At 73.5% G+C, this 55,246-nt stretch carries 69 protein-coding genes (2 of these 69 cut by a window edge); 57 read left to right on the top strand and 12 right to left on the bottom strand.

The genetic code is table 11. The features are described 5' to 3' along the window. A protein-coding gene (rpoB, locus tag BLQ97_RS02775; protein ID WP_091362973.1) for a DNA-directed RNA polymerase subunit beta crosses the window boundary here: on the top strand, positions 1-2,351 show its 3' portion. Its footprint begins 1,159 nt before the window's first position; the window shows 2,351 of its 3,510 coding nt (coding positions 1,160-3,510); its start codon lies off the left edge, out of view; its stop codon occupies positions 2,349-2,351. Positions 2,352-2,467: 116 nt separating this feature from the next. Further along, positions 2,468-6,373, top strand: coding sequence for a DNA-directed RNA polymerase subunit beta' (locus tag BLQ97_RS02770; RefSeq protein WP_091362971.1), 3,906 nt, complete (start codon positions 2,468-2,470; stop codon positions 6,371-6,373). Positions 6,374-6,634: 261 nt separating this feature from the next. Here BLQ97_RS02770 and BLQ97_RS02765 read toward each other — a convergent pair whose 3' ends face one another. The 3 genes from BLQ97_RS02765 to BLQ97_RS02755 form a co-directional block, all read right to left on the bottom strand. Further along, positions 6,635-7,678 carry an LLM class F420-dependent oxidoreductase gene (locus tag BLQ97_RS02765; RefSeq protein WP_091362969.1) on the bottom strand — a complete coding sequence of 348 codons (1,044 nt, stop codon included), beginning with the start codon at positions 7,676-7,678 and terminating at the stop codon, positions 6,635-6,637. 91 nt (positions 7,679-7,769) lie between these two features. Next, complete coding sequence (locus tag BLQ97_RS02760; protein ID WP_091362967.1) at positions 7,770-8,000, bottom strand: hypothetical protein; 231 nt, start codon at positions 7,998-8,000, stop codon at positions 7,770-7,772. A 135-nt stretch (positions 8,001-8,135) separates the two neighbouring features. Next, positions 8,136-9,098 carry a chymotrypsin family serine protease gene (locus BLQ97_RS02755; protein ID WP_091362966.1) on the bottom strand — a complete coding sequence of 321 codons (963 nt, stop codon included), beginning with the start codon at positions 9,096-9,098 and terminating at the stop codon, positions 8,136-8,138. A 625-nt stretch (positions 9,099-9,723) separates the two neighbouring features. On the opposite strand from BLQ97_RS02755, the gene rpsL reads away from it, so the two are divergent. The 37 genes from rpsL to truA all read left to right on the top strand — a co-directional run bounded on the left by rpsL (position 9,724) and on the right by truA (position 32,844). After that, entirely contained in the window at positions 9,724-10,098 is a 375-nt protein-coding gene (gene rpsL, locus BLQ97_RS02750; RefSeq protein WP_012950487.1) for a 30S ribosomal protein S12, read from the top strand. A gap of 1 nt (position 10,099) precedes the next feature. Beyond that, positions 10,100-10,570: a 30S ribosomal protein S7 gene (gene rpsG / locus BLQ97_RS02745; protein ID WP_075013303.1), complete on the top strand. Its 471-nt coding sequence runs from the start codon at positions 10,100-10,102 to the stop codon at positions 10,568-10,570. 100 nt (positions 10,571-10,670) lie between these two features. Further along, positions 10,671-12,770: an elongation factor G gene (gene fusA, locus BLQ97_RS02740; RefSeq protein WP_091362964.1), complete on the top strand. Its 2,100-nt coding sequence runs from the start codon at positions 10,671-10,673 to the stop codon at positions 12,768-12,770. 91 nt (positions 12,771-12,861) lie between these two features. Then, on the top strand, positions 12,862-14,055 hold the full coding sequence (tuf, locus tag BLQ97_RS02735; protein WP_091108670.1) for an elongation factor Tu: 1,194 nt from the start codon (positions 12,862-12,864) through the stop codon (positions 14,053-14,055). A 165-nt stretch (positions 14,056-14,220) separates the two neighbouring features. Further along, positions 14,221-14,526, top strand: a complete 306-nt coding sequence (gene rpsJ, locus BLQ97_RS02730) for a 30S ribosomal protein S10 (RefSeq protein ID WP_014742859.1) — start codon at positions 14,221-14,223, stop codon at positions 14,524-14,526. A 16-nt stretch (positions 14,527-14,542) separates the two neighbouring features. Then, positions 14,543-15,208, top strand: coding sequence for a 50S ribosomal protein L3 (gene rplC, locus BLQ97_RS02725; protein ID WP_091362962.1), 666 nt, complete (start codon positions 14,543-14,545; stop codon positions 15,206-15,208). Further along, positions 15,205-16,002 carry a 50S ribosomal protein L4 gene (rplD, locus tag BLQ97_RS02720; RefSeq protein ID WP_091362961.1) on the top strand — a complete coding sequence of 266 codons (798 nt, stop codon included), beginning with the start codon at positions 15,205-15,207 and terminating at the stop codon, positions 16,000-16,002. The genes rplC and rplD overlap by 4 nt, the downstream gene beginning before the upstream one ends. After that, complete coding sequence (gene rplW / locus BLQ97_RS02715; protein WP_091108667.1) at positions 15,999-16,301, top strand: 50S ribosomal protein L23; 303 nt, start codon at positions 15,999-16,001, stop codon at positions 16,299-16,301. Before rplD ends, rplW begins: the two co-directional genes overlap by 4 nt. Positions 16,302-16,345: 44 nt before the next feature. Continuing rightward, a complete protein-coding gene (gene rplB / locus BLQ97_RS02710) occupies positions 16,346-17,179 on the top strand; it encodes a 50S ribosomal protein L2 (protein WP_075013309.1) in 834 nt (277 codons plus the stop codon). 23 nt (positions 17,180-17,202) lie between these two features. Continuing rightward, positions 17,203-17,484: a 30S ribosomal protein S19 gene (rpsS, locus tag BLQ97_RS02705; protein WP_091362959.1), complete on the top strand. Its 282-nt coding sequence runs from the start codon at positions 17,203-17,205 to the stop codon at positions 17,482-17,484. A gap of 26 nt (positions 17,485-17,510) precedes the next feature. Continuing rightward, a complete protein-coding gene (gene rplV / locus BLQ97_RS02700; protein WP_091362957.1) occupies positions 17,511-17,999 on the top strand; it encodes a 50S ribosomal protein L22 in 489 nt (162 codons plus the stop codon). Beyond that, positions 17,999-18,907 (top strand): 30S ribosomal protein S3, encoded by a 909-nt coding sequence (gene rpsC / locus BLQ97_RS02695; protein WP_091362955.1) that lies wholly within the window; start codon positions 17,999-18,001, stop codon positions 18,905-18,907. Before rplV ends, rpsC begins: the two co-directional genes overlap by 1 nt. Before the next feature lie 3 nt (positions 18,908-18,910). Further along, positions 18,911-19,327: a 50S ribosomal protein L16 gene (rplP, locus tag BLQ97_RS02690; RefSeq protein WP_091362954.1), complete on the top strand. Its 417-nt coding sequence runs from the start codon at positions 18,911-18,913 to the stop codon at positions 19,325-19,327. Beyond that, on the top strand, positions 19,327-19,560 hold the full coding sequence (rpmC, locus tag BLQ97_RS02685) for a 50S ribosomal protein L29 (protein ID WP_091363863.1): 234 nt from the start codon (positions 19,327-19,329) through the stop codon (positions 19,558-19,560). Before rplP ends, rpmC begins: the two co-directional genes overlap by 1 nt. Continuing rightward, a complete protein-coding gene (gene rpsQ, locus BLQ97_RS02680) occupies positions 19,557-19,856 on the top strand; it encodes a 30S ribosomal protein S17 (RefSeq protein ID WP_091362952.1) in 300 nt (99 codons plus the stop codon). The genes rpmC and rpsQ overlap by 4 nt, the downstream gene beginning before the upstream one ends. Before the next feature lie 221 nt (positions 19,857-20,077). Then, a complete protein-coding gene (gene rplN / locus BLQ97_RS02675) occupies positions 20,078-20,446 on the top strand; it encodes a 50S ribosomal protein L14 (protein ID WP_072919076.1) in 369 nt (122 codons plus the stop codon). A gap of 2 nt (positions 20,447-20,448) precedes the next feature. Continuing rightward, entirely contained in the window at positions 20,449-20,790 is a 342-nt protein-coding gene (gene rplX / locus BLQ97_RS02670) for a 50S ribosomal protein L24 (protein ID WP_425402608.1), read from the top strand. 2 nt (positions 20,791-20,792) lie between these two features. Continuing rightward, a complete protein-coding gene (gene rplE / locus BLQ97_RS02665) occupies positions 20,793-21,377 on the top strand; it encodes a 50S ribosomal protein L5 (protein ID WP_091362950.1) in 585 nt (194 codons plus the stop codon). A gap of 19 nt (positions 21,378-21,396) precedes the next feature. Then, positions 21,397-21,582: a type Z 30S ribosomal protein S14 gene (locus tag BLQ97_RS02660; RefSeq protein WP_012950469.1), complete on the top strand. Its 186-nt coding sequence runs from the start codon at positions 21,397-21,399 to the stop codon at positions 21,580-21,582. 139 nt (positions 21,583-21,721) lie between these two features. Next, a complete protein-coding gene (rpsH, locus tag BLQ97_RS02655; RefSeq protein ID WP_425402607.1) occupies positions 21,722-22,126 on the top strand; it encodes a 30S ribosomal protein S8 in 405 nt (134 codons plus the stop codon). Between the two features lie 14 nt (positions 22,127-22,140). Further along, a complete protein-coding gene (gene rplF / locus BLQ97_RS02650) occupies positions 22,141-22,680 on the top strand; it encodes a 50S ribosomal protein L6 (RefSeq protein ID WP_091362947.1) in 540 nt (179 codons plus the stop codon). Beyond that, entirely contained in the window at positions 22,680-23,087 is a 408-nt protein-coding gene (gene rplR, locus BLQ97_RS02645) for a 50S ribosomal protein L18 (protein ID WP_091363860.1), read from the top strand. The genes rplF and rplR overlap by 1 nt, the downstream gene beginning before the upstream one ends. A 40-nt stretch (positions 23,088-23,127) precedes the next feature. Then, on the top strand, positions 23,128-23,742 hold the full coding sequence (gene rpsE, locus BLQ97_RS02640; protein WP_026857030.1) for a 30S ribosomal protein S5: 615 nt from the start codon (positions 23,128-23,130) through the stop codon (positions 23,740-23,742). Between the two features lies 1 nt (position 23,743). After that, the gene (gene rpmD, locus BLQ97_RS02635) at positions 23,744-23,923 is read left to right on the top strand and encodes a 50S ribosomal protein L30 (protein WP_091362945.1); all 180 of its coding nucleotides are present in this window, start codon (positions 23,744-23,746) and stop codon (positions 23,921-23,923) included. A 13-nt stretch (positions 23,924-23,936) separates the two neighbouring features. Next, positions 23,937-24,380 (top strand): 50S ribosomal protein L15, encoded by a 444-nt coding sequence (gene rplO / locus BLQ97_RS02630; RefSeq protein ID WP_091362943.1) that lies wholly within the window; start codon positions 23,937-23,939, stop codon positions 24,378-24,380. A 128-nt stretch (positions 24,381-24,508) separates the two neighbouring features. Next, entirely contained in the window at positions 24,509-25,819 is a 1,311-nt protein-coding gene (secY, locus tag BLQ97_RS02625; protein ID WP_091362941.1) for a preprotein translocase subunit SecY, read from the top strand. Positions 25,820-25,827: 8 nt separating this feature from the next. Next, positions 25,828-26,418 carry an adenylate kinase gene (locus tag BLQ97_RS02620; protein WP_425402606.1) on the top strand — a complete coding sequence of 197 codons (591 nt, stop codon included), beginning with the start codon at positions 25,828-25,830 and terminating at the stop codon, positions 26,416-26,418. A 16-nt stretch (positions 26,419-26,434) separates the two neighbouring features. Beyond that, positions 26,435-27,292, top strand: coding sequence for a type I methionyl aminopeptidase (gene map / locus BLQ97_RS02615; protein ID WP_245691742.1), 858 nt, complete (start codon positions 26,435-26,437; stop codon positions 27,290-27,292). Positions 27,293-27,611: 319 nt separating this feature from the next. Beyond that, complete coding sequence (infA, locus tag BLQ97_RS02610; RefSeq protein ID WP_012950459.1) at positions 27,612-27,833, top strand: translation initiation factor IF-1; 222 nt, start codon at positions 27,612-27,614, stop codon at positions 27,831-27,833. Positions 27,834-27,907: 74 nt separating this feature from the next. Beyond that, positions 27,908-28,021, top strand: coding sequence for a 50S ribosomal protein L36 (rpmJ, locus tag BLQ97_RS02605; protein WP_012950458.1), 114 nt, complete (start codon positions 27,908-27,910; stop codon positions 28,019-28,021). Between the two features lie 14 nt (positions 28,022-28,035). Continuing rightward, a complete protein-coding gene (gene rpsM, locus BLQ97_RS02600) occupies positions 28,036-28,416 on the top strand; it encodes a 30S ribosomal protein S13 (RefSeq protein WP_091108654.1) in 381 nt (126 codons plus the stop codon). Between the two features lie 94 nt (positions 28,417-28,510). After that, positions 28,511-28,918: a 30S ribosomal protein S11 gene (rpsK, locus tag BLQ97_RS02595; protein WP_012950456.1), complete on the top strand. Its 408-nt coding sequence runs from the start codon at positions 28,511-28,513 to the stop codon at positions 28,916-28,918. Between the two features lie 35 nt (positions 28,919-28,953). After that, the gene (rpsD, locus tag BLQ97_RS02590; RefSeq protein WP_091108653.1) at positions 28,954-29,580 is read left to right on the top strand and encodes a 30S ribosomal protein S4; all 627 of its coding nucleotides are present in this window, start codon (positions 28,954-28,956) and stop codon (positions 29,578-29,580) included. A 100-nt stretch (positions 29,581-29,680) separates the two neighbouring features. Further along, the gene (locus BLQ97_RS02585; protein ID WP_091362936.1) at positions 29,681-30,757 is read left to right on the top strand and encodes a DNA-directed RNA polymerase subunit alpha; all 1,077 of its coding nucleotides are present in this window, start codon (positions 29,681-29,683) and stop codon (positions 30,755-30,757) included. A 185-nt stretch (positions 30,758-30,942) separates the two neighbouring features. After that, a complete protein-coding gene (gene rplQ, locus BLQ97_RS24335) occupies positions 30,943-31,611 on the top strand; it encodes a 50S ribosomal protein L17 (RefSeq protein WP_091362933.1) in 669 nt (222 codons plus the stop codon). After that, positions 31,608-31,988, top strand: a complete 381-nt coding sequence (locus BLQ97_RS02575) for an amino acid kinase family protein (protein WP_091362931.1) — start codon at positions 31,608-31,610, stop codon at positions 31,986-31,988. The genes rplQ and BLQ97_RS02575 overlap by 4 nt, the downstream gene beginning before the upstream one ends. Before the next feature lie 61 nt (positions 31,989-32,049). Beyond that, on the top strand, positions 32,050-32,844 hold the full coding sequence (gene truA / locus BLQ97_RS02570) for a tRNA pseudouridine(38-40) synthase TruA (protein WP_217637012.1): 795 nt from the start codon (positions 32,050-32,052) through the stop codon (positions 32,842-32,844). Here the strand turns inward: truA and BLQ97_RS02565 are convergent, their stop codons facing one another. Then, positions 32,845-33,507 (bottom strand): NAD(P)H-binding protein, encoded by a 663-nt coding sequence (locus BLQ97_RS02565; RefSeq protein WP_091362927.1) that lies wholly within the window; start codon positions 33,505-33,507, stop codon positions 32,845-32,847. A 30-nt stretch (positions 33,508-33,537) separates the two neighbouring features. Then, positions 33,538-34,137, bottom strand: coding sequence for a molybdenum cofactor guanylyltransferase (mobA, locus tag BLQ97_RS02560; protein ID WP_091362925.1), 600 nt, complete (start codon positions 34,135-34,137; stop codon positions 33,538-33,540). A 41-nt stretch (positions 34,138-34,178) separates the two neighbouring features. Here mobA and fdhD point away from each other — a divergent pair, with 41 nt between their 5' ends. Beyond that, positions 34,179-35,009, top strand: coding sequence for a formate dehydrogenase accessory sulfurtransferase FdhD (gene fdhD / locus BLQ97_RS02555; protein WP_091362924.1), 831 nt, complete (start codon positions 34,179-34,181; stop codon positions 35,007-35,009). A 144-nt stretch (positions 35,010-35,153) separates the two neighbouring features. Here the strand turns inward: fdhD and BLQ97_RS02550 are convergent, their stop codons facing one another. From BLQ97_RS02550 to moeA, 3 genes are read right to left on the bottom strand one after another with little or no spacing between them, the layout of a single operon-like run. Further along, positions 35,154-35,648: a MogA/MoaB family molybdenum cofactor biosynthesis protein gene (locus BLQ97_RS02550; protein ID WP_091363855.1), complete on the bottom strand. Its 495-nt coding sequence runs from the start codon at positions 35,646-35,648 to the stop codon at positions 35,154-35,156. Continuing rightward, on the bottom strand, positions 35,645-36,115 hold the full coding sequence (gene moaC, locus BLQ97_RS02545) for a cyclic pyranopterin monophosphate synthase MoaC (RefSeq protein ID WP_091362922.1): 471 nt from the start codon (positions 36,113-36,115) through the stop codon (positions 35,645-35,647). Before moaC ends, BLQ97_RS02550 begins: the two co-directional genes overlap by 4 nt. Next, on the bottom strand, positions 36,112-37,305 hold the full coding sequence (gene moeA, locus BLQ97_RS02540; RefSeq protein WP_091362920.1) for a molybdopterin molybdotransferase MoeA: 1,194 nt from the start codon (positions 37,303-37,305) through the stop codon (positions 36,112-36,114). Before moeA ends, moaC begins: the two co-directional genes overlap by 4 nt. 167 nt (positions 37,306-37,472) lie before the next feature. Between moeA and BLQ97_RS02535 the strand changes: the two genes are divergently transcribed. From BLQ97_RS02535 to BLQ97_RS02495, 9 genes are all read left to right on the top strand, one after another. After that, positions 37,473-37,958, top strand: coding sequence for a beta-class carbonic anhydrase (locus BLQ97_RS02535; RefSeq protein ID WP_091362918.1), 486 nt, complete (start codon positions 37,473-37,475; stop codon positions 37,956-37,958). Positions 37,959-38,105: 147 nt separating this feature from the next. Continuing rightward, positions 38,106-38,549, top strand: a complete 444-nt coding sequence (gene rplM, locus BLQ97_RS02530) for a 50S ribosomal protein L13 (RefSeq protein WP_091362917.1) — start codon at positions 38,106-38,108, stop codon at positions 38,547-38,549. After that, positions 38,546-38,965, top strand: a complete 420-nt coding sequence (rpsI, locus tag BLQ97_RS02525) for a 30S ribosomal protein S9 (RefSeq protein WP_091362915.1) — start codon at positions 38,546-38,548, stop codon at positions 38,963-38,965. Before rplM ends, rpsI begins: the two co-directional genes overlap by 4 nt. A gap of 11 nt (positions 38,966-38,976) precedes the next feature. After that, on the top strand, positions 38,977-40,320 hold the full coding sequence (gene glmM / locus BLQ97_RS02520; protein WP_091362913.1) for a phosphoglucosamine mutase: 1,344 nt from the start codon (positions 38,977-38,979) through the stop codon (positions 40,318-40,320). Between the two features lie 111 nt (positions 40,321-40,431). Next, positions 40,432-42,306 carry a glutamine--fructose-6-phosphate transaminase (isomerizing) gene (gene glmS / locus BLQ97_RS02515; RefSeq protein WP_091362911.1) on the top strand — a complete coding sequence of 625 codons (1,875 nt, stop codon included), beginning with the start codon at positions 40,432-40,434 and terminating at the stop codon, positions 42,304-42,306. A 129-nt stretch (positions 42,307-42,435) separates the two neighbouring features. After that, positions 42,436-42,813 carry a holo-ACP synthase gene (locus BLQ97_RS02510; protein WP_091362909.1) on the top strand — a complete coding sequence of 126 codons (378 nt, stop codon included), beginning with the start codon at positions 42,436-42,438 and terminating at the stop codon, positions 42,811-42,813. Next, positions 42,810-44,264, top strand: a complete 1,455-nt coding sequence (locus BLQ97_RS02505) for an NAD(P)H-hydrate dehydratase (protein WP_217637011.1) — start codon at positions 42,810-42,812, stop codon at positions 44,262-44,264. Before BLQ97_RS02510 ends, BLQ97_RS02505 begins: the two co-directional genes overlap by 4 nt. Then, positions 44,261-45,400, top strand: coding sequence for an alanine racemase (alr, locus tag BLQ97_RS02500; protein WP_091362907.1), 1,140 nt, complete (start codon positions 44,261-44,263; stop codon positions 45,398-45,400). The genes BLQ97_RS02505 and alr overlap by 4 nt, the downstream gene beginning before the upstream one ends. Beyond that, entirely contained in the window at positions 45,400-46,617 is a 1,218-nt protein-coding gene (locus tag BLQ97_RS02495; RefSeq protein ID WP_091362905.1) for an alpha/beta fold hydrolase, read from the top strand. The genes alr and BLQ97_RS02495 overlap by 1 nt, the downstream gene beginning before the upstream one ends. A 3-nt stretch (positions 46,618-46,620) precedes the next feature. Here BLQ97_RS02495 and BLQ97_RS02490 read toward each other — a convergent pair whose 3' ends face one another. After that, positions 46,621-47,253: a TIGR04222 domain-containing membrane protein gene (locus tag BLQ97_RS02490; RefSeq protein ID WP_091362903.1), complete on the bottom strand. Its 633-nt coding sequence runs from the start codon at positions 47,251-47,253 to the stop codon at positions 46,621-46,623. Between the two features lie 21 nt (positions 47,254-47,274). Between BLQ97_RS02490 and BLQ97_RS02485 the strand changes: the two genes are divergently transcribed. The 6 genes from BLQ97_RS02485 (at position 47,275) to tsaD (ending at position 50,964) form a co-directional block, all read left to right on the top strand. Beyond that, positions 47,275-47,904 carry a uracil-DNA glycosylase gene (locus BLQ97_RS02485; RefSeq protein WP_091362901.1) on the top strand — a complete coding sequence of 210 codons (630 nt, stop codon included), beginning with the start codon at positions 47,275-47,277 and terminating at the stop codon, positions 47,902-47,904. Further along, positions 47,901-48,350 (top strand): tRNA (adenosine(37)-N6)-threonylcarbamoyltransferase complex ATPase subunit type 1 TsaE, encoded by a 450-nt coding sequence (gene tsaE / locus BLQ97_RS02480; RefSeq protein ID WP_091362899.1) that lies wholly within the window; start codon positions 47,901-47,903, stop codon positions 48,348-48,350. The genes BLQ97_RS02485 and tsaE overlap by 4 nt, the downstream gene beginning before the upstream one ends. Further along, on the top strand, positions 48,347-48,745 hold the full coding sequence (locus tag BLQ97_RS02475) for an NUDIX domain-containing protein (RefSeq protein WP_175471560.1): 399 nt from the start codon (positions 48,347-48,349) through the stop codon (positions 48,743-48,745). The genes tsaE and BLQ97_RS02475 overlap by 4 nt, the downstream gene beginning before the upstream one ends. Positions 48,746-48,756: 11 nt before the next feature. Then, entirely contained in the window at positions 48,757-49,395 is a 639-nt protein-coding gene (tsaB, locus tag BLQ97_RS02470; RefSeq protein ID WP_091362897.1) for a tRNA (adenosine(37)-N6)-threonylcarbamoyltransferase complex dimerization subunit type 1 TsaB, read from the top strand. Then, positions 49,392-49,856 (top strand): ribosomal protein S18-alanine N-acetyltransferase, encoded by a 465-nt coding sequence (gene rimI / locus BLQ97_RS02465; protein WP_245691741.1) that lies wholly within the window; start codon positions 49,392-49,394, stop codon positions 49,854-49,856. The genes tsaB and rimI overlap by 4 nt, the downstream gene beginning before the upstream one ends. A 67-nt stretch (positions 49,857-49,923) precedes the next feature. Beyond that, complete coding sequence (gene tsaD / locus BLQ97_RS02460) at positions 49,924-50,964, top strand: tRNA (adenosine(37)-N6)-threonylcarbamoyltransferase complex transferase subunit TsaD (RefSeq protein WP_091362892.1); 1,041 nt, start codon at positions 49,924-49,926, stop codon at positions 50,962-50,964. 35 nt (positions 50,965-50,999) lie between these two features. Here the strand turns inward: tsaD and BLQ97_RS02455 are convergent, their stop codons facing one another. The 3 genes from BLQ97_RS02455 to BLQ97_RS02445 are packed head-to-tail and all read right to left on the bottom strand — an operon-like array spanning position 51,000 to position 53,682. Then, on the bottom strand, positions 51,000-51,803 hold the full coding sequence (locus BLQ97_RS02455; protein WP_091362889.1) for a hypothetical protein: 804 nt from the start codon (positions 51,801-51,803) through the stop codon (positions 51,000-51,002). Next, positions 51,800-52,423 carry an RNA polymerase sigma factor gene (locus tag BLQ97_RS02450; RefSeq protein ID WP_175471559.1) on the bottom strand — a complete coding sequence of 208 codons (624 nt, stop codon included), beginning with the start codon at positions 52,421-52,423 and terminating at the stop codon, positions 51,800-51,802. The genes BLQ97_RS02455 and BLQ97_RS02450 overlap by 4 nt, the downstream gene beginning before the upstream one ends. A 50-nt stretch (positions 52,424-52,473) precedes the next feature. Next, positions 52,474-53,682 (bottom strand): THUMP-like domain-containing protein, encoded by a 1,209-nt coding sequence (locus tag BLQ97_RS02445; protein ID WP_091362885.1) that lies wholly within the window; start codon positions 53,680-53,682, stop codon positions 52,474-52,476. Between the two features lie 183 nt (positions 53,683-53,865). Here BLQ97_RS02445 and groES point away from each other — a divergent pair, with 183 nt between their 5' ends. Further along, a complete protein-coding gene (gene groES / locus BLQ97_RS02440; protein WP_089402145.1) occupies positions 53,866-54,174 on the top strand; it encodes a co-chaperone GroES in 309 nt (102 codons plus the stop codon). Positions 54,175-54,328: 154 nt separating this feature from the next. Beyond that, on the top strand, positions 54,329-55,246 hold the 5' portion of the coding sequence (groL, locus tag BLQ97_RS02435; protein WP_091362882.1) for a chaperonin GroEL. The gene runs 723 nt beyond the window's last position; 918 of the gene's 1,641 nt are visible here — the first part of the coding sequence; it begins with the start codon at positions 54,329-54,331; its stop codon lies beyond the right edge, outside the window.

The raw sequence follows: 55,246 nt of genomic DNA, 5'->3' as shown, positions 1-55,246 counted from the left end.
TCGGCCTCTCCCGCATGGAGCGCGTGGTCCGCGAGCGGATGACGACCCAGGACGTCGAGGCGATCACGCCGCAGACCCTGATCAACATCCGGCCGGTCGTCGCCTCCATCAAGGAGTTCTTCGGCACCAGCCAGCTGTCGCAGTTCATGGACCAGACCAACCCGCTCGCGGGCCTGACCCACAAGCGCCGCCTGTCGGCGCTGGGCCCGGGTGGTCTGTCGCGTGAGCGCGCCGGCATGGAGGTCCGCGACGTGCACCCGAGCCACTACGGCCGGATGTGCCCGATCGAGACCCCGGAAGGTCCGAACATCGGCCTGATCGGCTCGCTGTCGGCCTACGGCCGGGTCAACGCCTTCGGCTTCATCGAGACGCCGTACCGCAAGGTGGAGAACGGGGTCGTCACCGACTCCATCGACTACCTGACCGCCGACGAGGAGGACCGCTTCGTCGTCGCCCAGGCCAACTCGCCGCTGGACGCCCAGGGCCGGTTCGCCGAGGACCGCGTGCTGGTCCGCACCAAGGGCGGCGAGGTCGACTACCTCGCGCCGGAGAACGTCGACTACATGGACGTCTCGCCGCGGCAGATGACCTCGGTCGCGACGGCGATGATCCCGTTCCTCGAGCACGACGACGCCAACCGCGCGCTCATGGGTGCCAACATGCAGCGCCAGGCCGTCCCGCTGCTGCGCTCGGAGGCCCCGCTCGTGGGCACCGGCATGGAGCTGCGGGCCGCCGTCGACGCCGGCGACGTCGTCGTGGCGGAGAAGGCCGGTGTGGTCGAGGACTCCACCGCCGACTACGTCACCGTCATGGCCGACGACGGCACCCGGCAGACCTACCGGCTGCTGAAGTTCCGCCGCTCCAACCAGGGCACCTCGATCAACCAGACCCCCGTCGTCGACGAGGGCCAGCGCGTCGAGGTCGGCCAGGTCATCGCCGACGGGCCGTGCACCGACCAGGGCGAGATGGCGCTGGGCAAGAACCTGCTCGTCGCCTTCATGCCGTGGGAGGGCCACAACTACGAGGACGCGATCATCCTGTCGCAGCGCCTCGTGCAGGACGACGTCCTGTCCTCGATCCACATCGAGGAGTTCGAGGTCGACGCCCGCGACACCAAGCTCGGTGCCGAGGAGATCACCCGGGACATCCCGAACGTCTCCGAGGAGGTCCTCGCCGACCTCGACGAGCGCGGCATCATCCGCATCGGTGCCGAGGTCGTCCCCGGCGACATCCTCGTCGGCAAGGTCACGCCCAAGGGCGAGACCGAGCTGACCCCCGAGGAGCGGCTGCTGCGCGCGATCTTCGGCGAGAAGGCCCGCGAGGTCCGCGACACGTCGCTGAAGGTCAAGCACGGCGAGTCCGGCAAGGTCATCGGCGTCCGCGTGTTCTCGCGCGAGGACGGCGACGAGCTGCCCGCCGGCGTCAACGAGCTGATCCGGGTCTACGTCGCCCAGATGCGCAAGATCTCCGACGGCGACAAGCTCGCCGGCCGCCACGGCAACAAGGGCGTCATCGCGAAGATCCTGCCGCAGGAGGACATGCCCTTCCTCGAGGACGGCACCCCGGTCGACATCGTCCTGAACCCGCTCGGCGTGCCCGGCCGGATGAACGTCGGCCAGGTGCTGGAGATGCACCTCGGGTGGATCGCCAAGCAGGGCTGGCAGGTCGAGGGCACTCCCGAGTGGGCGGCCAACCTGCCGGAGGCGGCGAAGTCGGCGGCACCGGGCACTCGCACCGCGACGCCGGTGTTCGACGGCGCCAAGGAGGACGAGATCATCGGCCTCCTCGGCTCGACGACGCCGAACCGCGACGGCGAGCGCATGGTCGAGGAGACCGGCAAGGCGCGGCTGTTCGACGGCCGCTCCGGGGAGCCCTACCCCGAGCCGATCGCCGTGGGCTACGTCTACATCCTCAAGCTGCTGCACCTGGTCGACGACAAGATCCACGCCCGGTCGACCGGCCCCTACTCGATGATCACGCAGCAGCCGCTGGGTGGTAAGGCGCAGTTCGGTGGCCAGCGCTTCGGTGAGATGGAGTGCTGGGCGATGCAGGCCTACGGCGCGGCCTACGCGCTGCAGGAGCTGCTGACCATCAAGTCCGACGACATCCTCGGCCGGGTCAAGGTCTACGAGGCCATCGTCAAGGGGGAGAACATCCCCGAGCCGGGCATCCCCGAGTCGTTCAAGGTGTTGCTCAAGGAGCTGCAGTCGCTGTGCCTCAACGTCGAGGTGCTCTCCGGCGACGGGCAGGCGATCGAGCTGCGCGACACCGACGACGAGGTGTTCCGGGCCGCGGAGGAGCTGGGCATCGACCTCAGCCGCCGCGAGCCCTCCAGCGTCGAGGACGTGTGAGTAAGGACCCCCTCCCTCCCCGGCCCACGCTCCGCGCGGGCCGGGGAGGGCGGGGGCCTTCCACCCAAGCCTTCAGAGGAACGTTCAGTAACTAGCCCCGGAAAGGGGTCCACTCAGTGCTCGACGTCAACTTCTTCGACGAGCTCCGCATCGGTCTGGCCACCGGCGACGACATCCGCCAGTGGTCGCACGGTGAGGTGAAGAAGCCCGAGACCATCAACTACCGGACCCTGCGTCCGGAGAAGGACGGTCTCTTCTGCGAGAAGATCTTCGGTCCCACCCGGGACTGGGAGTGCTACTGCGGCAAGTACAAGCGCGTCCGCTTCAAGGGCATCATCTGTGAGCGCTGCGGCGTCGAGGTGACCCGCGCCAAGGTCCGGCGCGAGCGGATGGGCCACATCGAGCTGGCCGCGCCGGTCACCCACATCTGGTTCTTCAAGGGCGTCCCCTCGCGCCTGGGCTACCTGCTCGACCTGGCGCCCAAGGACCTCGAGAAGATCATCTACTTCGCCGCGTACCTGATCACCTCGGTCGACGACGAGGCGCGCCACCGCGACCTCCCGACCGTCGAGGCCGAGATCAGCGCGGAGAAGCACAACCTCGAGAGCCGGCGCGACGCCGACGTCGAGGCCCGCCAGCAGAAGCTCGAGGCCGACCTGGCCGAGCTCGAGGCGGAGGGCGCCAAGTCCGACGTCCGCCGCAAGGTCCGCGAGGGCGGCGAGCGCGAGATGCGCCAGCTGCGCGACCGCGCCCAGCGGGAGATCGACCGCCTCGAGGAGGTGCTCGACACCTTCCGCAAGCTCGAGGTCAAGCAGCTCATCGCCGACGAGGGCCTCTACCGCGAGCTGCGCGACCGCTTCGGCGAGTACTTCGAGGGCGGCATGGGTGCCGCGGCCCTGCAGAAGCTGCTGGCCGATTTCGACCTCGACGCCGAGGCCGCCTCGCTGCGCGACACCATCCGCAACGGCAAGGGCCAGCGCAAGCTGCGGGCCCTCAAGCGGCTCAAGGTCGTCGCGGCGTTCCAGCAGACGCGCAACTCGCCCATGGGCATGGTGCTCGACTGCGTGCCGGTCATCCCGCCGGACCTGCGCCCGATGGTGCAGCTCGACGGTGGCCGCTTCGCCACCAGCGACATGAACGACCTGTACCGCCGGGTCATCAACCGCAACAACCGGCTCAAGCGGCTGCTCGACCTCGGCGCGCCCGAGATCATCGTGAACAACGAGAAGCGGATGCTGCAGGAGTCCGTGGACGCGCTGTTCGACAACGGCCGCCGCGGCCGTCCGGTCACCGGCCCGGGCAACCGCCCGCTGAAGTCCTTGAGCGACCTGCTCAAGGGCAAGCAGGGCCGGTTCCGGCAGAACCTGCTCGGCAAGCGCGTCGACTACTCCGGCCGGTCGGTCATCGTCGTCGGCCCGCAGCTGAAGCTGCACCAGTGCGGCCTGCCCAAGCAGATGGCGCTGGAGCTGTTCAAGCCCTTCGTCATGAAGCGGCTGGTCGACCTCAACCACGCGCAGAACATCAAGTCCGCCAAGCGCATGGTCGAGCGGGCCCGTCCGGTCGTCTGGGACGTGCTCGAGGAGGTCATCACCGAGCACCCGGTGCTGCTCAACCGCGCGCCGACGCTGCACCGCCTGGGCATCCAGGCCTTCGAGCCGCAGCTGGTCGAGGGCAAGGCCATCCAGATCCACCCGCTGGTCTGCACCGCGTTCAACGCGGACTTCGACGGTGACCAGATGGCCGTGCACCTGCCGCTGTCGGCGGAGGCGCAGGCCGAGGCCCGCATCCTGATGCTGTCCTCGAACAACATCCTGTCGCCGGCCGACGGCCGTCCGATCACCGCGCCGACCCAGGACATGGTGCTGGGCCTGTACCACCTGACCACCCTGGTGCCGAGCCGGCAGGAGGCCGACGGCGGCCGCCCGGCGGCCTTCGGCTCCACCGCCGAGGCGATCATGGCCTTCGACAAGGGTGCGCTGGGTCTGCAGGAGCGGGCGCTGATCCGCCTCGACGAGGTGTTCGGCGTCGACAACGGCAAGGTCAACGAGGCCTGGACCCAGCCCGAGGACTGGACCCCGGGTGCCCCCGCGCTGGTCGAGACCAGCCTGGGCCGGGTGCTGTTCAACGAGGCCCTGCCCGAGGACTACCGCTTCGTCAACTACCAGGTGCCGAAGAAGGAGCTCGGGGCGATCGTCAACGACCTCGCCGAGCGCTACCCCAAGGTGCAGGTCGCGGCGACGCTGGACGCCCTCAAGTCGGCCGGCTTCCGCTGGGCCACCCGCTCGGGTGTCACGATCGCCATCGACGACGTCGTCACCCCGCCGGCCAAGCAGGAGATCCTCGACCGGCACGAGGCCGAGGCCCGGCAGATCGAGCGCCAGTACGAGCGCGGTGTCATCACCGACGCCGAGCGTCGTGGTGAGCTGATCGAGATCTGGACCCGCGCGCGGGCCGAGGTCAGCCAGGCGATGGTGGACAACTTCCCGACCACCAACCCGGTCTGGGTCATGGTCAACTCGGGCGCCCGAGGCAACATGATGCAGATCAGCCAGATCGCCGGCATGCGCGGCCTGGTGGCCAACCCGAAGGGCGAGATCATCCCGCGGCCGATCAAGGCCAACTTCCGGGAGGGTCTGTCGGTGCTGGAGTACTTCATCTCCACGCACGGCGCGCGCAAGGGCCTGGCCGACACCGCCCTGCGGACCGCGGACTCCGGGTACCTCACCCGGCGGCTGGTCGACGTCTCCCAGGACGTCATCATCCGCGAGGAGGACTGCGGCACCGAGCGCGGCGTCCTCATGCCGATCGCGACCGTGGTCGACGGCCAGCTCACCCGCGACGCCCACGTCGAGACCAGCGTCTACGCCCGCTCCCTGGCCGCCGACGTGGTGGCCGAGGACGGCACGCTCGTGGCGCGGGCCGGCGAGGACCTCGGGGACGTGCTCATCGGCGCGCTGGTCGACGCGAACGTGGCCGAGGTCAAGGTCCGCTGCGTGCTGACCTGCGAGTCGCTGCTGGGCACCTGCGCGACCTGCTACGGCCGCTCGCTGGCCACCGGCAAGCTCGTCGACGTCGGCGAGGCGGTCGGCATCATCGCCGCCCAGTCGATCGGTGAGCCCGGCACCCAGCTGACGATGCGCACCTTCCACACCGGTGGTGTCGCGGGTGAGGACATCACCCACGGCCTCCCGCGTGTGGTGGAGCTCTTCGAGGCCCGCGTCCCCAAGGGCAAAGCCCCGATCGCCGAGCTGGCCGGCTCCGTCCGGATCGAGGACGGCGAGCAGTTCCGCAAGCTGACCATCACCCCGGACGACGGCTCCGACGAGGTCGTCTACGACAAGCTGTCGCGCCGGTCGCGGCTGCGGGTCGAGGACGGCGCCCACGTCGAGGTCGGCGAGCAGCTGACCGAGGGTGCGGTGGACCCGCACGAGGTGCTGCGGATCATGGGCCCGCGCGAGGTGCAGCTGCACCTGGTCCGCGAGGTCCAGGAGGTCTACCGGTCGCAGGGTGTGTCGATCCACGACAAGCACATCGAGGTGATCATCCGCCAGATGCTGAAGCGGGTGACCATCATCGACTCGGGCGCGACGGAGTTCCTGCCCGGTGCGCTGGTCGAGCGGACGCTGTTCGAGACCGAGAACCGCCGCGTCGTCGCCGAGGGCGGCGAGCCGGCCTCGGCCCGTCCGGTGCTCATGGGCATCACCAAGGCCTCGCTCGCGACCGAGTCGTGGCTGTCGGCCGCCTCCTTCCAGGAGACGACCAAGGTGCTCACCGACGCCGCCATCCAGGGCAAGAGCGACTCGCTCCTCGGCCTCAAGGAGAACGTGATCATCGGCAAGCTGATCCCGGCGGGTACGGGCATCAGCCGCTACCGGAACATCACGGTCGAGCCGACCGAGGAGGCCCGCGCCGCCGTCTACACGATGGCCGGGTACGACGACGGGCAGTACTACAGCCCGGACGTCTTCGGGTCGGGCACCGGTGAGGCCGTGCGCCTCGAGGAGTACGACTGGCGGGGCTGACGGAGGACCTCCCTCTCCCCACCGTTGGCAGGCTCACGGCGGGCCCCTGAGGGAGGCCGTTCCAGCACCTCACGTGAGGAGGGCCCCCAGGTCGACGACCTGGGGGCCCTCCTCACGTCCCGGGGAGGGTGGCGGTGATCAGCGGAAGGACCTCCTCGCCCCCCACCGCTCGCGAGCTCGCGGCGGGCCCCTGCGAGGAGGCCGCGTCGGACGTGCTCAGGAGCGGGGGCGAGGGCGGCGTCACGTGACGCAACGCGGGTCCTAGCGGTCGGCCAGCTCCCGCATGGTCTCCACGGTGCGCAGTCGGCTCTCGCGGCTGTCGTCGAGCGGCTGCAGGGCGAGGGTGGTGACACCGGCCTCGGCGTAGGCGGCCACCCGCTCGGCCACGTAGGTCTGCGGGCCGATGAGCGACACCTTGCGGACGAAGTCGTCGGGCAGTGCCGCGGCCGCCTCGTCCTTCCGCCCGCCGAGGTAGAGCTCCTGCACGGTCTCGGCCGCCTCCTCGTAGCCGTAGCGCCGGGCGAGGTCGTTGTAGAAGTTCTTGCCCTTGGCGCCCATGCCGCCGACGTAGAGGGCGAGCTGCGGCCGCACCTGGTCGTGCAGATGGTCGACGTCCTCCCCGATGGCCACCGGGACGCCGCAGATGACCTGCAGCTCGCCGAGCCCGGCGTCGCGCTTGGCCTTCCCGGCGCGCAGCGCGTCGCCCCACACCGCGTCGGCCTTCTCCGGCATGAACCAGATCGGCTCCCACACCTCGGCGATCTCGGCGGCCAGCTCGACATTCTTCGGCCCCAGTGCGGCCAGCATGACCGGGATCTGCTCGCGGACCGGCGTGTTGATCAGCTTAAGCGGTTTGCCCAGGCCGGTGCCCTGCTCGGCCGGCAGCGGCACGGTGTACTTCGGGCCCTCGTGCACGAGCCGCTCGCGCCGCCACACCTGGCGGCAGATCTCGACCACCTCGCGGGTGCGCTGCAGCGGGGCGTCGTAGGGGACGCCGTGCCAGCCCTCGATCACCTGCGGACCCGAGGCGCCCAGCCCCAGGGTGAACCGGCCGCCCGAGACGAAGTCCAGGCCCGCGGCGGTCATCGCCGTCAGCGCGGGCGTGCGGCTGTAGATCGGCAGGATGGCGCTCATCAGCTCGACGCGCTGGGTGACGGCGGCCAGGTACCCCAGCTGGCTCACCGCGTCGAAGGTGTAGACCTCCGCGCACATGGCGAGGTCGAGACCCGCGGCCTCCAGGTCGACGATCTCCGCCGCGGTCTCCTCGAAGCCCCCCGCGTAACTGGCCTGGATGCCGATGCGCACCTGCACTCCTCTGGTCGGCGACGCCCGCGTCGGCGCCAGCGCGACCGTAGCGGGTGCGCCGGAGGGGCCCGCACCGCTCGGGGCGGCCCGCTCAGGCGGTGCGGCTGCGCAGCGGGCGGACGGCGCCCACGACCTCGGTGACCACCCGCACGCCGTCCACGTCGCGGGGCACCCGGCCGGCGGCGTCGGCGTCGGCGACGTCGACCTTCACCACGTACCCCGCGTCGCGGCGGGCCAGGCCGATGCCGACGACCCCCGACTGGGCCGACAGCCGGTCGGCGAGGGCGTTCTTGGCGGCGCGGGCGGCGGCACGGTCGGTCACGAGGGCTCCTCGTCATCGCCCGGAGGCCTGACGCCCGGAGGTGGGAGGTCCCCGGGCGGCCGTACGGGCTCGGTCACCTCCCCATGGTGCCCCGTCCTCGCCCGGAGCGACATCCCCCTGACCAGGGAGGGGACCTCAGGAGGCGACCCACTCCACACCGAGCACGGCCAGCACGGCCGACAGCGGGTGGGCGAAGGTGAGCCCCGCGCCGTGGGTGCCGCCCGTGGAGCTGCCGGCGAACAGCAGCGCCACCGGCGCCCGGTCGGCGCTGCGCCAGATCACCGACCCGCTGTCGCCCCCGGCGGAGAAGGGGCCGGCCAGGCCCTCGATCTCGATCTGGTCGTCGAAGACGTGCACCCCGTCGTCGTACTGGACGGCCACGCCGTCCACCTCCACCGCACTGACCCGCCCGCGCGTGTGGCCCGTCGTCCGGCCGACCTTCTCCACGTCCTCGTCGGGTTCGACCTCCAGCGCGTCGGGCACCGTCGCGGCCAGCGGGCCGCCGGGGTAGCCGCCCGGCTCGGCCGTGACGCCCTCGTCCAGGGTGGCGACGGCGGCGTCGACCCGGTTGCCGCTCCCGGCGAGCGGCGCGACGGCGGCCAGCGTGGCCACGCGGTCGCCGGGCGCACCCCCGTCCGCGGGGCCGGGCTGCAGGACCGCGTCGCCGACCGCGCCCGCGTCGGCCGCCGCGAGCACGTGGTTGTTCGACAGGACCGCCAGCCGCCCCCCGAGCCGGACGAAGCCGCCGAGGGTCCCCGCGGACACCGAGGGGTGGGCCACCGACAGCCCGGGGACCAGTGGCCGGGTGGGCTGCCGCAGCCGGGTGGGGGAGGACGAGTGCGGCAGTATCGGACCGGTCACCCGGACGTCGACCTCGCGGCGCACCGTCTCGTCGAGGCCGGTGAGCAGGATGCGCGCGTCGTCGGGAGTCACGACGCGGATGGCCAGGTGGACGCGGCCGGGCGCCACCGGCGCCAGCCCGATGGCCGGCCGCGTCCACAGCCGCCCGCCCAGCCCGCTCGCGGTGACCGCCGGGAGGCCCTCGGCCAGCCGGGCGGACAGACGCGCCTTGAGCTCGCGCGCCGAGTCGATGAGCACGGTGACCTCCGTCGCTGTGGGTGCCTCTCCTGCGACCGACCGTAGGGGGAGGGTCTGACAGTCGCGCGCCGGTGACGCTGCCGGGTGACCCGCCGTCCGGGACCCCGGCACCGGTGCCCTCCCGCGGTATGGTCCTCGCCACCCCCCGAGCGGTGCCCGGCGCACGGCTCGGACGGCGGCCCCGGGGAATGGCCACGGCAGAGCAGCCGTTGTGCCCGGCGGGTCCACACGAGGGGCAGGCCCTGCCTGCCCGTCGGGTGCCCGGGACCCGGTTTTGACCGCCTCCGAGCACGCGGGTATCGTGGTCAGCCGTGCCCAGGGTGCCCTGGGCCTGCTCCCGTTCGCGGTGCGCCTGGGTGTCCGGAGGTCCGTCCTCCAGGCCGCGGGTCCGCCCCGGCCGCCCGTCCACGACAGGACGGCGACCCGAGGTGGCGGCGCCGAGTCGCGGGGGGCGATCCGTCCGGTCCGACGCGCGGCCGGTCCCGGGGAGGGCGACACGCCCGACCGCGGGGGCCGGTGGTGGCAGGAGCGCGACCGGACGGCCCCGGCAGGACCGGCACCGGCGACACGACAGCAGCACCGTCCACATGCACGACCCAGCGCAGGTAGGAGATCCAGGCCACCCATGCCCACGATCAACCAGCTGGTCCGCAAGGGCCGCGAGGACAAGGTCGAGAAGACCAAGACCCCGGCGCTGAAGGGCTCCCCTCAGCGTCGCGGCGTGTGCACCCGCGTGTACACGACGACGCCGAAGAAGCCGAACTCGGCGCTGCGGAAGGTCGCTCGCGTCCGCCTCACCAGTGGCATCGAGGTGACGGCCTACATCCCGGGCGTCGGCCACAACCTGCAGGAGCACTCGATGGTGCTCGTGCGCGGCGGCCGCGTGAAGGACCTCCCGGGTGTGCGTTACAAGATCATCCGCGGCTCGCTGGACACCCAGGGCGTCCGCAACCGCAAGCAGGCTCGCAGCCGGTACGGCGCGAAGAAGGAGAAGAGCTGACATGCCGCGCAAGGGCCCCGCGCCGCGCCGTCCGCTGGTCAACGACCCGGTCTACCAGTCGCCGCTGGTCACCCAGCTGGTGAACAAGGTCCTGGTCGACGGCAAGCGCTCGGTCGCCGAGTCGATCGTCTACGGCGCCCTCGAGGGCTGCCGCGCCAAGACCGACACAGACCCGGTGGTCACGCTCAAGCGCGCGCTGGACAACGTCAAGCCGGCCCTCGAGGTCCGCAGCCGCCGCGTCGGTGGTGCGACCTACCAGGTCCCGGTCGAGGTCCGCGCGTCCCGCAGCACCACGCTGGGCCTGCGCTGGCTGATCCAGTACAGCCGCGCCCGCCGCGAGAAGACGATGACCGAGCGCCTCATGAACGAGCTGCTCGACGCCAGCAACGGCCTCGGTGCCGCGGTCAAGCGCCGCGAGGACACGCACAAGATGGCCGAGTCGAACAAGGCCTTCGCGCACTACCGCTGGTAGTCGCACCCCGGCTGGCTCCGCCAGCCCCCGCGGCCGGCGGGTGTTCCGGGCCACCGCCCGGAACACCGCACGCGGACCGAGATCCAAAGAGGAGAGACCCATGGCCGACACCCAGGCCCAGCTCGCCAAGACCCGCAACATCGGGATCATGGCGCACATCGACGCGGGCAAGACCACGACGACCGAGCGCATCCTCTTCTACACCGGCATCAACTACAAGATCGGTGAGGTCCACGACGGCGCGGCCACGATGGACTGGATGGAGCAGGAGCAGGAGCGCGGCATCACCATCACGTCCGCCGCGACGAAGTGCTCCTGGAACGGCTTCGACATCAACATCATCGACACCCCGGGGCACGTCGACTTCACCGTCGAGGTGGAGCGCTCCCTGCGCGTGCTCGACGGTGCCGTGGCCGTCTACGACGGTGTCGCCGGCGTCGAGCCGCAGACCGAGCAGGTCTGGCGGCAGGCGGAGAAGTACGGCGTCCCGCGCATGTGCTTCGTCAACAAGCTCGACCGCACCGGCGCGGACTTCTTCCGCTGCGTCGACATGATGGTCGAGCGGCTGGCCGCCAACCCCGCGGTGCTGCAGCTGCCCATCGGTGCCGAGGCCGACTTCATCGGCGTCGTCGACCTGGTGCAGATGCGCGCCCTCACCTGGCGCGGTGAGACCGCCATGGGTGAGGACTACGCCGTCGAGGAGATCCCCGCCGAGCTCGCCGACCAGGCCGCCGAGTACCGCGAGAAGCTGCTCGAGACCGTCGCCGAGACCGACGACGACCTCATGGAGGCCTACCTCGGCGGCGAGGAGATCACCGTCGAGCAGCTGAAGGCCGCGATCCGCAAGGCGACCATCGCCGCGCAGATCAACCCGGTGCTCACCGGCACGGCGTTCAAGAACAAGGGCGTGCAGCCCCTGCTCGACGCGGTCACCGACTACCTGCCCAGCCCGCTGGACGTCGAGGCGATCGTCGGCACCGCCATGGACGGCGAGACCGAGGTCCTGCGGCACGCCGACGAGGACGAGCCGTTCTCCGCGCTGGCCTTCAAGATCCAGACCGACCAGCACCTCGGCAAGCTGACCTACGTCCGCGTGTACTCGGGCCGGCTCTCCTCCGGGTCCCCGGTGCTCAACAGCACCAAGGACCGCAAGGAGCGGATCGGCAAGATCTACCAGATGCACGCCAACAAGCGCGAGGAGCGCGAGGGCGTGGGCGCCGGCCAGATCGTCGCCGTCGTCGGCCTCAAGCAGACGACGACCGGGGACACCCTCTGCGACCCGCAGAACCCGGTGATCCTCGAGTCGATGACCTTCCCGGCCCCGGTCATCTCGGTGGCCATCGAGCCCAAGACCAAGGGTGACCAGGAGAAGCTCGGCACGGCCATCCAGAAGCTGGCCGAGGAGGACCCGACCTTCCAGGTCAGGCTCGACGAGGAGACCGGCCAGACGGTCATCTCCGGCATGGGCGAGCTGCACCTGGAGATCCTCGTCGACCGCATGCGGCGCGAGTTCCGCGTCGAGGCCAACGTCGGCAAGCCGCAGGTGGCCTACCGCGAGACCATCCGCAAGGCGGTCGAGAAGGTCGACTACACCCACAAGAAGCAGACGGGTGGGTCCGGCCAGTTCGCCAAGGTGCAGGTGAGCATCGAGCCGCTCGAGGTCGCCGCCGACGGCCCGACCTACGAGTTCGTCAACGCCGTCACCGGTGGTCGCATCCCGAGGGAGTACATCCCCTCGGTCGACCAGGGCATGCAGGACGCCATGCAGTACGGCATCCTCGCCGGCTACCCCATGGTGGGCGTCAAGGCGACCCTCGTCGACGGCCAGTACCACGAGGTCGACTCCTCGGAGATGGCCTTCAAGATCGCCGGCTCGATGGTCTTCAAGGAGGCCGCCCGCAAGGCCAGCCCGGCCCTGCTCGAGCCGATGATGGCCGTCGAGGTCGTCACGCCCGAGGACTACATGGGCGACGTCATCGGCGACCTGAACTCCCGGCGCGGGATGATCCAGGCGATGGAGGAGCGCTCCGGCGCCCGCGTCGTCCGGGCCCTCGTCCCGCTCTCGGAGATGTTCGGCTACGTGGGCGACCTGCGCAGCCGCACCCAGGGGCGGGCGAGCTACACCATGGTGTTCGACTCGTACGCCGAGGTCCCGCAGAACGTGGCCAAGGAGATCATCGCCAAGGCCACCGGCGAGTGACCCGCCGGGCGGGGTACGTCCCCGCCCGGCACCCCCAGCAAGCCCACCCCAGAGTTCGCGCACTACGCGAGACCACGAGGAGAGGAACCCAGTGGCCAAGGCCAAGTTCGAGCGGACCAAGCCGCACGTCAACATCGGCACCATCGGGCACATCGACCACGGCAAGACCACGCTGACCGCGGCGATCACCAAGGTGCTGCACGACAAGTACCCGGACCTCAACGAGGCGTCGGCCTTCGACCAGATCGACAAGGCGCCCGAGGAGAAGGCCCGCGGCATCACGATCTCGATCGCCCACGTCGAGTACCAGACGGAGAACCGTCACTACGCGCACGTCGACTGCCCCGGGCACGCCGACTACATCAAGAACATGATCACCGGTGCCGCCCAGATGGACGGCGCGATCCTGGTGGTCGCCGCGACCGACGGCCCGATGCCGCAGACCAAGGAGCACGTGCTCCTGGCCCGCCAGGTCGGCGTCCCCTACATCGTCGTGGCGCTCAACAAGGCCGACATGGTCGACGACGAGGAGATCCTCGAGCTCGTCGAGCTGGAGGTCCGCGAGCTGCTCTCCGAGTACGAGTTCCCGGGCGACGACGTCCCCGTGGTCCGCGTCTCGGCGCTCAAGGCCCTCGAGGGCGACGCCGAGTGGGGCGACAAGCTCATGGAGCTCATGACCGCCGTCGACACGGCGATCCCCGAGCCCGAGCGCGAGATCGACAAGCCGTTCCTCATGCCCGTCGAGGACGTCTTCACCATCACCGGTCGCGGCACCGTCGTCACCGGTCGCGTGGAGCGCGGCATCGTCAAGGTGTCGGAGACCGTCGAGATCGTCGGCATCCGCCCCAACTCGACCTCGACCACCGTCACCGGCGTCGAGATGTTCCGCAAGCTGCTCGACCAGGGCCAGGCCGGCGACAACGTGGGCCTGCTGCTGCGCGGTATCAAGCGCGAGGACGTGGAGCGCGGCCAGGTCGTCGTGAAGCCCGGCTCGATCACCCCGCACACCAACTTCGAGGGTTCGGTCTACATCCTCTCGAAGGACGAGGGTGGCCGCCACACGCCGTTCTTCAACAACTACCGTCCGCAGTTCTACTTCCGGACCACGGACGTCACCGGCGTCGTGACCCTGCCGGCCGGCACCGAGATGGTCATGCCGGGCGACAACACCGAGATGACGGTCGAGCTGATCCAGCCGATCGCCATGGAGGAGGGCCTGCGGTTCGCCATCCGTGAGGGTGGCCGCACCGTCGGCGCCGGTCGCGTCACCAAGATCATCAAGTAACACCCCCGACGGGCGGCGGCGCACCCCTGTGCCGCCGCCCGTCCCCGGGTGGCCGCCCTGTGTGCGACACCACCCGAACCGCTGGGGCCGACCGGATGACGGTCGCGACCACCCGGCGTTCCCCAGCTACGAACGAACACCGATCGGCAGGAGCAGAAGACAGCGATGGCGGGACAGAAGATCCGCATCCGGCTGAAGGCCTACGACCACGAGGCGATCGACGCCTCGGCGCGGCGCATCGTCGACACGGTGACCAAGACCGGTGCGCGCGTCGTCGGCCCGGTGCCGCTGCCGACGGAGAAGAACGTGTACTGCGTCATCCGCTCGCCGCACAAGTACAAGGACTCGCGCGAGCACTTCGAGATGCGCACGCACAAGCGGCTCATCGACATCCTCGACCCGACGCCGAAGACGGTCGACGCGCTCATGCGCATCGACCTGCCGGCCTCGGTCGACGTGAACATCCAGTAAGGGACCGAGACCAGTCATGGCGAGTACGTTCCGCGGGCTCCTCGGCGAGAAGCTGGGGATGACCCAGGTCTTCGACGAGAACAACCGCATCGTGCCGGTGACCGTCGTCAAGGCGGGCCCGAACGTGGTGACGCAGGTGCGCACCCCCGAGGTCGACGGCTACTCGGCCGTCCAGCTCGGCTTCGGCGAGATCGACCCCCGCAAGGTGAACAAGCCCGAGGGTGGCCACTTCGCCAAGGCCGGTGTGACGCCGCGCCGCCACGTGGTGGAGCTCCGCACGGAGGACGCCGGCAACTACACGGTCGGCCAGGAGCTGACCGCCGAGGTGTTCGACGGCGTGGCCAAGGTCGACGTCATCGGCACCAGCAAGGGCAAGGGCACCGCCGGCGTCATGAAGCGCCACGGCTTCCGGGGCCTGGGCGCCGCGCACGGCACCCAGCGCAAGCACCGCTCGCCCGGCTCGATCGGCGGCGCCTCGACCCCCGGCCGCGTCTTCAAGGGCCTGAAGATGGCCGGCCGCATGGGTGCGGTCAAGACGACGACCCTCTCGCTCGTCGTCCACAAGGTCGACACCGAGCGCGGCCTCATCCTGATCAAGGGTGCCGTCCCCGGTCCGAAGGGTGGGCTCGTGCTCGTCCGGTCGGCGGTCAAGGGCGGTCCCGTGGGGAGTGACAACCAGTGACCCAGTCCACCGCGACCGAGGGCGCTCGCGCCGACCGCCAGGTCGACGTCCGGACGCCGGCGGGGGAGACCTCCGGCAGCGTCACGCTGCCCGGTGACCTCTTCGACGCGACCGCCAACGTCGCGCTCCTGCACCAGGTGGTCGTCGCGCAGCTGGCCGCCGCCCGCCAGGGCACGCACGCCACCAAGACCCGCGGCGCCGTCAGCGGCGGTGGCGTCAAGCCCTACCGCCAGAAGGGCACCGGCCGCGCCCGCCAGGGCTCGATCCGCGCGCCGCAGTTCACCGGTGGTGGGACCGTGCACGGCCCCCAGCCGCGCGACTACTCGCAGCGCACCCCCAAGAAGATGAAGGCCGCCGCCCTGCGCGGTGCCCTCTCCGACCGGGCGCGCGAGGGCCGGGTGCACGTCGTGACCACCTTCGTCGAGGGCGACGCCCCGAAGACGAAGGCGGCCCTGGCCACCCTGGACGCCGTCAGCTCCGCCAAGCGGGTGCTCGTGGTCCTCGACCGCGACGACGTCCTCAACTGGGTGAGCCTGCGCAACGAGCCGCGCGTGCACCTGCTCGAGGCCGGCCAGCTCAACACCTACGACGTGCTGGTCGCCGACGAGGTCGTCTTCACCGAGACGGCGCTCGCCGAGTTCGTCGCCGGCCCGCACGCCGGCGGCAGCCGGGGCACCTCGCTCACCAAGCCCGACCTGACGACGCCGGACATCCCGGGTGCCATCCCGTCGATCCAGCCGGCCCAGGGCACCACCGACCTGGACACCGACACCACCACCGAGGAGAAGGCGTGAGCGTCCGCGACCCCCGGGACGTCCTGCTGTCGCCGGTCATCTCGGAGAAGAGCTACGGGCTGCTGGACGACAACCAGTACACGTTCGTGGTGCTGCCCGAGGCGAACAAGACCCAGATCAAGATCGCCGTGGAGCAGGTCTTCAACGTCAAGGTCCTGTCCGTGAACACGGTCAACCGCCAGGGCAAGCGCAAGCGCAGCCGTGGCACCCGGCTGGGCAAGCGCAAGGACACCAAGCGCGCCATCGTCTCGGTGGCCCCCGGTGACCGCATCGAGATCTTCGGTGGTCCCGGCGCCTGAGCGCCGCGACCGTTCGGACCAGAGACAGAGGAACTGAGTCAGCAATGGCTATCCGCAAGTACAAGCCGACGACGCCGGGCCGCCGCGGCTCCAGCGTCGCCGACTTCGCCGAGGTCACCCGCGACCATCCCGAGAAGTCGCTGGTCCGGCCGCTGCACGGTCGCGGCGGGCGCAACGTCCACGGGAAGGTCACCGCGCGGCACCAGGGCGGTGGGCACAAGCGCGCCTACCGGCTGATCGACTTCCGCCGGGCCGACAAGGACGGCGTGCCGGCCAAGGTCGCGCACATCGAGTACGACCCGAACCGCACCTCGCGCATCGCGCTGCTGCACTTCGCCGACGGCGAGAAGCGCTACATCATCGCGCCGGCCCGCCTCAAGCAGGGCGACACGGTGGAGTGCGGCCCCGCGGCCGACATCAAGCCGGGCAACAACCTGCCGCTGCGCAACATCCCGGTCGGCACCGTGGTGCACGCGATCGAGCTGCGTCCCGGCGGCGGGGCGAAGATCGCCCGCTCGGCCGGCACCAGCGTGCAGCTGGTCGCCCGCGAGGGCCGCTTCGCGCAGCTGCGCATGCCCTCGGGCGAGATCCGCAACGTCGACGTGCGCTGCCGCGCCACCGTCGGCGAGGTGGGCAACGCCGAGCAGTCGAACATCAACTGGGGCAAGGCCGGCCGGATGCGGTGGAAGGGCAAGCGCCCGACCGTCCGCGGTGTCGCCATGAACCCGGTCGACCACCCGCACGGTGGTGGTGAGGGCAAGACCTCCGGTGGTCGCCACCCGGTGAACCCGAAGGGCAAGCCCGAGGGCCGCACGCGCAAGCGCAAGGCCAGCGACGCCCTGATCGTGCGCCGTCGCCGCACCAACAAGAAGCGCTGAGCGGGTAGAGGAGTCCGACAGACATGCCACGCAGCCTCAAGAAGGGCCCGTTCGTCGACGACCACCTGCTCGCCAAGGTGGACGCGCAGAACGACAAGGGCACCAAGACCGTCATCCGGACCTGGTCCCGGCGCTCGACGATCATCCCGGACATGCTCGGCCACACCATCGCCGTGCACGACGGGCGCAAGCACGTCCCGGTCTTCGTGACCGAGGCGATGGTCGGGCACAAGCTCGGCGAGTTCGCCCCCACCCGGACCTTCCGGGGCCACGTCAAGGACGACCGCCGGTCGCGGCGGGGCTGACCGGTCCCGGGAGAGAGAGACACGAGATGACTTCCCAGCTGGGAGAGGAGACGCAGGTCGCCCGGGCCACCGCCCGGTTCGTCCGCGTCGCCCCCATGAAGGCACGCCGGGTGGTGGACCTGATCCGCTACCTGCCCACCGACGAGGCCCTGGCCCTCCTGCGGTTCGCGCCGCAGGCGGCCAGCGAGCCGGTGGCCAAGGTCGTCGCCAGCGCCGTCGCCAACGCCGAGCACAACCTGCGGCTGGACCCGGCCGCGCTCGTCGTCAGCGCCGCCTACGTCGACGAGGGCCCCACGCTCAAGCGGATCCGTCCGCGCGCGCAGGGCCGGGCCTACCGGATCAACAAGCGGACGAGCCACATCACCGTCGAGGTGACCGAGGTCGGCGCCAGCGCCGAGCTGGCCGGCAAGTCCCGCACCGCGCGCCGCCGCACCGGCCAGTCCGGCCCGGCGACGCAGCAGACGGGCCAGCAGGGCACGCAGCAGCGCTCCAACACGAGGGGAGGGACCCGCTAGTGGGTCAGAAGGTCAACCCGCACGGGTTCCGCCTGGGCATCACCACCGACTACAAGTCCCGGTGGTACGCCGACAAGCTCTACAAGGACTACGTCAAGGAAGACGTGGCCATCCGCAAGCTCATGTCCAAGGGCATGGAGCGGGCCGGCATCTCCAAGGTGGAGATCGAGCGCACCCGCGACCGGGTCCGCGTCGACATCCACACCGCCCGGCCGGGCATCGTCATCGGCCGCCGCGGCGCGGAGGCCGACCGCATCCGCGGCGAGCTGGAGAAGCTGACCGGCAAGCAGGTGCAGCTCAACATCCTCGAGGTCAAGAACCCCGAGGCCGACGCGCAGCTGGTGGCTCAGGCCGTGGCCGAGCAGCTGTCGAGCCGGGTGAGCTTCCGCCGCGCCATGCGCAAGGCCATGCAGTCGGCCCAGCGCAGCCCGCAGGTCAAGGGCATCCGGGTGCAGTGCTCCGGGCGCCTGGGCGGCACCGAGATGAGCCGGTCGGAGTTCTACCGCGAGGGCCGGGTGCCGCTGCACACGCTGCGCGCGAACATCGACTACGGCCTGTACGAGGCCCGCACCACCTTCGGCCGCATCGGCGTCAAGGTGTGGATCTACAAGGGCGACGTCAGCGGCTCGCGTGCCGAGCGGGAGGCCCTCGAGGCCCTCGCCGCCCGGCAGCAGCGCCGTGAGCGCCCGCAGCGGCCCCGCCGCTCGGGCTCCAGCGGCACCACCGCCGGCGGCACCGAGGCCGGCCGCGCCGCGGCCGAGTCCACGACCGGCCCGGACACCGCCGACAGCACCGTGGCCGTGACCTCCGGCGAGGTCGCGCCCGAGCAGACCGTCGCCCAGGCCGCCGGTCCCGAGGGGACCGCGGCCGCCGAGAGCACGGCGACCGAGACCCAGACGGAGGGCTGACACGTGCTGATCCCCCGGCGCGTCAAGCACCGCAAGCAGCACCACCCGAGCCGTTCGGGCCGGGCCAAGGGCGGCACCGCCATCAACTTCGGTGAGTACGCCATCCAGGCCCTCGAGCCGGCCTACGTGACCAACCGGCAGATCGAGTCCGCCCGTATCGCCATGACCCGGCACATCCGCCGTGGCGGCAAGGTGTGGATCTCGATCTACCCCGACCGCCCGCTCACCAAGAAGCCCGCCGAGACCCGCATGGGGTCCGGCAAGGGCTCGCCCGAGTGGTGGGTGGCCAACGTCAAGCCCGGCCGGATCATGTTCGAGCTGTCGGGCGTGGCCGAGCCGGTGGCCCGCGAGGCCATGCGGCGTGCCATCCACAAGCTGCCGATGAAGTGCCGCTTCATCACGCGTGAAGGAGAGGTGTGATGGCCGCCGGCCTGACCGCCCCGGAGCTGCGCGAGCTGTCTGCCGACGAGCTCGCCACGCGGCTGCGTGAGCACAAGGAAGAGCTGTTCAACCTGCGGTTCCAGGTGGCCACCGGCCAGCTGGACAACAACCGGCGGCTGCAGACCGTCCGCCGCGACATCGCCCGGATCTACACGATCATGCGCGAGCGCGAGCTGGGCCTCTCGGCTGCCCCGAGCGAGGGTGTGGCATGAGCGAGCCCGACAACTCCGCCGTCGCCAGCGGTCCCGGCCTGGCCGGCCGCGGCTACCGCAAGGTCCGCGAGGGCCTCGTGGTGAGCGACAAGATGGACAAGACCATCGTCGTCGAGGTCGAGGACCGCGTGAAGCACGGCCTGTACGGCAAGGTCCTCCGGCGCACCAGCAAGCTGAAGGCCCACGACGAGCAGGGGGTCGCCGGCATCGGTGACCGCGTGCAGATCATGGAGACCCGGCCGCTGTCGGCCACCAAGCGGTGGCGGCTGGTCGAGGTCGTCGAGAAGGCCAAGTAGCACCCGTCCGGGTCCACCGGCACCTGTGACGCACGCCCTCCGGGGCGCGGCACGGGACCAGGTAGCCTGGACGACTGGCGCCCCTCCGGGTGCGCGCCACATCCCGGTTCCCGTGTCGGACGCACCGGCGGCTCGCGTCGCCGGTGCGTCCGCACGTGGGAAACCGGACAGCCGGTTCACCGTTCCGGCCCGGCTGTCACCACTGAGATTGGGAGTAGGACGTGATCCAGCAGGAGTCGCGGCTCCGGGTCGCCGACAACACCGGTGCGAAGGAGATCCTCTGCATCCGGGTGCTCGGCGGCTCCGGGCGGCGCTACGCGGGTATCGGTGACGTCATCGTGGCGACCGTCAAGGACGCGCTGCCCGGCGCCGGCGTCAAGCGCGGCGACGTGGTCAAGGCCGTCGTCGTCCGCACGGCCAAGGAGCGTCGTCGTCCCGACGGCTCCTACATCCGCTTCGACGAGAACGCCGCGGTCATCATCCGCGACAGCGGCGACCCGCGCGGGACCCGCATCTTCGGCCCGGTCGGCCGGGAGCTGCGCGACAAGCGCTTCATGCGGATCATCTCGCTCGCCCCGGAGGTGCTCTGACCATGACCGACACGAAGAAGACGCCGTCGATGAAGGTCAAGAAGGGCGACACCGTCGTGGTGCTGTCCGGCCGTGACAAGGGCGCCAAGGGCCGCGTCATCGCCGCCTACCCCAAGCTGCAGAAGGTCCTCGTCGAGGGCGTCGGCCGCGTCAAGAAGCACACCCGCATCAGCTCGAACCAGCGGGGCGCGCAGCAGGGCGGCATCGTCACCCAGGAGGCTCCCATCCACGTCAGCAAGGTGATGGTGGTCGACTCGGAGGGCAAGCCGACCCGGGTCGGCTACCGCAAGGACGAGGAAGGCCGCAGCATCCGGGTGTCGCGGCGGACCGGTAAGGACCTGTGACGATGACCGCCCCCACCCGCGAGCTCCCGCGCCTGCTGGCGCACTACCGCGAGCAGATCGTGCCGGCCCTGCAGGACGAGTTCGGCTACGGCAACGTCATGCAGATCCCGCGGCTCACCAAGATCGTCGTCAACATGGGCGTCGGTGAGGCCACCCGTGACGCCAAGCTGATGGACGGCGCGGTCCGCGACCTGACCGCCATCACCGGCCAGCGTCCGGCCGTGGTCCGGGCGCGCAAGTCGATCGCCCAGTTCAAGCTGCGCGAGGGCATGCCCATCGGCGCCAAGGTCACCCTCCGCGGCGACCGCATGTGGGAGTTCCTCGACCGGCTCCTGGCGCTGGCCCTGCCCCGCATCCGCGACTTCCGCGGCCTCAACGCCAAGCAGTTCGACGGCCACGGCAACTACACCTTCGGGCTGACCGAGCAGTCGATGTTCCGCGAGATCGACGTCGACAAGATCGACCGTCCCCGCGGCATGGACATCACGCTGGTCACCACCGCCACGACCGACGAGGAGGGTCGCGAGCTGCTCCGCCTGCTCGGCTTCCCCTTCGCCGGCCAGACCGTCGTGAACACGACCCGCTGAGCCGGGGCAGGAGAGACAGATGGCCAAGAAGGCGCTGATCAACAAGGCGGCCCGCAAGCCCAAGTTCGCGGTCCGCGGCTACACCCGCTGCCAGCGGTGCGGTCGCCCGCACTCGGTCTTCCGCAAGTTCGGCCTGTGCCGGATCTGCCTGCGGGAGATGGCGCACGCCGGCGAGCTGCCGGGCGTCAGCAAGTCCAGCTGGTGAAGGACCCCCTCGCTCCCCACCGCTCGCAGGCTCGCGGCGGGGGCCTGCGAGGGGGCCGTTCCAGTACGTCACCACGCCGAGAGGCCCACGCGAGGGACGCGTGTGGAACCGCGGTGAGAGAGGCACGACACCCATGACGATGACCGACCCGATCGCGGACATGCTCACGCGGCTGCGCAACGCGAACACGGCCTACCACGACCAGGCGGCGATGCCGTCGTCGAAGCTCAAGACGCACATCGCCGAGATCCTCCAGCAGGAGGGCTACATCGCCGGCTGGCGCGTCGACGAGGTCGAGAAGGACGGCACCACCCGCAAGGAGCTGGTGATCGACCTGAAGTACGGCCCCAACCGCGAGCGCAGCATCGCCGGGGTGCGCCGGGTGTCCAAGCCGGGCCTGCGGGTCTACGCGAAGTCGAACGCCCTGCCCAAGGTGCTCGGCGGCCTCGGGGTGGCGATCATCTCCACCTCGACCGGGCTGCTGACCGACCGGCAGGCGAACAAGAAGGGCGTGGGCGGGGAAGTCCTCGCCTACGTCTGGTAAGAGGAGCGAGCGAGATGTCACGGATCGGACGACTGCCGATCACCGTGCCCGGTGGCGTGGACGTCGCCGTCGACGGGCAGACGGTCAGCGTGAAGGGTCCCAAGGGCACCCTGTCGCACACCGTCGCCGCGCCGATCACGGTCGCGAAGGGCGAGGACGGCGTCCTCACGGTGCAGCGCCCCGACGACGAGCGCGAGAGCCGGGCCCTGCACGGCCTGTCCCGCACGCTGATCGCGAACATGATCACCGGCGTGACCGAGGGTTACACCAAGACCCTCGAGATCGTGGGTGTCGGTTACCGCGTCCAGGCGCGGGGGTCGGATCTCGAGTTCGCCCTCGGCTACAGCCACCCGGTGCCGGTCAGGGCCCCGGAGGGCATCACCTTCACCGTCGAGTCGCCCACGCGCCTGCGCGTCACCGGCATCGACAAGCAGCAGGTCGGCCAGGTGGCCGCCAACATCCGCGGCCTGCGGAAGCCCGACCCGTACAAGGGCAAGGGCGTCCGGTACCAGGGCGAGGTCGTGAAGCGCAAGGTCGGGAAGACGGGTAAGTGATGGCTCAGACCGAGAAGACCGCTCGGGTGCACACGCCCGTCGGCACCGACATCAGCACCGCGCGCCGCGTCTCGCGGCTGCGCCGCCACAACCGGCTCCGCAAGCGGGTCTCCGGCACGGCCGAGCGCCCGCGCCTGGTGGTCAACCGCAGCTCGCGGCACATCCACGTCCAGGTCGTCGACGACACCGTCGGCCGTACCCTGGTCAGTGCCTCGACGCTGGACGCCAGCCTGCGCAGCGCCGAGGGGGACAAGTCCACCCTCGCCCGCCGCGTCGGCGCCCTGGTCGCCGAGCGCGCCCAGGCCGCCGGCATCAGCAAGGTCGTGTTCGACCGTGGCGGCAACCGCTACCAGGGCCGCATCGCCGCGCTCGCCGACGGTGCGCGAGAGGGCGGGCTGGACTTCTGATGAGCAGCTCCGCGAACCAGCAGATCGAGAGGGACGTCTGATGCCAGGACCACAGCGACGCGGCGGCGGCGCCGGCGGCGGCAACGACCGCCGCGACCGTCGTGACGGCGGGCGGGGGCCCGGCGGCGCGCCTGCCGAGAAGAGCAACTACATCGAGCGCGTGGTCGCCATCAACCGCGTGTCGAAGGTCGTCAAGGGCGGCCGGCGCTTCAGCTTCACCGCGCTGGTGATCGTCGGCGACGGTGACGGCACCGTGGGCGTCGGCTACGGCAAGGCCAAGGAGGTGCCCGCGGCGATCGCCAAGGGCGTCGAGGAGGCCAAGAAGCACTTCTACAAGGTGCCGCGCATCGCCAGCACCATCCCGCACCCCGTGCAGGGTGAGGCGGCGGCCGGCGTCGTGCTGCTCAAGCCGGCCAGCCCGGGTACCGGTGTCATCGCCGGTGGCCCGGTGCGTGCCGTGCTCGAGTGCGCCGGCATCCACGACGTGCTGTCGAAGAGCCTCGGCTCGTCGAACCCGATCAACATCGTGCACGCCACCATGCAGGCGCTGAAGGACCTCGTCCGCCCCGAGGAGATCGCGGCCCGCCGCGGCCTGCCCCTCGAGGACGTCGCGCCGGCCGCCATGCTGCGGGCGCGTGCGGGTCAGGGGGTCTGACGTGGCGCAGCTGAAGGTCACCCAGGTCCGGTCGGCGATCGGCTCCAAGCCCAACCAGCGGCAGACGCTGCGCTCGCTGGGCCTGAAGCGGATCAACGACACGGTCGTGCAGGAGGACCGTCCCGAGATCCGCGGGATGGTCGCGACGGTGCCGCACCTCGTCGCCGTCGAAGAGATCTGAGCAGGGACTCACCATGACTCTCAAGGTCCACCACCTGCGTCCGGCCCCGGGCGCCCACACCCCCAAGACGCGCGTCGGCCGGGGTGAGGGCTCCAAGGGCAAGACCGCCGGTCGCGGCACCAAGGGCACCGGCGCGCGCGGCAACACCTCGGCGCGCTTCGAGGGCGGTCAGACGCCGCTGCACATGCGGCTGCCCAAGATGTCGGGCTTCAAGAACCCGAACAAGGTCGTGTTCCAGGTCGTCAACCTCGACCGGATCGCGGCGCTGTTCCCGCAGGGCGGGCACGTCGACCCCGACTCGCTGGCCGCGGCCGGCGCCGTCCGGCGCGGCCACCCGGTCAAGGTCCTCGGTACCGGGGACCTCGGCGGCGTGCAGGTCACCGTGCACGCGCACGCCTTCTCGGCCTCCGCGGCCGACAAGATCGCCGCGGCCGGGGGCAGCACCACCCGCATCTGACCACGGTCCCGCGTCAGGGCTCCACCGCTGTCGGCGGTGGAGCCCTGACCGGGGCCTGAGCACGGGCCCGTCCCGCACTGCGGGACGGGCCCGTTGCTAATCTCACTCGACCGACTTGGGGAGGGCACGTGCTGCAGGCGTTCGCCGCGGCGTTCCGGACGCCAGACCTCCGGCGCAAACTGCTGTTCTCCCTGGCGATCATCGCCGTCTACCGGCTGGGTGCCTCGGTGCCCGGGCCCGGGGTGTCGATCGAGGCGATCAACAGCTGCCTAGAGCAGGCGCAGGCCGGGTCCCAGCGCGACGTCTACTCGCTGGTCAACCTGTTCTCCGGCGGCGCGCTGCTGCGGCTGTCGGTGTTCGCGCTCGGGATCATGCCCTACATCACGGCGAGCATCATCGTGCAGCTGCTGGTCGTGGTCATCCCGCGCTTCGAGCAGCTGAAGAAGGAAGGCCAGTCGGGCCAGCAGAAGCTGACCCAGTACACCCGCTACCTGACGATCGCCCTGGCGATCCTGCAGAGCACCGGCATCATCGCGCTGGCCCGCAGCGGCCAGCTCTTCCCCGGCTGCCAGCAGGAGATCATCCCGTCGGACAGCATCTGGTCGACCGTCGTCCTGGTCATCACCCTCACCGCCGGCACCGCGGTGATCATGTGGCTGGGTGAGCTGCTCACCGAGAAGGGGATCGGCAACGGCATGTCCGTGCTGATCTTCACCTCGATCGCCGCGCGCATCCCGGCCGAGGGCGGCTCGATCCTGCAGACCCGCGGCGGCGTCGTCTTCGCCGTCGTCTGCGCCTTCGCGCTGCTGATCATCGGCGCCGTCGTCTACGTCGAGCAGGCGCAACGGCGCATCCCGGTGCAGTACGCCAAGCGGATGGTCGGCCGTCGCATGTACGGCGGGACGTCGACCTACCTGCCGCTGAAGGTCAACCAGGCCGGCGTCATCCCGGTCATCTTCGCCTCGTCGCTGCTCTACCTGCCGCAGCTGATCACCCAGCTGCAGGGCGACGAGACCGGTCCGGTGCGGCAGTTCTTCGAGAACTACGTGATCGACCAGAGCAGCCCGGTGCACGTCGCCCTGTACTTCGGCCTGATCGTGTTCTTCACGTACTTCTACGTGTCGATCACCTTCAACCCGGAGGAGCGGGCCGACGACATGAAGCGCTACGGCGGCTTCATCCCCGGCATCCGCCCGGGCCGCCCGACGGCCGAGTACCTGCAGTACGTGCTGTCCCGGATCACCCTGCCCGGGTCGATCTACCTCGGGATCGTCGCGGTGCTGCCCAACTTCTTCCTGTCGATCACGCAGCAGGGAGCGAACCAGAACTTCCCGTTCGGCGGGACCGCAGTGCTGATCATGGTGGGAGTGGGCTTGGAGACCGTGAAGCAGATCGAGACGCAGCTCAACCAGCGCAACTACGAAGGGTTCCTGAAGTAGTGCGCGTCGTGCTGCTCGGCCCCCCCGGGGCGGGCAAGGGGACCCAGGCCCAGGTCATCGCCGGCCGCCTCGGGGTGCCGGCCATCTCGACCGGCGACATCTTCCGCGCCAACGTCAGCGGGCAGACCGAGCTCGGCAAGCAGGCCAAGTCCTACATGGACGCCGGTGACCTGGTGCCCGACGAGATCACCGTCGCCATGGTCAAGGACCGGCTGGCCGAGACCGACGCCAAGGGCGGCTTCCTGCTCGACGGCTTCCCGCGCACGATCGCCCAGGGCGAGCAGCTGCGCGGCTCGCTGCAGGAGCTGGGCCACCACCTCGACTGCGTGCTGGAGCTCGTCGTCGACGAGGACGAGCTGGTGCGCCGGCTGTCGGGGCGCCGCATGCTCGTCGACGGCGAGTGGGTGCAGCGCGACGACGACAAGCCCGAGACCGTCCGGCACCGCCTGGAGGTCTACCGGGAACAGACCGCGCCCCTCTCCGGCTTCTACGCATCCGAGGGGCTGCTCGCCCAGATCGACGCCATCGGCTCGATCGAGGAGGTCACCGCCCGCGCGATGGCCGCCCTGGAGCGGCCCGGGCAGTCGGACGACAGCTGAGGGGACGGCGCCGCCGATGTCGGCCGGGATCCTGACCCGCCTCCCGCTGCTGGCCAAGTGGAGTGGACGCATGATCCAGATCAAGACGCCGCACGAGATCGAGCTGATGCGCGGCGCGGGCCTCGTCGTGGCCCGCGCCATCGCGGCCGTGCGCGCGGCCGTGCGACCCGGGGTGACCACCGGTGAGCTCGACGCGATCGCCGAGGACAGCATCCGCTCCGCCGGGGCCATCCCGTCGTTCCTCGGCTACCACGGCTTCACCGGCAGCATCTGCGCCTCGATCAACGACGAGGTCGTGCACGGCATCCCCGATCCCCAGCGGGCGCTCGCCGAGGGCGACAACATCTCGATCGACTGCGGCGCCATCCTCGAGGGCTGGCACGGCGACTCCGCGGTCACCGTGACCGTCGGGCCGCCGTCGGCCGAGGACGCCGCCCTGATCGCCGTCACCGAGCGGTCGATGTGGGCCGGGCTGGCCCGTGCGGTCGCCGGCGGGCGGCTCACCGACATCAGCGCCGCCGTCGAGGAGGCCGTCACGGCCGAGACGCACCCGTACGGGATCGTCGACCACTACGGCGGCCACGGCATCGGCACCGAGATGCACCAGGACCCGCACGTCCTCAACTACGGCCGCCCCGGTCGCGGGCCGCGGCTCGTCCCGGGGCTCGCGCTGGCCATCGAGCCCATGGTGACCGTGGGCGACCCGGCCACCGCCGAGCTCGAGGACGGCTGGACCGTCGTCACCAAGGACGGCTCGCGGGCCGCCCACTTCGAGCACACCGTCGCCATCACGCCCGAGGGCCCGTGGGTCCTCACGGCCGAGGACGGCGGCGTCGCGGGGCTGGCCCCCTTCGGGATCACCCCCCGCACGTGACGTGACCGGCCCTGGGGCAGGTCCACCGTGGCCCCCTGCAGGGCCCCGCCGCGAGCTCGCGAGTGGCAGGGGGCAGGGGGTCCTTCGTGTGACGGAGGCCGGGTTGGAGCGCCCCGCGACAGCGGGGTACAGTGAACGACGGCGTTCGCGCCGTCCTGTCGTCGTGCTGTGGCCGCACGGACCGGGACGCCCTCGCGGGAACGTCTGCACCACCTGTTCTGCACCCACCGCGCACGACCGCTGCCGGGCCCCGGCATGGTCGCACGCGGACGGAGTACGAGACCACCAGCACCACCGAGTCAGGGAGGCCGTGTCGGGCATGGCGAAGAAGGACGGGGCCATCGAGGTCGAGGGTCGCGTCGTCGAGCCGCTGCCCAACGCGATGTTCCGGGTCGAGCTGCAGAACGGACACCGGGTGCTCGCCCACATCAGCGGCAAGATGCGCCAGCACTACATCCGCATCCTGCCCGAGGACCGCGTCGTCGTGGAGCTCTCGCCCTACGACCTCACGCGCGGTCGCATCGTCTACCGCTACAAGTGACCGCCGCCGGCGCGGGGCACCCCGAGGGTGTCGCGCGGGCGGCCATCGATCGACAGGAATGAGGGGCGGCACCGGTGAAGGTCCAGCCGTCGGTGAAGAAGATCTGCGACAAGTGCAAGGTGATCCGCCGGCACGGCCGGGTCATGGTCATCTGCGACAACGCCCGCCACAAGCAGCGGCAGGGCTGAGGGAGTACCTGGACATGGCACGACTGGCCGGCGTCGACCTGCCCCGCGAGAAGCGGATGGAGATCGCGCTCACCTACATCTACGGCATCGGCAAGGCCCACGCCAAGGAGACCCTGGCCGCGACGGGCGTCAGCCCCGACCTGCGCGTCCGGGACCTCGGCGACGAGGACCTGCTGAGGCTGCGCGACTACATCGACGAGCACTTCCGCGTCGAGGGTGACCTGCGCCGCGAGGTGGCCGCCGACATCCGCCGCAAGGTGGAGATCGGCTGCTACCAGGGGCTGCGTCACCGCCGCGGGCTGCCCGTCCACGGTCAGCGCACCCGCACCAACGCGCGCTCGAGCAAGGGCCCGCGCAAGACCATCGCCGGCAAGAAGAAGGCCGGCAAGAAGTAAGCCGCAGGCGTGCCGCCGCGGCGACCCGTGAGGGCGGGAGCGGCGGCACGCCCCGTGCTGCATCTGGCCACGATCAGAAGGAAACCGGAGAGACATGCCTCCCAGGGCTCGCGCCGCGGCTGGTGCCAAGAAGGTCCGCCGCAAGGAGAAGAAGAACGTCGCCCACGGCGCCGCGCACATCAAGAGCACGTTCAACAACACGATCGTGTCGATCACCGACCCCACCGGGAACGTGATCAGCTGGGCCTCCGCCGGCCACGTCGGCTTCAAGGGCTCGCGCAAGTCCACGCCGTTCGCCGCCCAGATGGCCGCCGAGAACGCCGCGCGCAAGGCCCAGGAGCACGGCATGCGCAAGGTCGACGTCTTCGTCAAGGGCCCGGGCTCGGGCCGCGAGACCGCGATCCGGTCGCTGCAGGCCACCGGCCTCGAGGTCGGCCAGATCCAGGACGTGACCCCGCAGCCGCACAACGGCTGCCGCCCGAAGAAGCGCCGCCGGGTCTGACCGGCCACTGACGAGAAGAACGAGGAGTACCTGACGTGGCCCGTTACGCCGGAGCCGACTGCCGCATGTGCCGGCGCGAGAAGATGAAGCTGTTCCTCAAGGGCAGCAAGTGCGAGTCCCCGAAGTGCCCGATCGAGATCCGGCCCTACCCGCCGGGCGAGCACGGCCGGGGCCGCAGCAAGGACAGCGAGTACCTCCTCCAGCTGCGCGAGAAGCAGAAGGCCCGCCGCATCTACGGCGTCCTCGAGAAGCAGTTCCGCGGCTACTACGAGGAGGCCAACCGCAAGACCGGCAAGACCGGTGAGGTCCTGCTGCAGATCCTCGAGTCCCGCCTGGACAACGTCGTGTACCGGGCCGGCTGGGGCGAGAGCCGCGACATGGCCCGCCAGCTGGTCAAGCACGGCCACATCCGGGTCAACGGCCGCAAGGTCGACATCCCGTCCTACCGGGTGAGCGCGAACGACATCGTCGAGGTCGCCGAGAAGTCGCGGCGCATGGTGCCCTTCGAGATCGCCCAGGCCCGCGCCGGCGAGCGGCCCGTGCCGCCGTGGCTGGAGGTCATCAGCGGCCAGCTGCGCGCCGTCGTGCACAGCGTCCCGGCCCGCCAGGTGATCGACACCCCGGTCCAGGAGCAGCTGATCGTGGAGCTGTACTCCAAGTAGCAGCAGGACGGCGGGGCGGGCGGACGGATGTCCGCCCCGCCGGCACCACCCCCTCACGGCGTCATATGGCGGTCGCCGGAGGACCAGAAGGAGAACCACCATGCTCATCGCACAGCGCCCCACGCTGACCGAGGAGACCATCTCCGAGCAGCGCTCGCGGTTCGTCATCGAGCCGCTGGAGCCCGGCTTCGGCTACACCCTCGGCAACTCCCTGCGCCGCACGCTCCTGTCCTCGATCCCCGGTGCTGCCGTGACCAGCATCCGCATCGAGGGGACCCTGCACGAGTTCACCACCGTGCCCGGGGTCAAGGAGGACGTCACCGAGATCATCCTCAACCTCAAGGGCCTGGTCGTCAGCTCCGACTCCGACGAGCCGGTGACCATGTACCTGCGCAAGCAGGGCCCCGGCGAGGTCACCGCCGCCGACATCGCGCCGCCGGCCGGTGTCGAGGTGCACAACCCCGACCTGCACATCGCCACCCTCAACGGCAAGGGCCGCCTCGAGGTCGAGCTGGTCGTCGAGCGGGGCCGCGGCTACGTGCCGGCGCCGCAGAACAAGCAGCCCGGTCAGGAGATCGGCCGGATCCCGGTCGACTCGATCTACTCGCCGGTCCTCAAGGTCACCTACGCCGTCGAGGCCACCCGCGTCGAGCAGCGGACCGACTTCGACCGGCTCGTGGTCGACGTCGAGACCAAGCCCTCGATCGCCCCCCGCGACGCCATCGCCTCCGCCGGCTCGACCCTCGTCGAGCTGTTCGGCCTGCTGCGCGAGCTCAACGTCGACGCCGAGGGCATCGAGGTCGGCCCGAGCCCGGCCGAGGCCGCCGACATCGCGAACTTCTCGATGCCGATCGAGGACATGGACCTCACCGTCCGGTCCTACAACTGCCTCAAGCGCGAGGGCGTGCACACCGTCGGCGAGCTGGTCACCCGTTCCGAGGCCGACCTGCTCGACATCCGCAACTTCGGGGCCAAGTCGATCGACGAGGTCAAGATGAAGCTGGCGGCCATGGGCCTGGCGCTCAAGGACAGCCCGCCCGGGTTCATCCCGACCTCGGTCGAGAGCTACGACGAGGGCTACGAGACCGACGCCTACCAGGGCCACGGCGACTACGGCACCGAGTACGGCCAGGTCCAGTACGACGACGGCTCCTACCAGGAGACCGAGCAGCTCTGAAGCAGGACCCCGCTGCCCCTGCCGCTCGCGAGCTCGCGGCGGGACCCTGCAGCGGGGCCGGGCCGGGCGGCGGGGGAACCCGCCGCCCGCCCGGGCGGGAGCGCCCGCCACACTCGACCCAGCGCACGACAGCACCACCTGGTTGCAGCCGGCAGACGCCCCCGGCCGCCTGAGGAAGGACCGACATGCCCACCCCCACCAAGGGCCCCCGTCTCGGCGGGTCCGCCTCGCACGAGCGGCTGATGCTGGCGAACCTGGCCACGTCGCTGTTCGAGCACGGGCGGATCACCACCACCGAGGCGAAGGCCAAGCGGCTGCGCCCGTTCGCCGAGAAGCTGGTGACCTTCGCCAAGCGCGGCGACCTGCACGCCCGCCGCCAGGTCATGACGGTCATCCGGGACAAGGACGTCGTCCACCACCTGTTCGCCGAGATCGGCCCCCGCTTCGAGAACCGGCCCGGCGGCTACACGCGCATCACCAAGGTCGGCCCGCGCAAGGGCGACAACGCGCCCATGGCGGTCATCGAGCTGGTCGAGGCCCTGACCGTGGCCCAGGAGGCCGTGGGCGAGGCCGAGCGCGCCCGCGGCACCCGCTTCGCCGCCGGTGCCGGCGCGGCCGCCGCCTCCGGTGAGGTCACCGCCGACGCCGTCGAGGCCGCCGCCACCGACGAGGCCCCGGCCAGCGACACCGCCGACGCCGACACCGACGCCGCGGTCGCCAACGAGGTCGACGCCACCGAGGCCGCCGAGGCCGACGCCGAGCCCACCGAGGCGGAGCCGGCCGAGGCGACCACCGCCGAGGCCACGACCGACGCTGCCACGACCGACACCGAGGGCACCGGCGGCGCCCGGTGACCCAGGGCCAGCCGGGCGAGGGCGGCGACGCCGGCGCGGCCGGCGTGCGCGCCGGCGGCGGCGACCAGGGCGCCACGTTCGAGGGGGAGACCACCGGCCCCGGCGGCGACACCTCGCCCGCCGTCACCGGTGGCGACGTCGACCCCGAGGCGCAGGAGGTCGTCACCGACGTGTTCAACCCCGACGGGAACCGCCAGGACGACGGCGCGGTGACCCCGCAGCCGCACGCCGAGAACCTGGCCGTGGTCGACGACCCGACCCTCCCGCCGGACGTGGCCGCCGCCGCGGCCGCCGAGGTCGAGGCCGCCGAGCTCGGCGACGCGGCGACCGCGGGCACGCACGCCCCGGGCGGCGAGTCCGCGCCCGACCCGAAGTGAGCGGTCGCTGACCGATCCGCACCCGCACGACGAGCCCGCCACCGGTCCCGGTGGCGGGCTCGTGCGTCTGCGGCTGGCGGTCGCCTACGACGGCACCGCGTTCTCCGGGTGGGCCCGCCAGCCCGCCCGGCGCACCGTGCAGGGCGAGCTGGAGGCCGCGCTGGCCACCGTGCTGCGCTGCCCCGTCGACCTCACCGTCGCCGGCCGCACCGACGCCGGGGTGCACGCCACCGGCCAGGTCGTGCACGTCGACGTCCCGCGGGCCGCGTGGGAGGAGCAGCGCGAGCGGCTGGTCCGCCGGCTGCGCGGCGTGCTGCCGCCCGACGTCGCCGTCGCCGCGGTCACCGAGGCGCCGCCGGGCTTCGACGCCCGCTTCGGCGCGCTGGCCCGCCACTACGCCTACCGGCTGACCGACGCCGACTCCGGGCCCCCGCCGCTGCGGCGGGCCGACACCGTCGGCTGGCCCCGCCGGCTCGACGCCGCCGCGATGGACCGCGCGGCCGGCCTGATGCCCGGCGAGCACGACTTCGCCGCCTTCTGCCGCCGCCGGGAGGGCGCCACCACCGTGCGCACCCTGCTCGCGCTGACCGTGGACCGCGAGGGCGACCTGGTCACCGTCCGCGCGTCGGCCGACGCCTTCTGCCACTCGATGGTCCGCAGCCTGGTGGGCGCGCTGCTGGCGGTGGGCGAGGGCCGGAAGGCGCCCGACTGGCCGGCCGCGCTGCTGGCCCGCCGCGAACGGGCGGGGGAGGTCCCCGTGGCCCCGCCCGGTGGACTGACGCTCCTGCGGGTGGACTACCCGCCCGACGCCGACCTCGCCGCCCGAGCGCAGGTCACCCGGGCTCGCCGGGCCTGATCAGGGCAGCGCGGCGACGGCCTCGGCGACCGGCGTGTCGCCGCTGACCAGCTCCACCACCTCGTCGGCCTTCCCGGCGTCGAGCAGGGCCAGCAGGACCGCGGCGACGTCGTCCCGGGGGACCTCCCCGTACTCCACGCCGTGCGCCAGGGTGACCCGGCCGGTACCCGGGTCGTCGGTGAGCCGCCCGGGCCGCACGATCACCGTGTCCAGGGCCGGCCGCGGCAGGATGACGTCCTCGGCGCGCAGCTTGGCCTGCAGGTAGACGGCGAAGACGGGGTCCATCCCCTGCGGGGTGCCGTGGCGGGCCTGCTCCACGCCCATGGAGGACACCAGCAGGTAGGGGCGGACGCCGGCGCGCTCGGCGGCGTCGGCGAGCAGCACGGCCGCCCCGTGGTCGACGGTGTGCTTGCGCGCCTCGCCACTGCCCGGGCCGGCCCCGGCGGCGAAGACCACCGCGTCGGACCCGCGGACGGCGTCAGCGACCTCGTCGACGGAGGCCGACTCCAGGTCGAGGACGACGGGCGTGACGCCGTCGGCCTCGAGGTCGGCGGCGTGGTCGGGGTTGCGGACGAGGCCGAGGACGGTGTCCCCGCGGCCGGCCAGCAGGCGGCCGAGGCGGCGGGCGACCTGGCCGTGGGCTCCGGCGATGGCGACGCGCATGCCCGGCTGCCTACCCCCGGTCCGGCGCGGTCACCCCCGGTCGGCGTCCCGGGCCGCGGCGCGGGCCCGCTCCAGGTCGGCGGGGGTGTCGCAGTCGGTCCACGGCGCGGGACGGCCGGGCGTGCGCGCCGGGTGGTGGCGGGCGACGGTCAGGCGGGCGAGCACCCGGCGCACCGGCACCGGGCCGGTCGCGCCGGCGAGCGCGGCCTCCAGCGCGGCGGTTCGCCAGACGCCGAGCAGGTACTGGTCGCGGCCGGCGTCGTCGACGACGAGGACACCGTCACCGGTGAGCCGCTCGCGCAGCTCCCGCAGGAGCGACGGCGTCACGAACGGCAGGTCGCCGGCCAGGACGGCGACCACGTCGGCGTCGACGGCACGCAGCCCGGCGCGCATCGCGGCCACCGGGCCACCCCCGGGCGGCTGCTCGCGGACGACGCGGACGCCGGGCGGTACCGGCTGCGGCGGGCCGACGACCACCCGCTCGTCGGCGTCGGCCACGGCCGCCAGGACGGCGGCCAGCATGCTGCGCCCGCCGACCTCCAGCTGGGGCTTGGCCCGGCCGCCCAGCCGCGCCGCGCGCCCGCCGGCGAGCACCACGGCCGCGTAGGGCGGGAGGTCCGACGCGGTCACGCCCCGACCGTAGGTGCCGGGCGTGGGTACCGTCGCCCCTCGTGGGACGAGTCACCAGCCGCACCCCGGTCCTGCGCATCCGGGGGCCCGTGCGCACCACGCGCCCCGACACGGTGGCCGCCGAGGAGCCGCTGGAGATCCGCCTGGCCGGCTCGCCGCTGGCGGTCACCATGCGCACCCCCGGTGCCGACTTCGACCTGGTGCACGGCTTCCTGGCCACCGAGGGCGTCATCGCCGGCATCGAGGACGTCGCCGGGCTGCGCTACTGCAACTCCGTCGACGACGAGGGCCGCAACACCTACAACGTCGTCGACGTCGACCTGGCGCCCGGCGTCGAGCCGCCCGACACCGCGCTGGACCGCAACTTCCTCACGTCGAGCTCGTGCGGGGTGTGCGGCAAGGCGAGCATCGACGCGATCCGCACGCGCAGCCGGCACGACGTCGCCGCCGACCCCGTGCGGCTGGACCTGGCCACGCTGCTGGCGCTGCCCGACCGGCTGCGCGCCGCGCAGGAGGTGTTCACGAAGACCGGCGGGCTGCACGCCGCGGGGCTGTTCACCGCCGACGGCGAGCTGGTGGCACTGCGCGAGGACGTCGGTCGGCACAACGCGGTGGACAAGGTCGTCGGGGACGCGGTGCGCCAGGGGCGGGTGCCGCTGGCCGGGCACGTGCTGATGGTCAGCGGGCGGGCGAGCTTCGAGCTGACCCAGAAGGCGGCGATGGCCGGCATCCCGGTCCTGGCCGCCGTCTCGGCGCCGTCGTCGCTGGCGGTGGAGCTGGCCGCCGACGCCGGCATCACGCTCGTCGGCTTCCTCCGCGGCGACGGCTGCAACGTCTACACCCGCTCCGACCGCCTCGTCCTCGAGGACTGAGGCCGCCGACCGGAGCCGCCGACCGGGCCGCCCCGCGAGGCGGCGCGAGGAGTGGGGGCCGGAGGCTCCCGCGATCGAGCGCCGGGTCGGGCTCAGCGCAGGTCGGGACGATGCGTGGCCGCGGTGGAGGCCGGTAGGCCGACGTCAGGTGTGGTCGCCGCCCCTGAGCTGCGACACCACGTGGGGGAGGAGCGGGCCGAGGACGGCGAGCCCGTCGCGCACCCCGCCGGTCGAGCCGGGCAGGTTGACGACGAGCGTGCGCCCCGCGGTGCCGGCGATCCCGCGGGAGAGCACCGACGTCGGCACCTGCGCCTCGCCGGCGCGGCGGACGGCGTCGGCGATCCCCGGGGCCTCGCGCTCGATGACGGCGCGGGTGGCCTCGGGGGTGACGTCGGTGGGGGACAGGCCGGTGCCGCCGGTGGTGAGCACGACGTCGGCGCCCGACGCGACCGCCTCGCGGATGACCGCGGCCAGCGCCTCGGCGTCGTCCGGGCGCACGTGCGGCCCCTCGACGGCGAACCCGAGCGCCCGCAGCCCCTCGGCCAGCGCCTGCCCGCTGCGGTCCTCGTAGACCCCGGCGGAGGCGCGGTTGGACGCGGTGACGACGACGGCCCGGGCGCCCGCCGGCAGCTCGCTCACCGCCGCCACTCGCCGCTCTTGCCGCCGGACTTGGCCAGCAGGCGCACGTCGGTGACCGACGCCCGCGGGTCGACGGCCTTGACCATGTCGATGACGGTCAGGCCCGCGACGGCGACGGAGGTCAGCGCCTCCATCTCCACGCCGGTGCGGTCGGCGGTGCGGGCGGTGGCGACGATCTCCACCGCGTCGTCGGCCACCGTGACGTCCACGGTGACGCCGTGCAGCGCGATCGGGTGGCACAGCGGCACGAGGTCCGGCGTCCGCTTGGCCCCGGCGATGCCGGCGATCCGGGCGACGGCGACGGCGTCGCCCTTGGGCACGCCCTCGCCGCGCAGCAGCGCGACCACCTCGGGGCTGACCAGCACCCGCCCGGCGGCGGTGGCCTCCCGGGCGGTGACGGGCTTGGCGGAGACGTCGACCATCCGGGCGGCCCCGGACTCGTCGACGTGGGTCAGGCGGTCGCTCACTGCAGCGCTCCTTCGATCAGGACGACGTCGACCGCGGCGCCCGCGGGCAGCTCGGTGACGTCCTCGGGCACGACGACCAGGCAGTTGGCGCGGGCCAGGTGGGCCACCAGGTGCGAGCCGGGCCCGCCGACCTGGGACACCTGGCCCGCGTCGTAGCGGCCGCGCAGGAACTGGCGGCGACCGGCGGGGGAGCGCAGCGGTGCGGTCAGGGTGGCCGGCGCGCGCAGCCGGTCGGGGGAGGCGTGGCCCAGGGCGCGGCGCAGCGCCGGGCGGACGAACACCTCGAACGACACGAAGGAGCTCACCGGGTTGCCGGGCAGGGTGACCACCGGGACGCCGTCGACCGTGCCCGCCCCCTGCGGGCCGCCCGGCTGCATCGCGACCTTGCCGAACTCGACGGTGCCCAGCGTGCGGAAGGCGTCCTTGACCACCTCGTAGGCGCCGGCGCTCACCCCGCCGCTGGTGACCAGCAGATCGGCGTCGGCCAGCTCGCTGCGCACCGTGGTGAGGAACTGGTCGACGTCGTCGGGCACGAAGTGCAGCCGCCGGGCGGTGCCGCCGGCGTCCTGGACCGCGGCGCACAGCAGCAGCGAGTTGGACTCGTAGACCTGTCCGGGCAGCAGCGGGTCACCGGGCTCGACCAGCTCGCTGCCGGTGGAGAGCACCAGCACCCGCGGGCGCCGGCGCACCCACAGCGTGCGGACACCCACCGCCGCGGCCAGCCCGAGCTGCGCCGCGCCCAGGGGACTGCCGGCGGTCAGCGCGACGGTGCCGGCGCCGATGTCCTCCCCGGCGTGGCGCAGGTGGGTGCCGGCGGCGGGCGCGTCGCGGATCTCGACGACGTCGGTGGCGGCGTCGGTGAGCTCCACCGGGACGACGACGTCGGCTCCCGGCGGCAGCAGCGCGCCGGTCATGATCCGCTGCACGGTGCCCGGGGCGAGCGGGACGACGTCGGTGCGGCCGGCCGGGACGTCGTCGGCGACCGGGAGCCGCACCGGCAGGCCGGTCAGCTCGGCGGAGCGGGCCGCGTAGCCGTCCATCGCGGAGTTGTCGAAGCCCGGCAGCGGCACGCTCGCGGCGACGTCGCGCGCCAGGACGCGACCGTGCGCGGCGGCCAGGGGCACCTCCTCCTCCCCGAGCGGCGCGAGCAGGGCGGCCACCGCCGCCTGGTGTTCCTCGACCGTGCGCACCCGGTCATCCTGGCGGATGGGCCCGCGTCCGGCTGGTGGGTGCCCGGACCCCGACCGGGCAGGACGCCCGCGAGCGCGGACGGCGGCGGCGTAGGAAGCTTCCCCTCGTCCGCGCGCCCGAGACGTGCGGAGAGCCTCCTATGCCTCGACACGAGAGGAGCCCGCACGTGGCCGAGTACGAGCAGATGCTGGCTGCCAACGAGGAGTGGGCCCGGGACTTCGCGGGCCAGCTGCCGGTCGCCCCGAAGCGGAAGGTCGCCGTGGTGGCGTGCATGGACTCGCGCATGCCGCTGTTCCCGCTGCTGGGCCTGGCCGTGGGCGACGCGCACGTCATCCGCAACGCCGGCGGGGTCGTCACCGACGACACCATCCGGTCGCTGACCATCTCCCAGCACCTGCTGGGCACCCGCGAGATCGTGCTGGTGCACCACACCGACTGCGGTCTGCAGAAGACCGACGACGAGTCGTTCGCCGACCTCGTCGAGCAGGCCACCGGTGTGCGCCCGCCGTGGCCGGCCCGGGCCTTCACCGACGCTGACGACGACGTCCGCGAGTCGATCCGCCTGCTGCAGGAGAGCCCGTTCCTGCTGTCGAAGGACGTGTGCGGCACCGTCTACGACGTCGCCACCGGGCGGCTGCACCGGGTGGCCTGAGCAGGCCGGACGGCGCGCCGCGACCGGCTGGTATCGTCGTCGGCTGGTGCGCGGCCGCCGGCTGGTGCGCGCGTGCCGTGGCGTCTCCCGTGCTCGGTGAGGCGATCCCACCAGCCACCCCCGACGACGACGGAGGACACGAGCGCCGTGCGCACGTACACACCCAAGCCCGGCGAGGTCACCCGCGCCTGGCACGTCATCGACGCCACCGACGTGGTGCTCGGTCGACTCGCCAGCCAGGTCGCGACCCTGCTGCGCGGCAAGCACAAGCCCCAGTTCGCCCCGCACGTCGACGTCGGTGACTTCGTCGTCGTCGTGAACGCGAACAAGATCGCGCTCACCGGCTCCAAGCGCGACCAGAAGACCGCCTACCGCCACTCCGGCTACCCGGGCGGCCTGCGCGCCATCAACGTCGGCGACCAGCTGCGCACCCACCCCGACCGCGTCGTCGAGCGCGCGGTCAAGGGCATGCTGCCGCACAACAGCCTCGGCCGGCAGATGATCAAGAAGCTGAAGGTGTACGCGGGTCCGGAGCACCCGCACGCCGCGCAGCAGCCCCAGACCTTCGAGATCAAGCAGGTGGCCCAGTGACCTCCGCCCTGACCGTGACCGACGCCGAGGGGCGTCCCGTCCAGACCGTCGGTCGCCGCAAGGAGGCCGTCGTCCGCGTGCGGCTCGTGCCGGGCACCGGCCAGTTCCGGCTCAACGGCCGGACCCTCGAGCAGTACTTCCCGAACAAGGTGCACCAGCAGCTCGTGCGCGAGCCGTTCGTGACCCTCGAGAAGACCGAGCAGTACGACGTCGTCGGCCTGCTCAAGGGCGGCGGCGTCACCGGCCAGGCCGGTGCGCTTCGCCTGGCCATCGCCCGCGCCCTCATCGAGGTCGAGGCCGAGGACCGCCCCGCCCTGAAGAAGGCCGGCTTCCTCACCCGTGACGCGCGGGTCAAGGAGCGCAAGAAGTACGGCCTGAAGAAGGCCCGCAAGGCGCCGCAGTACTCGAAGCGCTGACCGGTACGCCGGTGGGTCGCCTCTTCGGGACCGACGGCGTCCGGGGTCGGGCCAACGCCGACCTCACGCCGGAGCTGGCCCTCTCGGTGGCCCGCGCGGCCGCCGGTGTGCTCGCCGACCGCGACGGGACCTCGCGTCCCGTCGCGGTCGTCGGCCGTGACCCCCGCGCCAGCGGGGAGATGCTCGAGGCCGCGGTGGTGGCCGGCCTGGCCAGCGCCGGCGCCGAGGTGCTCCGCGTGGGGGTGCTGCCCACCCCCGCCGTCGCCTTCCTCACCGCGTCCACCGACGCCGACCTCGGCGTGATGATCTCGGCGAGCCACAACCCGATGCCCGACAACGGCATCAAGCTGTTCAGCCGCGGCGGGCACAAGCTGCCCGACCCCGTCGAGGCCGCCATCGAGCGGACCGTGCTCGCCGCGGACGGGCCCGGTCCGCGCCCGACCGGGGCCGACGTCGGCCGGGTCCGCGACCTGCCCGGCGGCGTCGACGACTACGCCGGCCACCTGCTGTCGACGCTGCCCGCGCCCGTCGGCGGGCTGCGGCTGGTCGTCGACTGCGCGCACGGCTCGGCCGCGACCTGCGCGCCCGACGTCTACCGTCGGGCCGGCGCCGAGGTCACCGTGATCGGTGGCGAGCCCGACGGCTGGAACACCAACGACGGCGTCGGCTCCACCCACCTGGGCCCGCTCACCGAGGCCGTCCGCGCGCTCGGCGCCGACCTGGGCATCGCCCACGACGGCGACGCCGACCGGTGCCTCGCGGTGACCGCCGACGGGCAGGTCGTCGACGGCGACGCGATCCTCGCCGTCTGCGCGCTGGGCCTCAAGGAGCGCGGGCAGCTCGCCGAGGACACCGTCGTGGCCACGGTCATGAGCAACCTGGGCTTCCACCACGCGATGCGCGACGCCGGGATCGCGGTGCACACCACCGCCGTCGGCGACCGCTACGTGCTCGAGGCGTTGCGCGCCCGCGGGCTGAGCCTGGGCGGCGAGCAGAGCGGCCACCTGGTCTTCCTCGACCACGCCACCACCGGCGACGGCCTGCTGACCGGGCTCGCGCTGCTCTCCCGCATGTCGGCCACCGGCGCCTCGCTGGGCGAGCTGGCCGCCGTGGTGCAGCGGCTGCCGCAGACGCTGGTCAACGTGCCCGTCCGCGACCGCATCGCCGTCGTGGAGAGCGACGAGGTCGCCGGGGCGGTCAACGCGGTGGAGGAGGAGCTCGGCGACGACGGCCGCGTGCTGCTGCGCCCCTCGGGCACCGAGCAGCTGGTGCGGGTGATGGTCGAGGCACCCACCCAGGAGCAGGCCGACGGGATCGCCCAGCGCCTGGCCGCGGTCGTCGCCGCCGTCGACTGAGCGCCCGGCCGGCTGGGGTCCCTGGGACGGCTGGGAGCCGCGGGGTGGGGCGACGGGGGACACGGTCGCGGGAGGACGGAGCGGTCCGCCACTGCCGGTAGCCTCGTCCGGGTGTGTGGCATCGTGGGTTACGTCGGTCCCCAGAACGCGCTGGACGTCGTCCTGGAGGGCCTGCGCCGGCTCGAGTACCGCGGGTACGACTCCGCCGGCGTGGCCGTCCGGGTGGGCGGGGCCGACGCGGGTGAGCTGACCTCGGTCAAGAAGGCCGGCAAGCTGGCCAACCTGGAGAAGGTCCTGGCCGACTCGCCGCTGCCGGAGGCGACGCTCGGGATCGGGCACACGCGCTGGGCCACCCACGGCGGTCCCACCGACCGCAACGCCCACCCGCACCTGTCCGCCGACGGCCGGGTCGCGGTCATCCACAACGGGATCATCGAGAACTTCGCCGCGCTGCGGGCCGAGTGCGAGGCCGGCGGCGTGGAGTTCCGCTCCGACACCGACACCGAGGTCGTCGCGCACCTGCTGGCGGCCGTCTACGCGGAGCAGCCCGAGGGCCCGGGCCGGTTCGCCGCGGCGATGCGCGCGGTCAGCCGCCGGCTGGAGGGCGCCTTCACCCTGGTCGCCGCGCACGCCGACGAGCCCGACACGCTCGTCGCCTCCCGCCGCAACAGCCCGCTGGTGGTCGGCGTCGGCGACGGCGAGTACTTCCTCGGGTCCGACGTCGCCGCCTTCATCGCGCACACCCGCGAGGCCCGCGAGCTCGGCCAGGACCAGGTCGTCGAGATCGACCGCACCCGCGGCCTCAGCGTCACCGACTTCGACGGCGCCCCGGCCGAGCCGGTCGCCTACACCGTCGACTGGGACGCCGCCGCCGCCGAGAAGGGCGGCCACGACTGGTTCATGCTCAAGGAGATCGCCGAGCAGCCGCAGGCCGTCGCCGACACCCTGCTGGGCCGGCTGGGCGACGAGGGCGAGCTCGTCCTCGACGAGGTGCGCCTGTCCGACCAGGAGCTGCGCGACGTCGACAAGATCTTCGTCGTCTCGTGCGGCACCTCCTACCACGCCGGGTTGATCGCCAAGTACGCCATCGAGCACTGGACCCGCATCCCGGTCGAGGTCGAGGTGGCCAGCGAGTTCCGCTACCGCGACCCGGTGCTCGACCGGTCCACGCTGGTCGTCGTCATCAGCCAGTCCGGCGAGACGATGGACACGCTCATGGCGCTGCGGCACGCCAAGGACCAGAAGGCCCGCGTGCTCGCGATCTGCAACGTCAACGGCTCGACGATCCCCCGCGAGTCCGACGCCGTGCTCTACACGCACGCCGGACCCGAGATCGCGGTCGCCTCGACCAAGAGCTTCCTGGCCCAGATCGTCGCCTGCTACCTCGTCGGCCTCGTCCTCGCCCAGGTGCGCGGGATCAAGTACACCGACGAAGTCGCCTCGATCGTCCACGAGCTGCAGAAGCTGCCCGAGGCCGTGTCGCAGGTGCTGACGCAGATGGAGCCGGTGCGCGAGCTCGGCCGCTCGCTGGCCGACGCGGACACGATCCTCTTCCTCGGCCGGCACGTGGGCTTCCCCGTGGCGCTGGAGGGCGCGCTCAAGCTCAAGGAGCTCGCCTACATCCACGCCGAGGGCTTCGCCGCCGGCGAGCTCAAGCACGGCCCGATCGCGGTCATCGACGAGGGCACCCCGGTGGTGGTCATCGCCCCGTCGCCGCGGGGGCGGAGCCTGCTGCACGACAAGGTCGTCTCCAACATCCAGGAGATCCGGGCCCGCGGTGCCCGCACCATCGTGATCGCCGAGGAGGGCGACGAGGCCGTCGTCCCGTACGCCGACCACCTCATCCGGGTGCCGCGCACGCCCACCCTGCTCGCGCCGGTGGTGACGACGGTGCCGCTGCAGGTGCTGGCCTGCGAGATCGCCGCCACCCGCGGCTACGACGTCGACCAGCCGCGCAACCTGGCCAAGAGCGTCACCGTCGAGTGACGCGCGCGTGCCGCGCGATGATCAGGTGACCTGATCGTCGCGTGTCCGACCCGACCGTGGGACGTCGGGTCGGACGCGCTGCGGTGCGGTAGGACGGCGCCGGACGGGCCCGCACGGCAGACTGGCCGGGTGATCGTCGGGGTCGGGATCGACGTGGTGCCGGTGGCCCGCTTCGCGGAGTCGCTGGTGCGCACCCCCGGACTGCGCGACCGGCTGTTCACCGCCGCCGAGCAGGTGACCCCCTCGGGCGGGCACCGGACGGCGGAGTCGCTGGCCGCCCGCTTCGCCGCCAAGGAGGCGCTGGCCAAGGCGCTGGGCGCGCCGGGCAGCCTGGCCTGGCACGACGCCGAGGTGACCGTGGGCGACCACGGCCGCCCGCACCTCGAGGTGCGGGGCAGCGTCGCCCGCCGCGCCGAGGCGCTCGGCATCGACTCCTGGCACCTCTCGCTCAGCCACGACGGCGGCATCGCCTCCGCGGTGGTGGTCGCGGAGGGGACGCCGGCGTGATCGGGCTGTCCACCGCCGCCGAGGTCCGCGCCGCGGAGGAGGTGCTGCTGGCCCGCACCCCCGAGGGCGCGCTCATGCAGCGGGCCGCCACCGGGCTGGCCACCGTCTGCCTGCGGCTGCTCGGCCGCGCCTCGGGAGCCCGGGTCACCGCGCTCGTCGGCGGCGGCAACAACGGCGGGGACGCGCTGTTCGCCGGTGCGCGCCTGGCCGCCCGCGGCGCCCGCGTCACCGCCGTCCTGCTCGACGCCGACCGCACCCACCCGGCCGGCCTCGCCGCGCTGCGCCGCGCGGGCGGCCGCGTCACCGGCCCGCAGGGCCCCGACGGGCTCGACCGCGCCGACCTGGTGCTCGACGGCGTCGTCGGGATCGGCGGCCGCGGCGGGCTGCGGCCGGAGGCGGCACGGCTGGCCGCGCGGGCGGCCGCCGGGCCGGCGGTGACCGTGGCCGTCGACGTCCCGAGCGGCGTGGACGCCGACACCGGCGCGGTCGCGGGCGAGGCGTTCGCCGCGCTGCACACGGTGACCTTCGGCGCGGTCAAACCCGGGCTCGTCGTCGGCGACGGGCGCGGGTGCGCCGGCACCGTCCACCTCGTCGACATCGGCCTCGGCCCGCACCTGGCCCGGCCGCGGGCCCACCAGCTCACCGACGCCGACGTGGCCGCGCACCTGCAGCCGCCCGGGCCCGGCGACGACAAGTACTCGCGCGGGGTGGTCGGCGTCGTCGCCGGTTCGGCCGTCTACCCGGGCGCCGCCGTCCTCTGCACCGGGGCGGCGCTGCGCACCCGGCCGGGCCTGGTGCGCTACGCCGGGACGGCGGGCGACGGCGTGCGCGCCGCCTGGCCGGAGGCGATCGTCACCGACGGCCGGCCCGCCGACGCCGGCCGGGTGCAGGCCTGGGTCGCCGGGCCCGGGATGGGCACCGACGACGACGCCCGCAGCGTGCTGGCCGAGGTGCTGGCCACCGACCTGCCCGTGGTCGTGGACGCCGACGCGCTGACGCTGGCCGCCCGCGAGCCCGGGCTGGTCCGCGGGCGGGGCGCGCCGACCGTGCTCACGCCGCACGACCGCGAGTTCGAGCGCTTCGGCGTGCCGGTGGGCGCCGACCGGATCGGCGCCGCCCGCCGGCTGGCCGCCGAGCTCGGCGCCGTCGTGCTGCTCAAGGGCGACGCCACCGTCGTCGCCGGGCCCGACGGGACGGCGTTCGTCAACGCCACCGGCACCGCCGAGCTGGCCACCGCGGGGACCGGCGACGTCCTCTCGGGCATCCTCGGCGCCCTGCTCGCCACCGGCACGTCCGCCGCGGAGACCGCCGCGGCCGCCGCCCACCTGCACGGCCGCGCCGGGCAGGTGGCGAGCGCGCGGGGACCGCTGGTCGCCGGCGACCTGGTGCGGCGACTCCCCGAGACGGTGGGCCGGCTGCGCGAGGGGCGCCTGCGAGACTCGGAGGCGTGAGCGAGCGAGTTCCCCGGGCCGAGGTGGTCGTCGACCTCGACGCGATCGCGGCCAACACCGCGGTGCTGCGCGGGCGGGTCGGCCGGCCGCTGATGGCGGTGGTGAAGGCCGACGGCTACGGGCACGGCCTCGTCCCCGCCGCGCGCGCGACCCTGGCCGGGGGAGCCGACCAGCTCGGCGTCGCGGTCCTCGAGGAGGCCCTCGCGCTGCGCGCCGCCGGGATCACCGCACCGGTGCTGGCCTGGCTGCACACGCCGGGCAGCGACTACGCCGCGGCGCTGGCCGCCGACGTGGAGGTGTCGGTCAACACCGAGCGCGCGCTCGCCGAGGTGGTCGGCGCCGCCCGCGCCACCGGCCGGCCGGCCCGGCTGCACCTGTGCGCCGACACCGGCCTGTCCCGGGAGGGCGCCGGCCCCGCCGACTGGCCCGGGCTGGTGGCCGCCGCCGCGCGGGCGCAGGAGGACGGCGACCTCGCCGTCGTCGGGCTGTGGAGCCACCTGGCCTACGCCGACGCGCCCACCCACCCGACGATCGGCGCGCAGGTCCGCGTGTTCGAGGAGGCCGTGGGGATCGCGCGGGGGGCCGGGCTGACCGACGCCCGGCTGCACCTGGCCAACTCCGCGGCCACCGTCGCGCTGCCCGGGACCTGGTTCGACATGGTCCGCCCGGGCATCGCCGTCTACGGCCTCGACCCGCTCGGTGGCGACGCGGCCGACCACGGCCTGCGGCCGGCGATGACGGTGCGGGCGCGCGCGGCACTGACCAAGCGGGTGCCCGCCGGCGTCGGCGTCTCCTACGGCCACACGTACTCGCCCGACCGCGAGACCACGCTCGTGCTGGTCCCGGTGGGCTACGCCGACGGCGTCCCGCGGGCGGGCGGCAACCGCGCGCCGGTGCTGGCCGCGGGCGCCCGGCGCACCATCGCCGGGCGGGTGTGCATGGACCAGTTCGTGCTCGACGTCGGCGACGACGAGGTGCGGCCCGGCGACGAGGTGGTCCTCTGGGGTCCCGGCGACGCCGGCGAGCCCACCGCGCAGGACTGGGCCGACGCGGTCGACACCATCCACTACGAGCTGGTCACCCGGGTCGGCGGGCGGTTCACCCGCCGCTACACCGGGACGGCGGGGGCGGTCTGATGGCACGGGGGCGCGGAGCGCGGCAGCAGCCGGCGCACACGGGGCTGGGGGACGCGCTCACGCGGCACCCGGTGGCGGCCGGCGCCGGGGCCGTCGTCGGCCTGGCGGCGGCCACCACCGCCGTCGGCGTCGCCGTCGCCCGGATCGCCACCCGGCGGGTGCGGGCCGAGCGGCTCAGCCCCGCCGGCGCGCTGCCCGAGGGCGCCACCGCGGCCGACCTGCGCGAGGACGACCCGCTCGGCCCGGCCGCACGCGGCGCCGACCGCACCGCCTGGGTGCAGGCCGACGACGGCGTGCTGCTGGCCGTGGAGGAGGTCGGCCCGCTCGACGCGCCGCTGACCGTCGTCTTCGTGCACGGCTACTCGCTGTCGATGGCCTCCTGGACCTACCAGCGGCGGTCGCTGGCCGCGGAGCTGGCCACCGCCAACGGCCACCGGCCCACCGCTCGGCTCGTCTTCTACGACCAGCGCGGCCACGGGGCCTCCTCCCGCGGGCCGGCCGAGAACTCGACCATCGACCAGCTCGCCCGCGACCTCGCCCGGGTGGTGGAGGAGCGGGCGCCCGACGGGCCGGTCGTGCTGGTCGGGCACTCGATGGGCGGCATGACGGTCATGGGCCTGGCCGAGCTCGCCCCGGAGGAGTTCGGCACCAAGGTCGCCGGCGCCGCCCTGGTGGCCACCTCGAGCGGCAACCTCGCCGACCTCGACTTCGGCCTGCCGGACTTCCTCACCCGGGTGCGCGCCGCGGTGCTCCCCGTGGCGGCCTGGACGATGCGCCGCCGGCCGGTGTTCGCCGAGCGCACCCGCCGGCTGGCCGCCGACGTCGTCTCCGCGGCCACCTGGTCGCTGTCGTTCGCCTCCACCGACGTCGACCCGCGGCTGGGCCGCTACGTGGACGCGATGATCGGCGGCACCCCGGTCGACGTGATCGCGGAGTTCTACCCGGCGCTGGTCGGCCTCGACGAGACCGGCGCGCTCGGGCCGCTGCGCCGCGTGCCCACGCTGGTGCTCACCGGCGACGCGGACAAGATGATCCCCAAGGCGCACAGCGACACCCTCGTCGAGCTGCTCGGCGGGGAGGGCCCGACGGTCGAGTACGTCGTCGTCCCGGACGCCGGGCACCTGGTGACGCTGGAGAAGCCGGCGGAGGTCACCCGGGCGCTGGCCGGGCTGGTGCGCCGGGTGGCCGCCGAGACGGCGGCGCGGCCGTCAGGGTGACGGTCAGCCGCGGCCGTGCTGTGCCCGGCTGACCAGCTCCTCCCGGGTGCGGCGGGCCACCTCGCAGTTGTCGGCGAACGTCAGCTCCCACGGCGTCGCGGCCCCGGGCAGGACGGGACGCGGAGGCGGCTCCAGCACCGCCGCCCGCAGCGCCGGGTCCTCGAGCCGGTGCGGGCCGTCGAGCGCCACCGGCCGCACGGGGTCGCCGGCGCCGGGCCGGGCACCGCGCAGCAGCCGGCGGCCCGCGGCCGTCGGGCCGAGGAGCCGGCCGAGCAGGCCCTCGCGCCGCAGCCGCCGGGCCACCGCGGTCACCCGGTCGTCGCCGAGCGCCCGCCAGCGGACCGTCTCCACCGAGCGCCGGCCCCGCGCGCCGACGGCGTCGAGGACGGCGGCCTCGACCGGGTGGCGGCGGCGCGGGTCGGCGACCTGCAGCTCGCCCGGTGCCACGGCCCGGACCCGGCCGGTGACCACCAGCGCGACCAGCGCGGTGTCGACGACCCGCTGCGTCCCGCCGGCGAGGCAGGCGACGTCGTACACGTCCGGCTGCGGCGTCATGGCGGCTCCTCGGGACGCGGGCTCGTGCGCCCACGGTGGCACCGCCGCGCCCCCGGCGGAAGCCCGGAGGCCGGCGGCCACCCCCGCCCGTAGGGTCGGGGCGTGGCCGCTCCCCGTCCGCCCCGGTTCGACGCCGCCGCGGAGGAGGTGGCTCGCGCTGCCGCCGCGGCCGCCGACTGGCCGGCGCTCGCCGCCGCGGCGAGCCCCTGCGTCGCCTGCCCGGAGCTGGCCGCGACCCGGCAGCACGTCGTCGTCGGTGACCCGCCGGTGCGCGGCCGGGCGCGCTTCGCCCTGGTCGGGGAGGCGCCCGGCGCCACCGAGGACGACACCGGGCGGCCGTTCGTCGGGAGGTCCGGGCAGCTGCTCGACCTGCTGCTCGCCGAGGCCGGGCTGGACCGCGCCGACGCCGCGGTGCTCAACGTCGTGAAGTGCCGGCCTCCGGCCAACCGCACGCCGAAGGCCCCCGAGGTCGCCCGCTGCAGCGGCTGGCTGCGGCGCCAGCTCGAGCTGCTCGACCCGCCGGTGGTCGTGGCGCTCGGGCTGTCGTCGGCGAAGTGGTTCCTCGGCCCGAGGACGGTCCTGGCCGAGGCGCGCGGCCGCCCGCACGACGTCGGGGGCCGGGCCGTGTGGGCCACCTACCACCCCTCGGCGGCGATCCGGTTCGGCCCGAACGGCGCGCCGCGCGCCGGGCTGCTGGCGGACCTGACGTCGGTCGCGGCGGGCCTGCGGTGAGGCGCGAGCACGTCCTGCCCGGCCCCGAGGACACCCGGGCGCTGGGCGCCGCGCTCGCCGCCGCCGTCGTCCCCGGCGACCTGGTGGTGCTCACCGGCCCGCTCGGCGCCGGCAAGACCGCGCTCACCCAGGGCCTGGGCGCGGCGCTGGGGGTGACCGAGCCGGTCACCTCGCCGACCTTCGTCATCGCCCGCGTGCACCGCGGCGGGCGGCTGCCGCTGGTGCACGTGGACGCCTACCGCCTGGGCAGCGTGGCCGACGTGGACGACCTCGACCTGGACGCCTCGGCGGAGGAGTCGGTGACCGTCGTCGAGTGGGGCGCGGGGCTGGTCGAGCAGCTCGCCGACGAGCACCTGGAGGTGCGGCTCGACCGGCGCGAGGACGACGTCCGCACCGCCGTCCTCGTGCCGCACGGCCCGGGCTGGGAGCGGCGGCTGGACGCGTGAGTGCGCACCGGGTGGTGGCCGGGGTGCTGGTGTCCGGCCCCCGGGTGCTGCTGGGACACCGCTCGCGGGGCCGCCGCTGGTACCCCGGTGTCTGGGACGTCGTCGGCGGGCACGTCGAGCCGGGGGAGGACGAGCGCGCCGCTCTGCTGCGCGAGCTGCGCGAGGAGATCGGCGTCGAGGCGACCGGGGTGGACGGCGAGCCGGTGCTGCGGGTGACCGAGGACGACCTGCACCTCGCCGTCTACGCCGTGCGCACCTGGGAGGGCGAGCCGCGCAACCTCCAGCCGCACGAGCACGACGAGCTGCGGTGGGTCACCGCCGGCGAGGCGCGCGGCCTGGCGCTGGCCCACCCCTCCTACGCCGACCTGGTCGAGCGGCTCGCCGGGCCGGACTAACCTGGCGTCCCGTGCTCGTCCTCGCCCTCGACACCGCGACCCCCACCCTGGTCGCCGGGGTCGCCCGCCGGCCGGCCGACGGCGCCGTCGAGGTGCTCGCCGAGCGGGCGGTGCCCTCGGGCAACCGGCACGCCGAGCTCCTGGTCCCCGCGGTGCGCGAGGCGCTCGCCGCGGCCGGCGTCGCGCTGGCCGACGTCGACGTCGTGGTCGCGGGGCTCGGCCCCGGGCCGTTCACCGGGCTGCGGGTCGGCGTGGTCACCGCCGCGGCGCTGGCCGACGCCCGCGGTGTGCCCGCGGTCGGCGTCTGCTCGCTCGACGCGGTCGGGTCCGGGGAGCGGACGGTGGTGACCGACGCCCGCCGCAAGGAGGTCTACTGGGCCGCCTACGACGCGGCCGGGGCGCGGGTGGACGGGCCCGGCGTCGTCCGCCCGGAGGACGCCCGGCTGACCGGCCCGCTGGTCGGCGACCCGCGGTTCGCCGAGCGGCTGCGCGCGCCGGTCACCCCGGCCGAGGTGACGACGGCCGGCCTGCTGCGCGCGGCCGGGCCGCTGCTCGACGACCCGTCGTCCGCCGGGCCGCTGGTGCCGCTGTACCTGCGCCGTCCCGACGCGGTTCCGCCGACGTCGTTCAAGCCGGTGACGACGTCGTGAGCGTGCGGTTGCGGCCGATGCGGCTGGCCGACCTCGACGCGGTCCTGGCGCTGGAGGAGGAGCTCTTCGCGCCCGACACCTGGACCCGCGCGATGTACCGCGACGAGCTCGCCCGCACCGACACCCGGCACTACCTGGTCGCCGTCGACACCGCGGACGGGGACGGCGGGACCGTCGTCGGCTACGCGGGCCTGATCGCCTACGCCGACGAGGCGCACGTGGCCACGATCGGGGTCGCGGGGGCCCGGCAGGGGGAGGGGATCGGCGCGCAGCTGCTCGACGCGCTGCTCACCGAGGCCGACCGCCGCAGCCCGGTCGTGCTGCTGGAGGTGCGCGCCGACAACCCCGTGGCGCAGGGGCTCTACCGGCGGCGGGGGTTCACCGAGATCGGCCGGCGGCCGCGCTACTACCAGCCGAGCGGGACGGACGCGGTCGTGATGAGGCGGGAGGTGCGGCGGTGAGCGGACAGGGAGTGAGCATCGCAGCGAGCTCTGCGAGCGAGGAGCGGAGCGACCGCGGGAGCGGTCGATGACGCCGAGCGAGCCGCTGGTCGTCGGGTTCGAGACCTCGTGCGACGAGACGGGGGTCGGCGTCGTGCGCGGGCGGACGCTGCTGGCCGACGCGCTGGCCACCTCGGTGGCCGAGCACGAGCGCTTCGGCGGGGTGGTGCCCGAGATCGCCTCCCGGGCCCACCTGGAGGCCATGGTGCCGACGGTGCACCGCGCGCTGGCCGAGGCCGGGGTGGCGGCGTCCGACGTCGACGCCGTCGCGGTCACCGCCGGGCCGGGGCTGACCGGCGCGCTGCTGGTCGGGCTGGCGGCGGCCAAGGCGTACGCGCTGGCGCTGGACGTGCCGCTGTACGGGGTCAACCACCTGGCCGCGCACGTCGCCGTCGACGAGCTGCAGCACGGCGAGCTCGCCGAGCCGTCCCTGGCGCTGCTGGTCTCCGGCGGGCACAGCTCGCTGCTGCTGGTGCCCGACCTCTCCCGGGAGGTGACCTCGCTGGGCCGCACGGTCGACGACGCCGCCGGGGAGGCGTTCGACAAGGTCGCCCGGGTGCTCGGCCTGCCCTTCCCCGGCGGCCCGCCGATCGACCGGGCCGCCCGCGAGGGCGACCCGGCGGCCGTCGACTTCCCGCGCGGGCTCACCGGTCCCCGCGACGCGCCCTACGACTTCTCGTTCTCCGGGCTCAAGACCGCCGTGGCGCGCTGGGTCGAGGCCCGGCAGCGGGCCGGGGAGCCGGTGCCGGTGGCCGACGTCGCCGCCTCCTTCCAGGAGGCGGTGGCCGACGTGCTCACCGCCAAGGCGGTGCGCGCCTGCCGCGACCACGGTGTCGACCACCTGGTGCTCGGCGGGGGAGTGGCGGCCAACTCGCGGTTGCGGGCGCTGGCCGAGGAGCGCTGCGCGGCGGCCGGGATCGTGCTGCGGGTGCCCAGTCCGAGGCTGTGCACCGACAACGGCGCGATGGTCGCGGCGCTGGGCTCGCGGCTGGTGGCGGCCGGCGTCGAGCCCTCCGCGCCCGACCTGGGCGCCGACAGCTCGCTGCCGATCGAGGTCGTCACCCCCTGAGGGAGGGAGGGGACGGCGCCCCCTCCCTCACCCGGTCAGTAGGTGTCCGCGAGGGCGGACGTCGTCACGAGCCCGGCCCCGTCGGTGACGCGGACCCGGACGGCGCGGTCGTCGTCGGTGGCCCCCGGCCACCACGCGGCCCACCAGCCGTCCGCCACGGTGGCCGTGACGACCTCCCGGCCCGGCAGGACCAGTTCCACGGCCGCGACGTCGGGAGCGCTGCGGCCGTAGGCGGTCGAGCCGTCCCGGTCCCCGCCCCCGGACGTGCGCGTCGTGCCCAGGCCGGCCGTGCGCACCCCGGCGGCCGGTGCGCTGCTGAGCGAGCTCCGCAGCTCCTGGCGCGCGGTCCCCACCACCCCGTCCGGGCCGGACAGGCAGTCGCCGACCGTGCCACCGCCGACCAGGACGGTCAGGCCCCACGGTCCGCGGACGTCGACCACGGCCGGTCGTTGCTCGGCGGGGTCGAACGGGTGCTCCGCCGCCCAGGACGTGCCGTCCCCGTCCGCCGTCCGGGCGAGGGCCTCGGTGCAGGCCGCGACCAGTGCGGCCTGCGCCGCCGGCGCCGCGCGGTCGGGGACGTAGGCGTAGTCCGCGACGGCCCGGGGTGCCGTGCCCCCGGGTACGAGGACCAGCGCGGCGGCGGCGCCGGCCGCGGCGACGGTCCCGACGGCGAGCCGCCGCCGGGACCGGGCGGGCGCGCGGAACGGCACGACGGTGGCCGGCCCGGCGGAGGTGGCCGCCACCTCGCGGGCAGTCCGGAGGAAGGACGGCGGGAGGTCGGGCAGGTCGGCGTCGTCGACCAGCGCCGCGTCGGACAGTCGCTCGTCAGTGGCGGTCACGGGGTCTCCTCGGGGGCCGTGTCGGTGTCGGTGTCGGTGTCGGTGTCGGTGTCGGTGTCGGTGCCGAGACGGGTCAGGGCGGTGCGCAGCCGGGTGCGGGCGCGGTGCAGGCGGACGCGGGCCGTCCCGGGCGCCAGTCGCAGGACGGTGGCCGCCTGGGCCGGGGTCAGGCCCTCCCAGGCGACGAGGGTGAGCAGCTCGCGGTCGTCGTCGGACAGCCCGGCCAGCGCCTGCCGCACCCGGCGCGCGTCCGCGCGGGCGTCGAGGAGCGCGGCGGGGTCGGGCACCTGGCTCCCCTCCCGGCCGAGGTCGGCGGCCAGGCGCTGCCCCAGCCGGTCGGCGCGGGCCCGGCTGCGCAGCAGGTTGGCCAGCGTCAGCCGCGCGACGCCGAACAACCACGGGCGCTGCCCGTCCTCGTCCTGCGGGACCTGGTCGGGGCGGCGGCAGACCACCACGAAGACGTCCGACACCAGGTCGAGGGCCTCCTCGCGCGTGGCGCAGCGGCGCAGGGCGTAGCCGAGCAGGGCACGTCCGTGCTCGCGGTACAGCGCCTCGACCGGGTCGCCGGGTGGGGACGACCGGGCGGGCGGCACGGGGAGGGGGTCCTCGGTGACGGTCACGCCCTCCGCATGTCCGGTCGCCACCGGCCGTTACCGCGGCACGGCACGCGTCAGCCCGCGACGTCGCAGACGAGCGCGGTGGGGGCACCGGCCACCCGGGTGACGACGACGGTCGCCGTCCCGGTGCCCGGGCCGCGCAGCTGCCGGGCGAGGGTCTCCGGCTCGATGGCCGAGCCGCGCTTCTTCACCACGACCCGGCCCACGCCGCGGGCCCGCAGCAGCGCCCGCAGCCGCTTGAGGTGGAACGGCAGCACCTCGTCGACCCGGTAGGAGGTCACCCACGGGGAGCCGGCCGCCGCGTCGGAGGTCAGGTAGGCGATGGTCGGGTCGACCAGCGTCGCGTCCAGCCCGGCGGCCACCGGTGACACCAGGCCCGACCGGATCACCGCCGGGTCGGGCTCGTGCAGCCACCCGCGCACGGGGCCGGCGTCGGCCGGTCCGGGGTCGGCGTCGGCGGTCAGCTCGTGCACCGCCCCGTCGCGGACGACGGTCGCCCGCCGCCACACCGCCGCGACGCCGGTGCCCCACAGCAGCGCCTCGACGATCGAGCCGCGCACCGACACCCACTCGGCCTCCACGCCCGCGGGGACCCGCTCGTGGTCCAGGCCCGGCGCCACCTTGACCACCGCGCGCGGCACCCGGTCCAGCAGCGTCGCGACCGTCGACCACGGCGGCGACCAGCGGTCGGGATCGAGCTGCCGGCGCCCGCCCGCCCGCCGGGCCGGGTCGAGCACGGCGGCGCCGCAGCCGGCCACCTCGCCCCCGCGGGCGGCGGCCACCAGCTCGACGACGTCACCGGCGACCACCCACACGTCGCCGTCCACCCCGAGCGCGGCCGCGTTCGCGGCGGTCAGCTCCCGGGCCACGGGGTCGCGGTCGACGGCGAGCACGCGCGCGCCGGCCCGGGCCAGGGCCACCGTGTCGGTGCCGGCGGCGCAGCCGAGGTCGGCGGCGGAGTCGGTGCCGTCAGCCAGCAGCCGGGCGGCACGGCGGGCGGCGAGCTCCGGCCGGCCGGCCTGCTCGAGGGTGTCGGCGGTCAGGAACAGCACGTCGGCGTCGGCGCCGAAGACCGGCCGCGCACGCGCCCGCAGCCGGGCCAGCTCCCACGCGGGACCGGCCAGTTCCGTGCCGACCTCGGCGCGCAGCCGGGCGACCCCGGCGAGCACGTCGGCGCCCTCGGTCAGCAGGGCCGTGGCCCGCGCGACGGCCGCGCTCCCCTCGGGAGTCCGCAGCAGGGCGACGGCGGTCGGCTCGGGCACCGCGCCAGCCTCCCGCAGCGTCCCCTCGCCCGGGGGGTGGACCCGGTTGAGTGGCTGGCACTCTCGTGGGTAGAGTGCCAAAACGACACGGGTCGGCGCCTGACCCCCGCGACGGCAGGCCCAGGCCTCGTGCCACAACGTGCAAGCCACCCAGCCGTCCGATCCCGAAGGGGGCGTCACCTCGTGACGACCGCTACCAAGGTCACCATCAAGCCGCTCGAGGACCGCGTCGTGGTCCAGGCCAACGAGGCCGAGACGACCACCGCCTCCGGCCTGGTCATCCCGGACACCGCCAAGGAGAAGCCGCAGGAGGGCACGGTCATCGCCGTGGGCCCCGGCCGCATCGACGACAACGGCAACCGCGTCCCGCTCGACGTCAACGTCGGCGACGTCGTCATCTACTCGAAGTACGGCGGCACCGAGGTCAAGTACGCCGGCGAGGAGTACCTGGTGCTCTCCGCCCGCGACCTGCTCGCCGTCGTGGAGAAGTAGAAGGACCTCGTCCTCCTCATCTCTCGCGAGCTCGGGACGAGCCTCTGGACGAGGCCGTTCCAGCACGTCACCCGACCGCCCCGGCGACCCGAACTGACCGGGTCCCGGGGCGGTCGTCGTCCCACCCCGTCCGCCCCCTGATCGGAAGGGCCCCATGGCCAAGATCATCAAGTTCAACGAGGACGCCCGCCGGGCGCTCGAGCGCGGCGTGGACAAGCTCGCCGACGCGGTCAAGGTGACCCTCGGCCCGCGCGGCCGCAACGTCGTCCTCGACAAGAAGTTCGGCGCCCCGACCATCACCAACGACGGCGTCACCATCGCCCGCGAGGTCGAGCTCGAGGACCCCTACGAGAACCTCGGCGCGCAGCTGGCCAAGAACGTCGCCACCAAGACCAACGACGTCGCCGGTGACGGCACCACCACCGCGACGGTGCTGGCCCAGGCGCTGGTCAAGGAGGGCATGCGCAACGTCGCCGCCGGCGCCAACCCGATGGGCCTGGGCCGTGGCGTGCGCGCCGCCGTCGACGCCGTGTCCGCGGCCCTCGACGAGGTCGCCATCCCCGTCGACGACCAGCAGGCCATCGCCGGCGTCGCCACCGTCTCCGCCCAGGACGCCGAGGTCGGCACCCTGATCAGCGAGGCGATGGAGAAGGTCGGCAAGGACGGCGTCATCACCGTCGAGGAGAGCAACACCCTCTCCACCGACCTCGACGTCACCGAGGGCGTGCAGTTCGACAAGGGCTACCTCTCGCCCTACTTCGTCACCGACCCCGAGGCGATGGAGGCCGTCCTCGACGACGCCCTCGTGCTGCTGGTGCAGGGCAAGGTCGGCGCGCTGGCCGACCTGCTCCCGCTGCTGGAGAAGGTGCTCGGCACCGGCGCGCGTCCGCTGCTGATCGTCGCCGAGGACGTCGAGGGCGAGGCGCTGTCCACCCTCGTCGTCAACTCGATCCGCAAGACGATCAAGGTCGTCGCGGTCAAGTCGCCCTACTTCGGCGACCGGCGCAAGGCCTTCATGACCGACCTCGCCGTCGTCACCGGCGGCCAGGTGGTCAGCGAGGACGTCGGCCTC

This window comes from Geodermatophilus telluris (assembly GCF_900102745.1).
GTDB classification, from domain to species: Bacteria; Actinomycetota; Actinomycetes; order Mycobacteriales; family Geodermatophilaceae; genus Geodermatophilus; species Geodermatophilus telluris.
The sequence above is the reverse complement of the archived record's forward strand: the minus strand, read 5'-3'. Positions and strand labels throughout refer to the sequence as shown.

Coding starts and splice junctions, on each gene's coding strand:
- rpsL (WP_012950487.1), top strand. CDS start 9,724: ATGCCCACGATCAACCAGCTGGTCCGCAAGGGCCGCGAGGACAAGGTC.
- rpsG (WP_075013303.1), top strand. CDS start 10,100: ATGCCGCGCAAGGGCCCCGCGCCGCGCCGTCCGCTGGTCAACGACCCG.
- fusA (WP_091362964.1), top strand. CDS start 10,671: ATGGCCGACACCCAGGCCCAGCTCGCCAAGACCCGCAACATCGGGATC.
- rpsJ (WP_014742859.1), top strand. CDS start 14,221: ATGGCGGGACAGAAGATCCGCATCCGGCTGAAGGCCTACGACCACGAG.
- rplC (WP_091362962.1), top strand. CDS start 14,543: ATGGCGAGTACGTTCCGCGGGCTCCTCGGCGAGAAGCTGGGGATGACC.
- rplB (WP_075013309.1), top strand. CDS start 16,346: ATGGCTATCCGCAAGTACAAGCCGACGACGCCGGGCCGCCGCGGCTCC.
- rpsS (WP_091362959.1), top strand. CDS start 17,203: ATGCCACGCAGCCTCAAGAAGGGCCCGTTCGTCGACGACCACCTGCTC.
- rplV (WP_091362957.1), top strand. CDS start 17,511: ATGACTTCCCAGCTGGGAGAGGAGACGCAGGTCGCCCGGGCCACCGCC.
- rpmC (WP_091363863.1), top strand. CDS start 19,327: ATGGCCGCCGGCCTGACCGCCCCGGAGCTGCGCGAGCTGTCTGCCGAC.
- rpsQ (WP_091362952.1), top strand. CDS start 19,557: ATGAGCGAGCCCGACAACTCCGCCGTCGCCAGCGGTCCCGGCCTGGCC.
- rplX (WP_425402608.1), top strand. CDS start 20,449: ATGACCGACACGAAGAAGACGCCGTCGATGAAGGTCAAGAAGGGCGAC.
- rplE (WP_091362950.1), top strand. CDS start 20,793: ATGACCGCCCCCACCCGCGAGCTCCCGCGCCTGCTGGCGCACTACCGC.
- BLQ97_RS02660 (WP_012950469.1), top strand. CDS start 21,397: ATGGCCAAGAAGGCGCTGATCAACAAGGCGGCCCGCAAGCCCAAGTTC.
- rpsH (WP_425402607.1), top strand. CDS start 21,722: ATGACCGACCCGATCGCGGACATGCTCACGCGGCTGCGCAACGCGAAC.
- rplF (WP_091362947.1), top strand. CDS start 22,141: ATGTCACGGATCGGACGACTGCCGATCACCGTGCCCGGTGGCGTGGAC.
- rplR (WP_091363860.1), top strand. CDS start 22,680: ATGGCTCAGACCGAGAAGACCGCTCGGGTGCACACGCCCGTCGGCACC.
- rpsE (WP_026857030.1), top strand. CDS start 23,128: ATGCCAGGACCACAGCGACGCGGCGGCGGCGCCGGCGGCGGCAACGAC.
- rplO (WP_091362943.1), top strand. CDS start 23,937: ATGACTCTCAAGGTCCACCACCTGCGTCCGGCCCCGGGCGCCCACACC.
- map (WP_245691742.1), top strand. CDS start 26,435: ATGTCGGCCGGGATCCTGACCCGCCTCCCGCTGCTGGCCAAGTGGAGT.
- infA (WP_012950459.1), top strand. CDS start 27,612: ATGGCGAAGAAGGACGGGGCCATCGAGGTCGAGGGTCGCGTCGTCGAG.
- rpsM (WP_091108654.1), top strand. CDS start 28,036: ATGGCACGACTGGCCGGCGTCGACCTGCCCCGCGAGAAGCGGATGGAG.
- rpsK (WP_012950456.1), top strand. CDS start 28,511: ATGCCTCCCAGGGCTCGCGCCGCGGCTGGTGCCAAGAAGGTCCGCCGC.
- BLQ97_RS02585 (WP_091362936.1), top strand. CDS start 29,681: ATGCTCATCGCACAGCGCCCCACGCTGACCGAGGAGACCATCTCCGAG.
- rplQ (WP_091362933.1), top strand. CDS start 30,943: ATGCCCACCCCCACCAAGGGCCCCCGTCTCGGCGGGTCCGCCTCGCAC.
- BLQ97_RS02565 (WP_091362927.1), bottom strand. CDS start 33,507: ATGCGCGTCGCCATCGCCGGAGCCCACGGCCAGGTCGCCCGCCGCCTC.
- BLQ97_RS02495 (WP_091362905.1), top strand. CDS start 45,400: ATGGCACGGGGGCGCGGAGCGCGGCAGCAGCCGGCGCACACGGGGCTG.
- tsaD (WP_091362892.1), top strand. CDS start 49,924: ATGACGCCGAGCGAGCCGCTGGTCGTCGGGTTCGAGACCTCGTGCGAC.